Source organism: Brevibacillus sp. FW301-21C12A (genome assembly GCF_058788915.1).
The window spans coordinates 1-49,467 of sequence record NZ_JBYTBG010000037.1 but is presented as its reverse complement, the minus strand read 5'-3'; the positions used below and the strand labels follow the sequence as shown (position 1 = coordinate 49,467).

53 protein-coding genes and 2 pseudogenes are annotated in these 49,467 nt (G+C 53.6%); 18 read left to right on the top strand and 37 right to left on the bottom strand.

Annotated elements, in window-relative coordinates; translation table 11 throughout:
- Positions 1–58: 58 nt before the first annotated feature.
- The 6 genes from AC3WQH_RS19670 to AC3WQH_RS19645 form a co-directional block, all read right to left on the bottom strand.
- Complete coding sequence (locus AC3WQH_RS19670; protein WP_327953962.1) at positions 59–892, bottom strand: IS1380 family transposase; 834 nt, start codon at positions 890–892, stop codon at positions 59–61.
- A 364-nt stretch (positions 893–1,256) separates the two neighbouring features.
- Entirely contained in the window at positions 1,257–1,694 is a 438-nt protein-coding gene (locus AC3WQH_RS19665; RefSeq protein ID WP_005828397.1) for a DUF350 domain-containing protein, read from the bottom strand.
- Between the two features lie 21 nt (positions 1,695–1,715).
- A complete protein-coding gene (locus AC3WQH_RS19660; protein ID WP_492332216.1) occupies positions 1,716–2,945 on the bottom strand; it encodes a glutathionylspermidine synthase family protein in 1,230 nt (409 codons plus the stop codon).
- A gap of 11 nt (positions 2,946–2,956) precedes the next feature.
- The gene (locus AC3WQH_RS19655; RefSeq protein ID WP_005828395.1) at positions 2,957–3,226 is read right to left on the bottom strand and encodes a hypothetical protein; all 270 of its coding nucleotides are present in this window, start codon (positions 3,224–3,226) and stop codon (positions 2,957–2,959) included.
- Positions 3,227–3,237: 11 nt separating this feature from the next.
- Positions 3,238–3,687: a hypothetical protein gene (locus AC3WQH_RS19650; protein WP_025843876.1), complete on the bottom strand. Its 450-nt coding sequence runs from the start codon at positions 3,685–3,687 to the stop codon at positions 3,238–3,240.
- Positions 3,688–3,883: 196 nt separating this feature from the next.
- Complete coding sequence (locus tag AC3WQH_RS19645) at positions 3,884–4,684, bottom strand: inositol monophosphatase family protein (protein WP_005828393.1); 801 nt, start codon at positions 4,682–4,684, stop codon at positions 3,884–3,886.
- 170 nt (positions 4,685–4,854) lie between these two features.
- On the opposite strand from AC3WQH_RS19645, the gene AC3WQH_RS19640 reads away from it, so the two are divergent.
- Complete coding sequence (locus AC3WQH_RS19640; RefSeq protein ID WP_005828392.1) at positions 4,855–5,232, top strand: hypothetical protein; 378 nt, start codon at positions 4,855–4,857, stop codon at positions 5,230–5,232.
- Between the two features lie 52 nt (positions 5,233–5,284).
- Here the strand turns inward: AC3WQH_RS19640 and AC3WQH_RS19635 are convergent, their stop codons facing one another.
- A complete protein-coding gene (locus AC3WQH_RS19635; RefSeq protein ID WP_492332215.1) occupies positions 5,285–5,764 on the bottom strand; it encodes a PaaI family thioesterase in 480 nt (159 codons plus the stop codon).
- 213 nt (positions 5,765–5,977) lie between these two features.
- Between AC3WQH_RS19635 and ilvD the strand changes: the two genes are divergently transcribed.
- Entirely contained in the window at positions 5,978–7,654 is a 1,677-nt protein-coding gene (gene ilvD / locus AC3WQH_RS19630; RefSeq protein WP_005828390.1) for a dihydroxy-acid dehydratase, read from the top strand.
- Between the two features lie 170 nt (positions 7,655–7,824).
- On the opposite strand, the gene AC3WQH_RS19625 is transcribed toward ilvD, so the two are convergent.
- From AC3WQH_RS19625 to AC3WQH_RS19610, 4 genes are all read right to left on the bottom strand, one after another.
- Positions 7,825–8,016: a hypothetical protein gene (locus AC3WQH_RS19625; RefSeq protein WP_429776633.1), complete on the bottom strand. Its 192-nt coding sequence runs from the start codon at positions 8,014–8,016 to the stop codon at positions 7,825–7,827.
- A complete protein-coding gene (locus tag AC3WQH_RS19620; protein ID WP_492332214.1) occupies positions 8,013–8,696 on the bottom strand; it encodes a hypothetical protein in 684 nt (227 codons plus the stop codon). Before AC3WQH_RS19620 ends, AC3WQH_RS19625 begins: the two co-directional genes overlap by 4 nt.
- Positions 8,680–9,111, bottom strand: coding sequence for a polysaccharide deacetylase family protein (locus AC3WQH_RS19615; RefSeq protein WP_238503488.1), 432 nt, complete (start codon positions 9,109–9,111; stop codon positions 8,680–8,682). The genes AC3WQH_RS19620 and AC3WQH_RS19615 overlap by 17 nt, the downstream gene beginning before the upstream one ends.
- Positions 9,112–9,420: 309 nt before the next feature.
- Complete coding sequence (locus AC3WQH_RS19610) at positions 9,421–9,918, bottom strand: C40 family peptidase (RefSeq protein ID WP_005828388.1); 498 nt, start codon at positions 9,916–9,918, stop codon at positions 9,421–9,423.
- Positions 9,919–10,372: 454 nt separating this feature from the next.
- Here AC3WQH_RS19610 and trmB point away from each other — a divergent pair, with 454 nt between their 5' ends.
- Positions 10,373–11,017 carry a tRNA (guanosine(46)-N7)-methyltransferase TrmB gene (trmB, locus tag AC3WQH_RS19605; RefSeq protein WP_005828387.1) on the top strand — a complete coding sequence of 215 codons (645 nt, stop codon included), beginning with the start codon at positions 10,373–10,375 and terminating at the stop codon, positions 11,015–11,017.
- 419 nt (positions 11,018–11,436) lie between these two features.
- Here trmB and AC3WQH_RS19600 read toward each other — a convergent pair.
- The 3 genes and pseudogenes from AC3WQH_RS19600 to AC3WQH_RS19590 all read right to left on the bottom strand — a co-directional run.
- Positions 11,437–11,706 (bottom strand): annotated as a pseudogene (locus AC3WQH_RS19600) (response regulator); the annotation flags it as partial.
- Positions 11,707–11,711: 5 nt separating this feature from the next.
- On the bottom strand, positions 11,712–12,173 hold the full coding sequence (locus tag AC3WQH_RS19595) for a sensor histidine kinase (RefSeq protein WP_052006599.1): 462 nt from the start codon (positions 12,171–12,173) through the stop codon (positions 11,712–11,714).
- Entirely contained in the window at positions 12,158–12,460 is a 303-nt protein-coding gene (locus AC3WQH_RS19590) for a hypothetical protein (protein ID WP_026557846.1), read from the bottom strand. Before AC3WQH_RS19590 ends, AC3WQH_RS19595 begins: the two co-directional genes overlap by 16 nt.
- 170 nt (positions 12,461–12,630) lie before the next feature.
- On the opposite strand from AC3WQH_RS19590, the gene AC3WQH_RS19585 reads away from it, so the two are divergent.
- The gene (locus tag AC3WQH_RS19585) at positions 12,631–12,843 is read left to right on the top strand and encodes a hypothetical protein (protein WP_025843870.1); all 213 of its coding nucleotides are present in this window, start codon (positions 12,631–12,633) and stop codon (positions 12,841–12,843) included.
- 51 nt (positions 12,844–12,894) lie between these two features.
- Here AC3WQH_RS19585 and AC3WQH_RS19580 read toward each other — a convergent pair whose 3' ends face one another.
- Complete coding sequence (locus AC3WQH_RS19580) at positions 12,895–13,761, bottom strand: ABC transporter permease (protein ID WP_007787288.1); 867 nt, start codon at positions 13,759–13,761, stop codon at positions 12,895–12,897.
- Positions 13,733–14,095: a hypothetical protein gene (locus AC3WQH_RS19575; RefSeq protein WP_005828383.1), complete on the bottom strand. Its 363-nt coding sequence runs from the start codon at positions 14,093–14,095 to the stop codon at positions 13,733–13,735. Before AC3WQH_RS19575 ends, AC3WQH_RS19580 begins: the two co-directional genes overlap by 29 nt.
- Between AC3WQH_RS19575 and AC3WQH_RS19570 the strand changes: the two genes are divergently transcribed.
- Positions 14,079–14,762 carry a L,D-transpeptidase gene (locus AC3WQH_RS19570; RefSeq protein WP_241764824.1) on the top strand — a complete coding sequence of 228 codons (684 nt, stop codon included), beginning with the start codon at positions 14,079–14,081 and terminating at the stop codon, positions 14,760–14,762. The genes AC3WQH_RS19575 and AC3WQH_RS19570 overlap by 17 nt on opposite strands.
- Before the next feature lie 183 nt (positions 14,763–14,945).
- Here AC3WQH_RS19570 and AC3WQH_RS19565 read toward each other — a convergent pair whose 3' ends face one another.
- From AC3WQH_RS19565 to tkt, 3 genes are all read right to left on the bottom strand, one after another.
- Positions 14,946–15,296: a hypothetical protein gene (locus AC3WQH_RS19565; RefSeq protein WP_005836536.1), complete on the bottom strand. Its 351-nt coding sequence runs from the start codon at positions 15,294–15,296 to the stop codon at positions 14,946–14,948.
- A gap of 96 nt (positions 15,297–15,392) precedes the next feature.
- Entirely contained in the window at positions 15,393–17,960 is a 2,568-nt protein-coding gene (locus AC3WQH_RS19560) for a transglycosylase domain-containing protein (RefSeq protein WP_005836537.1), read from the bottom strand.
- Between the two features lie 174 nt (positions 17,961–18,134).
- Positions 18,135–20,141, bottom strand: a complete 2,007-nt coding sequence (tkt, locus tag AC3WQH_RS19555) for a transketolase (protein ID WP_290426109.1) — start codon at positions 20,139–20,141, stop codon at positions 18,135–18,137.
- 129 nt (positions 20,142–20,270) lie between these two features.
- Between tkt and AC3WQH_RS19550 the strand changes: the two genes are divergently transcribed.
- Positions 20,271–20,426 (top strand): hypothetical protein, encoded by a 156-nt coding sequence (locus AC3WQH_RS19550; RefSeq protein WP_005836541.1) that lies wholly within the window; start codon positions 20,271–20,273, stop codon positions 20,424–20,426.
- A gap of 17 nt (positions 20,427–20,443) precedes the next feature.
- Positions 20,444–20,902: an NUDIX hydrolase gene (locus AC3WQH_RS19545; protein ID WP_005836543.1), complete on the top strand. Its 459-nt coding sequence runs from the start codon at positions 20,444–20,446 to the stop codon at positions 20,900–20,902.
- A gap of 32 nt (positions 20,903–20,934) precedes the next feature.
- Here AC3WQH_RS19545 and AC3WQH_RS19540 read toward each other — a convergent pair whose 3' ends face one another.
- The 3 genes from AC3WQH_RS19540 to AC3WQH_RS19530 form a co-directional block, all read right to left on the bottom strand.
- Entirely contained in the window at positions 20,935–21,561 is a 627-nt protein-coding gene (locus AC3WQH_RS19540; RefSeq protein WP_290426108.1) for a DedA family protein, read from the bottom strand.
- 236 nt (positions 21,562–21,797) lie between these two features.
- Entirely contained in the window at positions 21,798–22,004 is a 207-nt protein-coding gene (locus AC3WQH_RS19535) for a YqgQ family protein (protein ID WP_005836548.1), read from the bottom strand.
- Complete coding sequence (locus AC3WQH_RS19530) at positions 22,001–22,399, bottom strand: hypothetical protein (protein WP_005836550.1); 399 nt, start codon at positions 22,397–22,399, stop codon at positions 22,001–22,003. Before AC3WQH_RS19530 ends, AC3WQH_RS19535 begins: the two co-directional genes overlap by 4 nt.
- A gap of 182 nt (positions 22,400–22,581) precedes the next feature.
- Here AC3WQH_RS19530 and AC3WQH_RS19525 point away from each other — a divergent pair, with 182 nt between their 5' ends.
- Positions 22,582–23,763: an MFS transporter gene (locus AC3WQH_RS19525; RefSeq protein ID WP_005836552.1), complete on the top strand. Its 1,182-nt coding sequence runs from the start codon at positions 22,582–22,584 to the stop codon at positions 23,761–23,763.
- Positions 23,764–23,880: 117 nt separating this feature from the next.
- Here AC3WQH_RS19525 and abc-f read toward each other — a convergent pair whose 3' ends face one another.
- From abc-f to AC3WQH_RS19505, 4 genes are all read right to left on the bottom strand, one after another.
- Positions 23,881–25,830 (bottom strand): ribosomal protection-like ABC-F family protein, encoded by a 1,950-nt coding sequence (gene abc-f, locus AC3WQH_RS19520; protein WP_007778966.1) that lies wholly within the window; start codon positions 25,828–25,830, stop codon positions 23,881–23,883.
- Between the two features lie 456 nt (positions 25,831–26,286).
- Positions 26,287–27,072: a stalk domain-containing protein gene (locus AC3WQH_RS19515; RefSeq protein ID WP_026557839.1), complete on the bottom strand. Its 786-nt coding sequence runs from the start codon at positions 27,070–27,072 to the stop codon at positions 26,287–26,289.
- 144 nt (positions 27,073–27,216) lie between these two features.
- Positions 27,217–28,155 carry an AEC family transporter gene (locus AC3WQH_RS19510; RefSeq protein ID WP_005836557.1) on the bottom strand — a complete coding sequence of 313 codons (939 nt, stop codon included), beginning with the start codon at positions 28,153–28,155 and terminating at the stop codon, positions 27,217–27,219.
- Between the two features lie 16 nt (positions 28,156–28,171).
- Positions 28,172–28,573: a hypothetical protein gene (locus AC3WQH_RS19505; RefSeq protein WP_005836559.1), complete on the bottom strand. Its 402-nt coding sequence runs from the start codon at positions 28,571–28,573 to the stop codon at positions 28,172–28,174.
- 319 nt (positions 28,574–28,892) lie between these two features.
- On the opposite strand from AC3WQH_RS19505, the gene AC3WQH_RS19500 reads away from it, so the two are divergent.
- From AC3WQH_RS19500 to AC3WQH_RS19480, 5 genes are all read left to right on the top strand, one after another.
- On the top strand, positions 28,893–29,711 hold the full coding sequence (locus AC3WQH_RS19500; RefSeq protein ID WP_025843860.1) for an amino acid ABC transporter substrate-binding protein: 819 nt from the start codon (positions 28,893–28,895) through the stop codon (positions 29,709–29,711).
- Between the two features lie 78 nt (positions 29,712–29,789).
- Entirely contained in the window at positions 29,790–30,620 is an 831-nt protein-coding gene (locus tag AC3WQH_RS19495; protein ID WP_005836563.1) for an amino acid ABC transporter substrate-binding protein, read from the top strand.
- On the top strand, positions 30,607–31,302 hold the full coding sequence (locus tag AC3WQH_RS19490) for an amino acid ABC transporter permease (protein WP_025843858.1): 696 nt from the start codon (positions 30,607–30,609) through the stop codon (positions 31,300–31,302). Before AC3WQH_RS19495 ends, AC3WQH_RS19490 begins: the two co-directional genes overlap by 14 nt.
- Positions 31,303–31,319: 17 nt before the next feature.
- The gene (locus tag AC3WQH_RS19485; RefSeq protein ID WP_026557838.1) at positions 31,320–32,057 is read left to right on the top strand and encodes an amino acid ABC transporter ATP-binding protein; all 738 of its coding nucleotides are present in this window, start codon (positions 31,320–31,322) and stop codon (positions 32,055–32,057) included.
- Positions 32,058–32,733: 676 nt separating this feature from the next.
- Positions 32,734–33,105, top strand: coding sequence for a YybH family protein (locus AC3WQH_RS19480; RefSeq protein WP_005836571.1), 372 nt, complete (start codon positions 32,734–32,736; stop codon positions 33,103–33,105).
- 198 nt (positions 33,106–33,303) lie between these two features.
- Here the strand turns inward: AC3WQH_RS19480 and AC3WQH_RS19475 are convergent, their stop codons facing one another.
- From AC3WQH_RS19475 to AC3WQH_RS19465, 3 genes are all read right to left on the bottom strand, one after another.
- Positions 33,304–33,846: a nitroreductase family protein gene (locus AC3WQH_RS19475; protein WP_005836576.1), complete on the bottom strand. Its 543-nt coding sequence runs from the start codon at positions 33,844–33,846 to the stop codon at positions 33,304–33,306.
- A gap of 719 nt (positions 33,847–34,565) precedes the next feature.
- On the bottom strand, positions 34,566–34,985 hold the full coding sequence (locus tag AC3WQH_RS19470; RefSeq protein ID WP_492332213.1) for a hypothetical protein: 420 nt from the start codon (positions 34,983–34,985) through the stop codon (positions 34,566–34,568).
- Positions 34,982–35,278: a hypothetical protein gene (locus tag AC3WQH_RS19465; RefSeq protein WP_492332212.1), complete on the bottom strand. Its 297-nt coding sequence runs from the start codon at positions 35,276–35,278 to the stop codon at positions 34,982–34,984. The genes AC3WQH_RS19470 and AC3WQH_RS19465 overlap by 4 nt, the downstream gene beginning before the upstream one ends.
- 404 nt (positions 35,279–35,682) lie before the next feature.
- Between AC3WQH_RS19465 and AC3WQH_RS19460 the strand changes: the two are divergent.
- Positions 35,683–36,044 (top strand): annotated as a pseudogene (locus AC3WQH_RS19460) (integrase core domain-containing protein); the annotation flags it as partial.
- 65 nt (positions 36,045–36,109) lie between these two features.
- Here the strand turns inward: AC3WQH_RS19460 and AC3WQH_RS19455 are convergent.
- The 4 genes from AC3WQH_RS19455 to AC3WQH_RS19440 form a co-directional block, all read right to left on the bottom strand.
- A complete protein-coding gene (locus tag AC3WQH_RS19455) occupies positions 36,110–37,183 on the bottom strand; it encodes a glycoside hydrolase family 15 protein (protein ID WP_340673462.1) in 1,074 nt (357 codons plus the stop codon).
- 179 nt (positions 37,184–37,362) lie between these two features.
- Positions 37,363–38,181 (bottom strand): inositol monophosphatase family protein, encoded by an 819-nt coding sequence (locus AC3WQH_RS19450; protein WP_007778946.1) that lies wholly within the window; start codon positions 38,179–38,181, stop codon positions 37,363–37,365.
- 401 nt (positions 38,182–38,582) lie between these two features.
- Entirely contained in the window at positions 38,583–38,795 is a 213-nt protein-coding gene (locus tag AC3WQH_RS19445) for a CstA-like transporter-associated (seleno)protein (protein WP_005830341.1), read from the bottom strand.
- A complete protein-coding gene (locus AC3WQH_RS19440; protein ID WP_026557834.1) occupies positions 38,792–40,882 on the bottom strand; it encodes a carbon starvation CstA family protein in 2,091 nt (696 codons plus the stop codon). Before AC3WQH_RS19440 ends, AC3WQH_RS19445 begins: the two co-directional genes overlap by 4 nt.
- A gap of 383 nt (positions 40,883–41,265) precedes the next feature.
- On the opposite strand from AC3WQH_RS19440, the gene AC3WQH_RS19435 reads away from it, so the two are divergent.
- The 3 genes from AC3WQH_RS19435 to AC3WQH_RS19425 all read left to right on the top strand — a co-directional run bounded on the left by AC3WQH_RS19435 (position 41,266) and on the right by AC3WQH_RS19425 (position 42,747).
- Entirely contained in the window at positions 41,266–41,679 is a 414-nt protein-coding gene (locus AC3WQH_RS19435; protein WP_129552186.1) for a hypothetical protein, read from the top strand.
- A 20-nt stretch (positions 41,680–41,699) separates the two neighbouring features.
- The gene (locus AC3WQH_RS19430) at positions 41,700–42,215 is read left to right on the top strand and encodes a hypothetical protein (RefSeq protein WP_005830345.1); all 516 of its coding nucleotides are present in this window, start codon (positions 41,700–41,702) and stop codon (positions 42,213–42,215) included.
- A gap of 409 nt (positions 42,216–42,624) precedes the next feature.
- Positions 42,625–42,747 (top strand): hypothetical protein, encoded by a 123-nt coding sequence (locus AC3WQH_RS19425; RefSeq protein ID WP_007778933.1) that lies wholly within the window; start codon positions 42,625–42,627, stop codon positions 42,745–42,747.
- A gap of 206 nt (positions 42,748–42,953) precedes the next feature.
- Here AC3WQH_RS19425 and AC3WQH_RS19420 read toward each other — a convergent pair whose 3' ends face one another.
- The 3 genes from AC3WQH_RS19420 to hppD form a co-directional block, all read right to left on the bottom strand.
- Positions 42,954–43,736, bottom strand: a complete 783-nt coding sequence (locus tag AC3WQH_RS19420; protein ID WP_197186839.1) for a LytTR family transcriptional regulator DNA-binding domain-containing protein — start codon at positions 43,734–43,736, stop codon at positions 42,954–42,956.
- Positions 43,711–45,438: a LytS/YhcK type 5TM receptor domain-containing protein gene (locus AC3WQH_RS19415; protein WP_492332211.1), complete on the bottom strand. Its 1,728-nt coding sequence runs from the start codon at positions 45,436–45,438 to the stop codon at positions 43,711–43,713. Before AC3WQH_RS19415 ends, AC3WQH_RS19420 begins: the two co-directional genes overlap by 26 nt.
- 337 nt (positions 45,439–45,775) lie before the next feature.
- A complete protein-coding gene (gene hppD / locus AC3WQH_RS19410) occupies positions 45,776–46,867 on the bottom strand; it encodes a 4-hydroxyphenylpyruvate dioxygenase (protein WP_005835220.1) in 1,092 nt (363 codons plus the stop codon).
- A gap of 219 nt (positions 46,868–47,086) precedes the next feature.
- Between hppD and AC3WQH_RS19405 the strand changes: the two genes are divergently transcribed.
- Positions 47,087–47,785: a class I SAM-dependent methyltransferase gene (locus AC3WQH_RS19405; protein WP_310670646.1), complete on the top strand. Its 699-nt coding sequence runs from the start codon at positions 47,087–47,089 to the stop codon at positions 47,783–47,785.
- A gap of 107 nt (positions 47,786–47,892) precedes the next feature.
- On the opposite strand, the gene AC3WQH_RS19400 is transcribed toward AC3WQH_RS19405, so the two are convergent.
- On the bottom strand, positions 47,893–49,329 hold the full coding sequence (locus AC3WQH_RS19400) for a hypothetical protein (protein WP_122953294.1): 1,437 nt from the start codon (positions 49,327–49,329) through the stop codon (positions 47,893–47,895).
- Positions 49,330–49,467: the final 138 nt, after the last annotated feature.

Below are 49,467 nucleotides of genomic sequence, written 5' to 3'. Positions count from 1 at the left end.
CATTCCAAGACCCAGCATACAGGAGGCGCTTTTTTCTTTCAAAGCTCAAATTTCTTCATTACAGGAATGGCTCCTCGGATTCAGAGGAAAAAGAGGGAGCGGGGCTGATTTCCTCTGCCATAGCGTGAAGCTTGGCATTGGCTTTTAAACGAATGACGTAACTCACTTCTTTGTCTTCGCATGTTTCATACAGGGATGGAATGGCAAATCCACTATCGCCGCGAACGAGTATATCCATATGCGGAAGTTGATTCAAGTAGCTGTCAATGATGTCGCTTACCATGTCTTCCGCCCCTTTGGATGTATATTGTTCACCAGGGCGATTGACCGCAGAAAGACACATGCCTGTCATACAATCGAACGCCATTAAAGGGTGAAATCCAGTTGTCTTGTAATGGGTATTAAACGCGCTATTTTCCTGATTTCCATAGGTTTGGAAATACGTGGAATCGACATCGATGGTGAGCTGATGTTGATCTAATCGTTTGTGAGTGTCGATACTTGATTGCAGGAGGAAATCATTCATTTGGTCGATGTTTTCGGGTGTAAAAGCCCCATATGTTCGTGACACAGTTGGTTGGCTAGCCAAGTAATCCTTTTCTGTAACCTGAGTAAAGACCGGATCGTCCACAAGACGTTTCGCAGCGTAATCACGATGGTACCCTGCTAGATGTTGAAAGACTAGTTGTTCAACAACAGATGGGTAGGTATGGTCCGGTAAATGACGCTCATCTTGAATATGAAGGGTGTTATGAAGAGATTGAAAATAACCGATTTTATGTGCAGACTCTTTATAAAGAATCAGTCCTCCATCCGACGTGATTCTTTCATGAGATAGACCAATTTTTAAATTGGGATTGAAGTTTGTTTTTATTTCGTTTAAAGTAGGCATAAGGGAACCTCCATTTGTTTGGTTTAGACACTTTAAACATAACAGAGGCTTCCCTTTTTTTGTACTCTTTTTTCACTTTTTAGGTGAAAGGTACCAGTAGAGAGAACACTTGGTACATATTCGTTTGGGAGAATTTTGGATTTTTTGGTGAATAATCTAGGTGAAAATATATTTGCACATCTTTTCGTTTTGCTGGATAAGAAAACCTCTATCGAATCCTGCTCAAGGATGAGCGACCACGTCTTAGCGAAAGGTTGTTCTTGCCGAATCGGTTGTTTGCTCTTGCAAGTTTACGCTATCCGATTCAGTCAAACAAGCTGCCGGCAGCACCGACAGCTTGTTTCTTCGTTATTCCCATTTTTTCCTAGTAGCTGATGAGCGCAGCCATCAGCAAGCCTGCCGCAATGCTCAATCTGGAGGCGAAAATGCCTACAGACACGTTGCCGTTCGGGATTTCAGACACGACCTTGAACGGCGTCACCCACTCGAACAAATAAAAAATGATGACTTGAAACACCATGCCGACCAGGCCCCATACAACCAAATCCCACAGGTTGACCGAATGGTAGACAGCAGATGCGAGCACGATTGCCAGCCCGATAATTTTTCCGCCCAGGTCGTGTGCTGCCGCCTTGGCCGCCGCCATTTTTTTCGGGTCGTCTGTCTGCGCCCCGTCCTTGATGAGAGCGAACTCCTTATACGGAGTCGTAAACGTAAACACGAAAATACCTACTGCCAATATCGGAATTGTCACGGCCATATAGGCCAAAAAATTGAGTATGTAGCTCCATTGCGTAATCATGCCGCGCCCCTCTCCTTTTCGCTATCCTTTCATGCCGACTGGCAAGTAATACGACAGGTTGTTTGTAATCGGACCTCCGACCCGGGCCACGATTGCGGATGCTTCCCCGCCAATCCAGAAGGAGCCCCACAACAGCCGTCCGGCGTAGGGACCCGCCACGGTCTGCACCGTGATTTCGGGCAGCTCCACCCGCTTTTGGTAGATCATCGGCTGCTCCCAGTAAAATTCCTCCTGGTCTTTCTCCACCAAAGTGCCGTCTGCCGCAAACAGGGCCACTCCGCCCCCTTCTCTGCCGAAAATGGGCTTGGTTACATAGTCTTCTGTCCCTGCAAAACGGTTTTCAAAATAGGTCGGAAGCATGTAGGCGTCGATGGTCGCATGCTCTTCTGCGGTAAAAAACTCGCCCGCCTCGTGCAAGTTCCAGATGAGCGCCTGCAGCGCCTTTGTCTGGATCAAAAACGCGGACGGCGGATTGATGATCGCAAGCTTTCTGTCCGCAATCAGCGCCAGGACGTGCTCGCCTGTCGGGTAGCCGTCTTCGTCCCGCTCGTCTGCGAGCTTTTCCAGCGCATGCAAACGGTACAGCACATCGACGGGAAGCAGGCTGTCGCCGTCCTGCACGTACAGTCCGTCCTCCCAGACGCGCAGCTTTTCCAGCGGCGCAAACCGGGCAGCGATCTCCGTCTTTTCCATTAAATAAAGCGTGGTGCCCTTGTCTTCCTCGTGCCAGTCCAGCGAGCTGAACCAGACGTGCTCTACCGGATAGCCCATGTCCCTGTAAGCTTGCAGCAGCTTGGCAAAAGCGTGGCGCAACTGGACGTCCATGCCGGCATTCGGATTGTTCACTCCGAAAAAGCGGCAGGCGTGCTCGTTGACGTAAAAAGCTTCGACGATCCCGGTCGGCGTGTCGCTGTTGCACTCCAGCATTTTCAGCCCCGCTTGCGTCTCGGCAAAATCAAAGCGCCCGATCGCCGTAGGCAGCTTGGGCAAAACGGCGGTTCTGACCGTTTGCAGCGCTTGCTGCGGGACTCCCAGTTCGAGCAGGAGCGCGTCGTCTGCCTGCTGCAGCACAGGCGTCACTTTGGTGAAAATCCGGCCCAGCGCAGCCGTTGCCGTCGCAAGCTCGTCTCGAAACGATGCCGGGATGAGGTGCAGATCGGCCAGCGCGTACTCTTCGCCGTACATCCAATCCCATGTAAAAATGCCTTCTTCACGCAAAGGGCCGTACAGCGCTTCTCTTCGGTTCCGCACGTCCACTGGCCTCACCCCGAGCTGGACACGCCGGAGCTGCCGATACCGCCCTTGGAGCTGCTCGGGCTAATGCCGCTTGATACGCCTTGCGACTTGCTTTTCGACGAGCCGCCTCCGTAGTAGGTGGACGACCCGCCGCGCGAGCTGCTTCCTCCGTCGTCGCAATAGCCGTCATTGTCTCTGTCGTAGCAATCGTCATCATAGTCTGACGAACAGCCGCTGATGGCCATCGTAGCAGCCACGAACAGGCCGACGACCTTGGCCGATTTTGTCAGTGCCATCCTCTTCCCTCCTACCCTGCCGGCCGCGCGTAGAAAATGTACACCTGGCGATCTTCGTCCACTTCCGCCGATGTTTTTTCCCACTCGCGTCCATTCAGGTACAAATAGTCGCTTTGCAAGTGCAAGAGAGCATCGTCGTCGTCCTTGAACGAAAACGTGTGCACGAGCGGGTAAAGCCGTGTGTTCTCGCGGTACTCCCGCATCTCGATCTGGATGCTCCCCCAGCGCACGGACGGCCTCTCCGCGTAGTCCACAGCCGTCTCCTCCGTCGAATGCCGGACGTAGATCACGTACGTCCCCTGCTCAATCGCGCAGGAAGTCTTCTCGTAGACGACATGCCCTTTCACCAGGTAGTCGCAGGCAAAGCGCAAGGACACTTCGTCCTTGTCGATCCGGTCGTAGTAAAACAAGACCGGGTAACCGTTCGCCTCATCCAGCAGCCGATATTCCAATCTGGCCATTTTTTCACCCCGTTTGTACGAAAATGCTGCTTCTTTCACGACACGCAACATTTTATACGCGCTACGAAACATTTGGTTGCCAAAAAATTAAAAAAATCGGATGAACAGGAAAAAGCTGGTGCGAGAGTCCCGACCCAAGCCCCAGCCGCGATGTTTCCTGTGAAAAAGGTCGCGCTACCGGCAGTCCGGCAAAGCCTTAGCGCAGACAATCCGCCATGCTCTGCTCCAGCAGCAGGCCGCGAATCGGCTCGTGCAAATGCCCGTTCGTCGCCAAAAGCGAGCGCACCTGATCTTGGGCAAACGGCTCGTGCCGGTACGGTTTCCCTTGCCAGTCGGTGATGGTCGCTCCCGCCTCGCTCGCGATGACGATCCCCGCAGCGACGTCCATGATGCCCGAGCGCTGCATGACGATATAGTCCAGCCAGCCGTTGGCGAGCAGACACCAGTCGAGCGCCGGAGCGACGTTGCGCAAAATCCGCTTCGTGTTCAGCACAAACGGCTCCGTAAAGGCCAACTCCTCCTGCTTGGTCACCGTATTGCGCCCGCGGATGTAGGTCCCGACTGCGCGCGTCAAGTCTGTCCGGTTGTTGATCGACATGCGCCTGCCGTTCAAAAACGCGCCCTTCCCTTTTTCCGCCCAGAACATTTGCCCTGCCACCGGGTTGTAGACGACGCCGAGGACGAGATCGCCCTTGTGCTGCAAGGCAATCGAAATACTGAAGTACGGATGGCCGATAAAGTAGTTGTTCGTGCCGTCCAGCGGATCGACAATCCACAAATATTCTTCGTCGCGGCTGACCATTCCGACTTCCTCGGAAAAAATCGTATGCGTCGGGAAATGGCGGTGCAGTACCTCGATAATGCGCTGCTCGCTGCCTTTGTCCTCCGGCAGCTTCACGTCGTTATGCAGTTCCTCATCCGGCGTAAGCTGTTCGAGAAAACGCTCCTTTAAAAATGCTCCTGCTGCACTTGCTGCTTCTTTGGCTATTTCCAGCATCGGCTTTTCGCCCCTTCCTATGGTCTGTCATTGTTTTCCCTTGCATTCCGGCTCCTGACTTCACTATGATAGAGTGACACCCATCTCGCGAAAGACAGATACGCAGCGCGGTCCCGAGCCACAAGCCAGCCTTTTCCCATCGGTGCCCGACGCTTTTAGGAGGGGAAAACATGAACAGCGATTTCATTCGCCTGAAAAATATGGAGGGTGAGCTTAAATTCACCCAAATGAACAATAGCTACGGCTTCTCGGTCACGACGAAGGAGCTTGTCTTTTTCAAGCCGCACCTGACCTACCACCTGTTTTTGCACGACATCGTCAGCATGGTGCCGCATAAGCTCGACAACGCGCCCGTGTCCTTTCGCCTGAACCGCGAAACCGTCCACACCACGTTTGGCTCCCAATACTACAAGATCGGCGTCAAGTGGGCCAGAATCGTCTCCCGCTCCGGCATCGTGGAGAAGGAAAACATGGAGTTTATCGTCCCTCTCTCCGCCAAAATGCTCACTTACATTACACAATACAGCGGGCTTGTTGTGATCCGGTAAAGCCTGGGTAAAAAAACAGCTCTGGGGTGTGCGTATTTCGCACGCCTTTTTGCTATTTTCTGCTCAGGACGATAAACGTCCCGGTGCCGTGGGCGACCCGCTTGTTGCGCTCGTCGTACACCGTGCCCTCCATGACGACCAGCGTGTGCCCCCGGTGCAAAAACGTCGCTTCGGCGCAAAGCCGCTTCCCTACTCCGGGCCGCAAGTAGTTGATTTTCAATTCGGTCGTGACCGCGTACTGCTCCGGCGGCAGCGAGCGGTTGATTAGCGAACCCATGGCCGAGTCGATCAAGGTGGCGAGAATCCCCCCGTGCACCGCTCCCCCGGAGTTGTGCATGAACACGGTGAGAGGCAGCTCGAAGCGATACGACTGCTTCGTTTCGTCGATAAACTCTCCCTTCAGGCCAAGAAAGCCGGATAAATAGGCGCTTTTGCGCTCGCGCTTCTGGCGGATTGCCTGCAAAGCCAGCTCCAGTATTTTCCGTTCCTCGTCATTTCCTTCCGCCCAGACATTTTTTAGCTCTTCTATCATTTTGTTCACTCCAACAAAAATAGACTCATTCCTTTTATTGTAGCCCATAAAGCTGGTTTCCGCCATGTCTCCAAAAACCGGTCACAGCCGCTCACAGGCAGCAGACTGAGCAAATGTTCAGACTTTTACGGTTGTTTCTATTAATAAAAATTGATAAGATAGTGCAAAACATAAGACAGGTAACTTTCACGTGTAGGAAGGGAGAGTTTCACATTGGCTAGACAACGAAGTGACATGATTAAAAAAGGTTTTGACCGCGCTCCGCACCGCAGCTTGCTTCGTGCGGCAGGAGTAAAGGACGAGGATTTCGACAAACCGTTTATCGCCATTTGCAACTCTTACATCGACATTATCCCGGGCCACGTGCACTTGCAGGAATTTGGCAAGCTGGTCAAGGAAGCTGTTCGTGCCGCTGGCATGGTTCCTTTTGAGTTCAATACGATCGGGGTTGACGACGGCATCGCCATGGGCCACATCGGCATGCGCTACTCGCTCCCGAGCCGCGAAATCATCGCAGACAGCCTGGAAACGGTCGTAGCCGCGCACTGGTTCGACGGCATGATCTGCATTCCGAACTGTGACAAGATCACCCCGGGCATGATTATGGGCGCCCTGCGCGTCAACATCCCGACTGTATTCGTGACAGGCGGCCCGATGAAAGCAGGCAAAACGAGCGACGGCCGTTCCATCTCGCTTTCTTCTGTATTCGAAGGCGTCGGGGCTTACCAGGCTGGCCTGATCGACAACAAGCAACTGGAAGAACTGGAACAATACGGATGCCCCACCTGCGGTTCCTGTTCCGGTATGTTTACCGCCAACTCGATGAACTGTCTGCTCGAAGCGATCGGTCTGGCGCTGCCAGGCAACGGCACTGTTCTCGCCGTCTCTCCGGAGCGCCGCGAGCTGGTAAAATCCTCCGCAGAAAAGCTCAAGCACCTGATCGAGCAAGACATCAAGCCGCGCGACATCGTTACACTGGAAGCGATCGACGACGCCTTCGCGCTCGACATGGCGATGGGCGGCTCTACGAATACCGTTTTGCACACGCTGGCAATCGCCCAGGAAGCGGGAATCGAATACCCGATCGAGCGCATCAACGAAGTGGCGAAGCGCATCCCGCACATTTGCAAGCTGGCGCCATCCTCTGACTACCACATCGAGGACTGCCACGAAGCGGGCGGCGTGTCCGCTGTGCTCAAGGAGATCGCGCGCAAAGAAGGCGCGATTCATCCGAACCGGATTACCGTGACAGGCAAGACGCTGGCAGAAAACATCGCCAACGCCGAAATCAAAAACGACCAGGTGATTCGTCGTCTGGAAAATCCGTACAGTGCCTCCGGCGGTCTGGCCGTCCTGTTCGGCAACCTGGCCGAGCAAGGCTCGATCATCAAAACCGGCGGTGTCGATCCTTCTATTAAAAGACACGAAGGTCCGGCGATCTGCTTCGACTCGCAGGAGGAAGCACTGGCGGGCATCGCCGCTGGCAAGATCAAATCCGGGCACGTCGTCATCATTCGCTACGAAGGACCAAAAGGCGGCCCCGGCATGCCGGAAATGCTCGCTCCTACCTCGCAAATCGTCGGGATGGGACTCGGCAAGGAAGTCGCGCTCGTCACAGACGGACGCTTCTCCGGCGCTTCCCGCGGAATCAGTATCGGCCACGTCTCGCCGGAAGCGGCGGAAGGCGGCCCGATCGCTTTCGTCCAGGACGGAGACATCATCTCCATCGACCTCGAAGAGCGCTCGATCCACCTGCACGTGGACGAGGCTGAGCTGGCCCGCCGCCGCGAAGGCTGGCAGGAATTCCAGCCGAAAGTCAAAACAGGCTACCTGGCCCGCTACTCCAAGCTGGTGACGAATGCGAGCATGGGCGGCGTTATGAAAATCTAGTCGCGTTTCTTTATAAAAGACACCCCCCTGCCTTTGGACAAGCTGTCCGCTCAGGCAGGGGGTTTTTCCTATGCAAAAGCCGCTTGTTACTGATCCATGAAGCGCTCGCTTTTGTCAGCTCCAGCGCCTGCTGCTCCGTGAGCGCGGTCACCTCGCCTGTCTCCGCCCAGTCAAACCCGCCAGCCGGAATACGCATTCCTGAACAGGATTGTCTCCTTGCCCGGCTCGCCAGCGGCCGGCGCAATCACGCTCACATCCGTAAAAACGGCATCGTATATGTCGTCTTTTTGGTTTTGCTCGCTATACCGCGATTCCAGGGCGATACCGCCGCTGTCTTGCGCCGTCTCCTGGCTGTCGATCACACCTGCTTGTCCACAGACACCGTCAGTCGCTTCCCGCTGAGCGCGATCTCCCGCAGCCGCGTATGCGAAATATTGACCGGATAGCCCGGGTCTTCTTTTGCCGCCCCTGCCTCTGTCTGGGCTTTGCTGTACACTGTCGCCTTGTCGTAGGCGAGGTCTTCCGGCTTCCAGTGGATCTCGCTCAATGTTGCCTTGGACAGCTCGACCAGCGGACGGCCTGCCTGCTTCTCTTCCAGCTTGAGCTCATTGTTTTCCAAAAGCAAGCGGACAAACGACTCTTTTTGGCGATCGTAGCGCAAGTAAATGGTTTGTCTGCCGACGACATTGCCCTCCAGCTTGGCTGACACGCGCACATCCCGGTACTTCTCGCTGTCGCGCAAATACAGCATGCCGCTTTCACCGGGCGGCGAAGTCAGCACGATGCTGTTGTCCCCAAATTCCTCCGCACCGCCCATTCGCTCCCACTTTGCCGCCTGCTGTTCGTCGCCCTGCACGAATTTGACCTTTTGCTGCGTATCCTTCTGAATTTTTATCAGCAAATGGTTCGTGTACCAGTAAAGAGCAGCCTGGACGCGCGTCAGGTTGTACAGGCTGTCCTCGGCGGTATTGCAGGCGTTGCCCTCTCTGTTGAAATGCATCGCAAACAGTTGTCGGATGTTGGCGTCATTCACATCGGACACGAGCCGGTTCATCCCCTGGTAGAGCGCGTTGGCGTGTATTATCATGTCCGCGCGCGACGATTTCTTTTGCCAGCTCCGGCTCTTCTGCGACCCGCATGCCAGGCAAAAAGAAAGTAGCCTTCAGATGATGCTTGTCCAGTTCATCCAAAAGCTTCTTCATCGTGTCGCTGTCTGTCATTCCATTGAAGGTGAGCGATAGCTCCCGCCTGGTGGTGTACACAAACGGAATCGCCTTGCTCTTTTCTCCTGTGGAGCGAATGGTGGTTGGGGCGACTTTGGATTTTGGTGTACCGTCGTCGGCTTTCCGTTCTTCCCCGAAAAAAGCGGCGCATCCGGTCAACAAAATCAGCACCATCATCAACGCGATCATGGCAAACGAGAAGTTTTTGCTTTTTTTGCCTCCACCTGTCTGCATCGGATTGCTCCTTTTTTCCGTTCTCCATCAAGGTTTTCTCCTAGCTTATCCGTCATCCATACTACTCCTTGTACACGCAAACTGCTATTGATAAATCAAGGCAATTGCCCATGCTTCTGCTGTTGCGCGAAGCGAATCGGGCATGCTAAAAAAGAGGCGTTCCCCCGGCGCTTGGACAGCAAAAAAGGACGATCCGACTGGACCGCCCTCCTGTTTGCCTGCTTCGCTTTTTCCAAGATTTTCTTGCTCCTATCTCGCAACGAACAGCGCTGTGAGACGTATGAATAAGTAGAGAGATTCGAAATAACGCTACAGGACGCGACGCGCCGAGACAAAGCGCTTCTCCCAGGATGTGCCTTTAAAACCTGTAAAAGTCACACCGGGTTGCCCGTAGGTATGTAGTAGCTTGTTGTTGCCAGCGTAAATCGCTACGTGGGTAATCCGCTTGGACTTCGTCGTTGTGCTCGCCTTGAAGAAGACCAGATCCCCTTTTTTCAGGTTGGCTTTGGACACACTGATTCCTTTTTTCGCCTGGTCGCGCGACGTTCGCGGCAAGCTCTTGCCTACTGCCACGCGAAAAACGCGTTGCGTGAAAGAAGAGCAGTCAAAGACGGCTGTCGTATTTTTGCTTGCGCCGAATTTATAAGGTGTACCCAAATATTTTTTCCCAGTGGCAATAACCTTGTCCGCTTTTGCTTGCGACCAAGCAGCATGAGCTACATTTTCTCCAGGCATCGGCATGGCAATCGCAGTTACGCCAAGTGTCAAGCCCATTACAATTCCGATGAGGGTTTTTCGCAGTTTCATGTTGTTCATCCTCCCTTTTGACAGAACACGCTTCTACGAAATCGTTTCGGTAGAAGCTTACTTTATGCAAAGTTTGGCTGACCTCTCACTTGTTCTCTACTTTACCAAAGCTGTTGCCCGGTGAAATTACCAAAAACTTGGCAAAAACCGCTTGGGCAAATGGATACGATTACCGCTTGACGCGCTCAAGCCCGATATCATGGGCATTCCTCAAATTTTCAGTTTATTTTCTTACCAAAATGTTCCTCGCAATTTGACCAATTATATCCAGTGCCAAGCGTCTACTTCCCGCATAACATGCGACTTATGGCCTAGTTCCTCTTGCAAAAAGTTCCTGTTCTCGCGATTTTCGCTGGGGAAGAAACTGGATTCTCTCTACTCTTCCTTCTCTATGCTTGCAACCTGCAGGGAGTCAGCGTAAAGTAGAAAAGAGTTCGTTTTAAGGAGGCACATCATGCGACTGCGTAACATTCCAGGTGCCGAAGCGGCCCTGCGAGAATATCCGACGTTTGTGGACAATCCCCTTTCCTATAAAGGAAGCTGGAAAGAACGCTTCGGAAATGACAATCCGATCCACGTGGAGATCGGCTGTGGAAAAGGACGCTTCATTAATACATTGGCACAGCGTCACCCTGATATTAATTTCATTGCTGTCGAGCTGAAAGCGGAGGTCGTGTTGCGCGCCTTGCAGCGGACAGAGTACAAGCCGATTCCGAATCTGGCCTTTGTCCAGTTTGACGCTTCCAAGCTGACCGAGCTGTTTGCCGATCACGAGATTGCCCGCATCTATCTGAACTTCAGCGATCCGTGGCCCAAGACACGCCACGCCAAACGCCGTCTCACCCATCCTCGCTTCCTGAACAACTATCGTCAGGTGCTTGCCGAGGACGGAGAGATTCATCTGAAGACAGACAATGAAAAGCTCTTTGAGTTTTCGCTCAATCAGTTCGCTGCCGAGCGCTTCCAGATGCGCAACATCACTTTTGACCTGCATCAGTCGAAGCTCGCAGAGGAGAACGTCATGACGGAGTACGAAGAGCGCTTTTCTTCCCGCGGACAGCGTATTTATCGGGTAGAGGCAAGCTGCATCATTAAATAGAAGAAACGCGCCTTTTGGACAAGGCACATGCCTCCACGTGAACACGCTATCGGAATCGTTCGTGCTTACGTGGAGTTTTTTCGACCTTCCAGCAAAGGATTGAGATCAACAGATGAATAGCATGATGAAGCCTTTCATGAATGGAACACCAACTTGTTATTCACCCGGTTGCGCATGACCTCGCTGTTTCTGCTCATGTGCTATCCTTTTTTTCTGTATGCCGATCTGGTCTTGCTCAAAGACGTCGGCGATCCTCTCTTTTGCTATACGTTGACGGGCATACACACCGCCGGCTTTCTTCTATCAATCGTCTTCCTGTTGATTTACAAAAGGGTTCGGCAGCAGGAAACGTTTATGCGCTCCTTTTGGCCGACTTTCTTGTCCTTGTGTACGTCGCTTGTTATATCGGCGGGGGTGCCCTGTCTTCCCTGAACAGCCATGATGCAGTCGCACACGGGAAACTCTTCCTTCATCACCGACAAAAAATCAAGCCCGTCCATGTCCGGAAAATAAATGTCCAAAAGCACCAGGTCCGGCTGCAATAGCTCCAACTGGTCCCGCGCCTCCTGTCCATTGGTGGCAATGCCTACAACCTCGTAGCCCTCCACTTTTTCCACAAATCGTCGGTTCACCTCGGCGATTCTGAGGTCGTCCTCGACAATCAGTACCCGTATGTTGCTCCCCGCCATGCTTTTCAACGCTGCTCTCTCTCCTTCATGTCTGCGACGTGCGAGCTTCTTTTCGGAAGCGTCACGGTAAAAATCGTTCCGCCCGACGGATTGCCTGTATGCGTAATATTGCCGTGCAGCTCCGCGACCGCCTGTTGCACCAGATGCAGGCCGTAGCCGTGATTCGGTTTCGCTTTGGTCGAAAACCCCAGCTCGAATACCCGTTCGGCGTTTTCGCGCGAGATGCCTGGCCCGCGATCTTCCACCTCGATCAGCAGCACTTCCTCCATGTCCAACAAAAAAATCGTAACCTCCTGCGCAAACGCCCCCGGCGACAAAACGGCGTCCATCGCATTATCGAGCAAATTGCCCAAAATGACAATCAGTTGCGCCCGGTCAATCGCGGCGGGAATGTCGCGGAAGTTGCTGTCCGGGTCGATTTTCAGCTCGATTTTGCGTTCGTTGGCCTGGTTCAGCTTGCCGAGCAAGCAAGCAGCATCGTGCAAGCAACGCCCAACAGCAGCGTAACGATCCCCACCACGACAATCCGGTCGCGGTACGATTCGATCGTCTCGTCAATATCTGCCAGCAAAAAGCCGACAGACACGACTCCCATCACTTGCCCTGCGTCATTATAGATCGGCGTCTGTCCCCGCAGCCCCGGTCCGAGCGAACCGACTGTCTCGGAGATGATCGAGTTTCCCGCGAACACCGCCTCGTTATCGCCGCCCACCATCTGCTTCCCGATTTCCTCCTTGGAAGAATGCGCTTTCATTTTGTGCTGTCATTATAGCAATCTTCGTAAAAGTCCGAATAGAATTTGCGCATAAACAGTTTTACCCGCATTGTTTTCATTAACGTCATAAAATTTACGAACATCGTGTCCACTCGTCCCGTTGCATGTTACAATAAGACAACCTATATTTTCCTAAACTGGAGGTTTTCATGCTTAACGTCGGTGTTTCTGCCATCCCGCTCTTGATAATGTTGCTGTTTTACGGTCTAATCATTTATTTGATTTTCAGCCTGATCCGCTTCATGAAAAACAAGACCTCGCTGGACCGCGAACGAAATGAAAAGCTGGACCAATTGATCCAGCTTCTGCAAGAACAAGAACAAAAAACGGCCCAGGCCCGCTCGGAGACAGACCGCAACTAACTCCAACGCCAGGCTGCCTTTGCCCGAGCTGTCCGGCTCGGGCTGTTCCCGTTACACATCGCGCTTTCCGAACAAGCGGACAGCCAGCGCCAACATCACCGCTCCGTAAATAACAGTGTAAAAAAGCATCGCGTCGCTCGGCGGAGACATGGTGCCGAATATGCCTTGGGTCGCAAAGGACAGCGGATCGTCTGCCGTGTCAAACAGCACAACAGTCGCTTGCCTGAACAGCGAGTCGGTCGGAAACAGCAGACTGGAAATAATGCCGATGTTGATGAGCGCGTCTTGTCCGATGATCGACCCGATCTGCTCGACAAACCCGCCGATAAAGCTGATCCCGTACAAAATAATCAGGACGATTCCGCCTGTCACCGTCGTCGTCACACTGCTGAGCAAAAGAGACACGCAGACCAGAATGACGGGCATCAGGACAAAATAGCCCAGGGAGGACAACACTTGCTGGGCGCTCACGTCTGCGGCCAGTACGCCTCCGCCCACCCACTGATTGATCCCGAGGATGCCCAAAAACATCAGGATGGCGTAGAGGATGAGCATGCTCGAAAGCCCGCCGAATTTGCCGAGCACGTATTTGTGCCGCGGCAGCGCCCGGGCGAGCCACGTATCAATCTGGTGGCTCTCCACTTCAGACGCAATGCTGCCGACGCTGCTTAAAATCGCGAGCAGCGCGGTAATGAAGGAGCCGAAGTACAAGCCCATGCCGAGCAGTTGGGTGGAGAAAAAGTTTTTTTGCATCAGCACGTCGGTCGCGCTGCCTCCCAGCTCACGGCCCAGCTCCCGCGCCGCAAACCAGGTCGCCACGCCAAACAGCAGCAGGAAGGCAAGCGACATCATCATCGTAATCGTAAAAATCCGCTTGGAGAGCATCTCCCTATACGTGATTTTCATGATCGGCCACATGCGCTTCCCCCTCCTTCTTTTGCACCCAGTACAAAAATACTTCCTCCAGCGACTGCTGCTTTTGCACAACCCCATGCACCGCGACGCCTCTGGCGATCAACGCCTGCAAAAGCTCCGGCACCCGATTGTCCCGATCCAGCGTCAGCAGCCACGTAGAGCGGTCAGCGTCTTGTCTGTGCAGCCGCCGGTCAGTGACGAAGGCCGGCAGTTCTTCGCTCGCGGCAAAGCTCGCCGCCTCTACGGTCAGCTCAATCTGAGGAGCGACGCTGGCAGCCGCGAGAGGCGATCTGGCAGTCGAGCAGCAAACGTTGCAGCATGTGCTGACATTGCGCAACGCCCTCTATCGCTACTACCAGCAAAAAGGGACTCTCCCTGCCAGTCTGGCGGATTTGGCGGGCAGCTATCCCGGCAACTATTTGCCGCAGGTTCCGCTCCCGCCAAAGCGGCTGCTGCTGAAAAGCTACCCGTACCATCCGCACGCTTTTCAGAGCGGATCGGCATGGGCGAGCCTGCGCGACGTCCTGCCGCTGCCAGGCTATCCGGAGCCGCTGTCGCCGCTCGCCCCTCTCCAGGTCCGGCTTTCGCAAAAGTCGCATACGCTGCAACTGGTCAGCGGTACGCATCTCGTCCGCAGCTATCCGGCAGCGATCGGCAAAAACGACTCGACACCCGAGGGCTACTACACGATTTTGCAAAAGATCAACCAACCGCGCGGCCACGACAACATTTACGGAACACGCGGTCTGGTGTTTCAAGGCAACGGCTACGCCATCCACGGAACCAACCACCCCGAGAGCATCGGAACGTCCGTCTCGCTCGGCTGTGTCCGGCTGTTCAATGCCGCCGTGGAGGAGCTGTACACCTTTGTCTCGCTGGGCACGGAATTTATCATCTCGAATGCCCCCGTACCCGCCCAGCCGTGGAGCAACCCGGCTCTCTTCATCCTTCCGGCGGGACCCGAGGAAGAGACGCCCAACGTCATATACACCTGGCTGCATTAATCTCCCTATGAAAAGACGAACCAGTATCATCGCTGGTTACGTGGCGATTCCATCCAAAAAAACGCGATGACCGCTTTGCTCGCGGCAAGCGGTCATCGCCATGTTTTTGCCCGGCGGCAAACCTCGTTTTCCACTGAAAAAAGCGCGCCCCGCCATCGGGAACGCGCCTTATTTTTTATGGCCTTATTTTTCTTCTTCCAACTGACTGATCGTTTCTTCCTGTTCTTCTTCCGGATTCCAGTAATCGAGCACTTTTCCTTGCAGAACTTTGCCTTTGACAAATTCCACCTGCTGCTCGCTAAAATCCTCTGTCCAATCGACGCCCAATTCCTCAGCCAGCCGCACGACAGTCAGCAGCTCTGACCAGGCGACGTAACGTTTGTACCAGAAAAACTGTGGCTGCTCGTTCATATATGGGTAAAGGTCGTCAAAATCGGTATGTTTACAGTCGAGAGCTCGCTCAAAATTCACTTTGGCTCGGCGTAATTGGTCCTTGAAAAAAGTGGGCAAATCTCTTTGTGCGAAGTCAGACATGGACTGTCCCCCCTGTCTCCCGATTTACTGGTATTGTACCACGCGAAAGAAGATGTGCAAATAGTTGAATCTGTCGAGTTGTCTATCCTATGCTACTCAACCGCCATTCGTTCCATTGGGATCAGTCTGTTGCTGAGCGCCATCTACAGGCTGTGCCGGCTGCTGATTGCCGCCTGTAGAACCGCCTGATTGCCCGTTGCCCGGATTGGCGATGTCTGGCGGGATTTCGCCAGCATTTCCCGGGTTTCCTGGATTGCCTTGATTTCCCTGGCCTCCGTTCGGATCTTGGCCGCCTGGTTGGCCGCCGTTGCCCGGATTGTTGTTGCCGCCAAAGTTCGGCGGGAACTGGATCGTGCCGTCGCCGTTGTCGGTTCCTGTTCCGTCCGGGTTTTGCTCCTGGCTGTTGCCGTCCTCGTGATGGCCATCTCCTGCATTAATCAAGTTTTCCAGGTTTTGCGAGTTAATGCTCGTAATCGGCGAAGGCGTCTGCTCCTCGCCCTGGGCGTTGCGCGGAACGACGACATAGCGGTACTCGTTCGGATTATCCAGCGCATCGACGAACGTCGTGTCCTTCAATCCCGCCGCGATCAGCTCGCGCTCGCCATTTTGCTTGACGCGGTACACATCGTATGTGTAATCAGGCGCTCCGCCAATCCAGCTCAAGACGACTTTCAACTGGTTGTTGTCGAGTGTCAGGTCTGCCGCCAGTTGCAGCGGTTGGGCTGCTTCTTCCTCCGGCTGTTCCTCCACTGCGCCATCCGGCCGCACGAAGTCTGTCGCCTTCACGCCCTTCAAGCCTGCTGCGAGCACCTTGGAGAACATTTGCGCGGTCAAGCTGCTGCCCTGGCGCATCAAGTGCTGTTTGTCCTCGGGGTCGAAGCCCATCCAGACGGCGCCGACGTATTCCGGCGTATAGCCGACGAACCAGGCATCCTTGTTCACGCTGCTGTCCCCGGCGATCGACTGGGTCGTACCCGTTTTTCCGGCAACGTGGCGACCGGAGATGCGGGCCGCTTTCCCCGTCCCTTCCTGAACCGCTCTTTCCAACATGGTGTGAACAGCCCAAGCCGCTTTCGGCTTCAGTACTTCGGTCTGTTTGCCTTCGTACTCCCGGACGACACCTTCGCTCTTGTTTTCGATTTTCGTGATCGTGTGCGCCTCGGACATGACCCCGCCGTTGACAAAAGCGGTATAGGCTTGCGCCATTTTCAGCGGAGACGTCCCTTTGCTGAGACCTCCGAGCGCAATCGCCAGGTTACGGTCCTCCGGCGCCAGCTCGATGCCGAATTTTTGCAAGTAATCGATGCCTGTTTGGACGCCGATCTCATTCAACAGCCAAACCGCCGGCACGTTGAGGGAATCGATCAACGCGCGGTTCATGCTTACGGAATCGCTGTATTTGTTGTTGTAGTTGCGAGGCTCGTAGCCGTTAAAGCTCTGCTTTTTGTTGCTGAGCGAAGAATTTGGCCCCCACTTGCTGTCTGAGTCAATCGCTGGCGCGTACACAGCCAGCGGCTTGAAGCTGGAGCCCGGCTGACGCTTCATGTCTGTCGCGTAGTTGAAGCCTTTTGCCGCGTAGTTGCGGCCGCCCATCATCCCGGCGATGCCGCCGTTTTTCGCATCCACGACGATCATGGCCGATTCGACGCCGCGCTTCGCCCCGTCTTTCGGGAAGTTTTTCGCGTTGGCATACTCGGCGATCATGGCATCCTGCACTTTCGGATCAAACGTCGTGTACACTTGCCAGCCGCCACGGTACAGCTCTTCCTCTGTCACGCCGTACTTGGCGTCCGCTTCCTCTACCATATGGTCGAAAAAGGCGCGGTAGCCTTTTTTCAGGCTGGCTCCGGCTACTTCCGTCGGTTCGGTTGGCAGCGGCTCTGCCTGCGCTTCGTTTTTTTGCGCTTCGGTAATGATGCCCTGCTCATACATCAGGCGAATGACGGTATCCCGGCGCAGCTTCGCCTTTTCCGGGTCGTTGAACGGCGAATAAGTCGTCGGCGCTTTCGGAATCGCCGCCAGCATCGCTGCTTTGGCAATGGTGAATTCGTCATCGCTGACAGAGTGTCCGAAGTAGTAGTTGGACGCATCCTCGACGCCGAACTCCCCTTCGCCCAAATAGACGCGGTTTAAGTACATTTCCAAAATCTGATCCTTCGAATATCGGCGCTCCAGTCCGATCGCGATACTCATCTCTTTCGTCTTGCGCCAAAACGTTTGGTCCAGGGTGAGAAATACGTTGCGGGCTAGCTGTTGGGTAATCGTGCTTCCCCCTTCAGCCAGTGAACCTTTTTTAATGTCATTGATAATGGCTCCGCCGATCCGGATCATGTCGACGCCCTTGTGCTCGAAAAAGCGTTTGTCCTCGACGGCGAGGAACGCGTTAATCAAAATTTTCGGCATCTCGTTGATCGGCTTGTATTCACGGTTTTTTTGACGAATCAGGCTCGTCATCTCTTCGCCGTTTTTGTCGTATATGACGGTTGGTTCTGTTTTCAAATCTTTCAGCTTCTGTTCGTTTTCCGCAATCATCCGGTCTCCCGCATACAACAGGGAGAAGTATCCCCCAATGACGCTCAAGATGAGAAAGACTGCGAATCCTACGGCAATCATCAGCAAGTTGTTTTTCTTCTTCCTGACTTTCTTCTTGGCCTTTGTTGCCATTTCTTACCTCCTGGTTTTCTCTCTCCCCCGCATCTTATATAGACGGATGCTTTTGAAAAAAGTTTCTTCCTTTTGGTTTTGGCACGTGTCTATCATTCCATACTGATTCCCATTTGTCACTGGAAAAGCCTATCTCCCGAGAGAGATAGGCTTTTTTTACGGAGCAAAAACCATTTATTTGAGCAGCTCTTCTGCTGTTGCGACCACATTTTCCACCGTAAAGCCGTACTCGCGCATAATGCGCTCGCCTGGTGCGGATGCGCCGAACTGGTTGATCGCGATGACTTTGCCGCCATCCCCGGCGTAACGCTCCCAGCCCATCGGAGAGCCCATTTCCACGGCTACCCGTGCTTTTACCGTTGGCGGAATGACCGCATCGCGGTATTCTTTCGGCTGGCGCTCGAACAGGTTCCAGCTCGGCATGGACACGACGCGCGCTTCGATTCCGCGGGAGAGCAGCTCTTCGCGGGCTTGCATCACCAGAGACACCTCGGAGCCGGTAGCCAGCAGGATGAGCTGCGGGTTGCCGCTTGGCGCATCCGCCAGTACGTAAGCGCCTTTGGTCACGCCTTCTGCCGCTTTTTCGATCGTCTCAGGCAGGACTGGCAAGTTTTGGCGAGTCAGCACCAGAACGACTGGCTCGTCTGTGCGGGATACCGCGTATTTCCACGCTTCGTTCGTCTCCACCGCATCTGCCGGACGCAAAATGGTCAGTCCCGGCATCGCGCGCAAGGAAGCGAGCTGCTCGATCGGCTCGTGCGTCGGACCGTCTTCGCCGACCGCGATGGAGTCGTGCGTGAACACGTACACCACTGGCTGTTTCATCAGGGCAGAGAGACGGATCGCCGGACGCAGGTAGTCCGAGAAGACGAAGAACGTACCGCCGTACACTTTCACGCCGCCGTGCAAAGCCATCCCGTTGAGGGCTGCCCCCATGGCGAACTCGCGAACGCCGAACCAGATGTTGCGGCCCTCGTAGGAGCCTGGCAGGAAGTTGCCCGCTTCTTTGATGACGGTGTTGTTGGAATGAGCCAGGTCAGCGGAACCGCCGAGGAAGAACGGAACGGTTTTCGCCAGCGCGTTGATCGCGTTGCCGGAAGCTACGCGAGTCGCCAGTTTGGCTCCTGCTTCGTACACAGGCATGTTCGCATCCCAGCCTGCCGGCAGGTGGCCTTCCTGTGCTGTCGCGAATTGCGCAGCCAGCTCTGGGTACGCCTTGGCGTAAGCCGCAAACTTGTCGCGCCACGCGGCTTCCGCTTTTTCGCCCGCTTCTGCCAGGCTTGCGTAGAAGTCAGCTACTTCCTGCGGCACGTGGAATTCGTTTTCATGCGTCCACGCGTAGTTCGCTTTTGTCAGCTTCACTTCGTCCTTGCCGAGCGGTGCGCCGTGGGAAGCGCTGGAGCCGCCTTTGTTCGGGCTGCCGTAGCCGATGACGGTTTTGACTTCGATCAAGGTAGGACGGTCGAGATCTGTTTTCGCTTCTGCAATTGCAGCTTCGATCGCTGCCAGATCGTTTCCGTCTTCTACGCGCAAGTATTGCCAGCCGTATGCCTGGTAGCGTGCCGCCACGTTTTCCGAGAAGGAACGGGACAGCTCGCCGTCCAGGGAGATATCGTTCGAATCGTAGAGCACGATCATTTTGCCGAGCTTCAGGTGAGCCGCCAGGGAGGAAGCCTCGCTGGACACGCCTTCCATCAGGTCGCCGTCGCCGCAAATGACGTAGGTGTAGTGGTTGACGATGTCAAAGTTGTCGCGGTTGTAAACAGCCGCCATATGTTTTTCCGCCATGGCCATCCCGACAGCCATCGCGATTCCTTGTCCCAGCGGTCCGGTCGTCGCATCAACACCAGCCGTATGCCCAAACTCCGGGTGGCCTGGCGTCTTGCTGCCCCACTGGCGGAAGTTATGTAGGTCTTCCAGCGAAACATCGTATTTCATCAAATGCAACATCGAGTATAATAGCATAGAGCCATGTCCTGCAGACAGGACAAAACGGTCGCGGTCCATCCACTGCGGATTGCTAGGGTTGACCTTCATGAAACGGCTCCACAGAACATGAGCCATAGGGGCAGCGCCCATCGGCATTCCCGGGTGGCCGGAATTGGCCTTTTCGATGGCATCAATCGCCAACGTGCGGATGGTGTTAATGGATAGCTGATCGACAGACGTATGCTGAGTCATCTCGCGAAATCCTCCCTGTGCTTTTCTATAAGTCAATACGTAGTATCGGGTAAAACACACTGTGCCATTATAACACAGTTCAAAGTCAGATTCATGCTTGCTTTCATAGAATAAGGAGGTCTTTTTCGAATGTCTTCTACCATCTACCTCATCATTGGCATCGTGCTGGCAATCGCCGGGTTCGGCATGCTGTTTGCCGCCATGAGCAGCTCGCCCGTCCTGAAAAAGAACAGGGAAAAACGGCGCAGACAAGCTGCGGAAAATCATCGTCCAGAGGAAGGCTGAGAAAAGGAGCTGCGCTTATGCGAACCCATTTTACCATGCCGGTTGCCGTGCATCTTTTTCTCGTGAGAGGCAACGAGATTTTGCTGCTGCGCCGCTACAATACAGGCTATGAGGACGGAAATTACAGCGTCCCGGCCGGACATCTGGATGGAAACGAGGAAGTCAAGACAGCGGCCATCCGCGAAGCCCGGGAAGAGTGCGGCATCGAGATTGCTCCCTCTGCCCTCTCGCTCGTCGGCGTCATGCACAGGCGCTCCACCGACGAGCGAATCGACTTTTTTGTCGCCGCCACAAGCTGGCAGGGCGAGATCGTGAACGCCGAACCGGACAAATGCGACGAGCTGGTCTGGGCGGACCTCGACCAGTTGCCGGACAACGTCATTCCGTATGTCAGACAGGCGATTGCCAATTACAGGCGGAACAAGTGGTTTGACAGCTTCGGCTGGGAGCTGCCCGCGGCGCCTTCCCCAACATGAAAAAGAGCCGGCTGTCCTGGGCGTTTTCCCTCTCAGGCAGTCGGCTCCTTTTGCAATTCTCCCCTGTGCTTCGCGCTTGTGGCTCCCATCCAAAGCTTCATTCGCATGTACTGGCGAATCGTGATGTAGGAGACGGCGGCCACAACTGCCGTCACCAACGTAATTTTCCTGTACTGGTACACTCCTGCCAACAGCGCGTCCAACTCGTCCGGGAACCAGTAGCCCATGAGAAAATAATGAAGGGTCCAGACGAACGTGCTGGGCAAAAAAAACAGCAAAAGCTGGCGCAGCGGCAACCGATACAAGCCCGCAGCAAAAGGAACGAGGTAGCGAACCACCGGGATAAAAACGCTGATCGCCAGTACCCAGCCTACATATTCCCGCTCCCTTTGCCCAAGTCCCCATCCCGGGCGCAGGCGGGCAGCCCAGCGGCGGCCGAACAGCCGGGCCAGAGCAGGTGCGCCCATCCATGCTCCGGCGATGTAGCTCGCCGCCACTCCGATGAGCGCCGCCAAAAAAACGGCTGCGTACACAACGGAAAAAGCCGCATCCTCATGCGCGATCTTTGCGCCCAGGCTCATCACCGAAACTTCATCGGGAACGAGCTGCCGTAAAAGTTCTTTCCATAATTCCCGCAAAAACGTTGCGCAGTCTGTCATCGCCACCGCCGCTCCTTCTCTCCATCCTGCTCTCTATGCTACAGGGTAAACCTTTCTAAAATGGAGAGAATGCCTTACGTTTTTGGAAAGGATTTATGAAGAATTTCTTAAGAAAGCGGTCGCGGCTGCGTCCAGCCATTGGCGAAGCCTGATCTGCACAAAAAAACGCGCTTATCACCGCCGCATCCTAAGAGCGGCAGATAAACACGCCTCGTTCCGGTTTTTCTTTTTTTCGGTTAGCGGCCGTCCAGCGCCTTGCGCTTGCTGCGCACGGCTGACATGGCCTCCATAAACTCTTCTTTTTCAATGACATTCAATTCGTACAGCTCGCGAATCTCGTCCTCTATCAAGAGCAGATCCCCCTCCGGGTCTCCCGTGTAGATGAACAAACCGAAGCGGTGCAGAAACGCCTTTAAATCGAACTCATTGGGGTTCGCTTTCAATGGGCTCCCTCCAGATCGATTTCCATCCTCGCGAGGACGGCATCGTAGTCAAACTCGACAGCAAAGCCGGTAATGACGATGATCTTCGCATGCGGATACGCTTCCTGCCACGCCTCCTCCTCTTCAGGCTTCAATCCGACAATGTACAGCGGATCTTTGGAAAGCTGGGGATGTCCCTGGCACAGACGCAAAAATTCGCGGCATCTGTCCTGCTCCTGTGCCGCATTCAAGACGAGGACCGCGCGCGTCACCTCATTCGACTCCCGTTGCCCGGCGATCAGCTCAAACGTTTTCGCTGTAGGCACGATCGCATTCACCTCAGGAAAGCGGTCGAGAACTTCATCCAGCCAGTCATCTTCATGCCAGGCCAGGTAGTACAGCATTGCAGTAGACATGTGACAAACACCTCATGGATATATACTGGACAACTTGCAAAACGATTCTTGTTTCTTTTCCATTATAGCACGCTATCGGCAATGCTGCCCACGCCGCTCGCTTGACTTCGACACTTCGTTCACGTAAGGTGGAAAATGCAAGCAAATAGTAGCTGATATTTGTGTGAAACGAGGTAAATGTTGTGAATAAGAAGTACCTGGCCCTCTTGTTCTTCATCGCCTTTTTGACCATGCTCGGGTTTGGCATCATCATTCCCATTCTCCCTTTCTTTGCAGAAAAACTGGGTGCGTCTTCCTTTCAAATCGGCGTTTTGTTCGCCAGCTACAACATCATGCAGCTATTGTTCGCACCTGTATGGGGAAGCCTCTCCGACCGGATCGGGCGAAAGCCGCTCGTCTCTTTTGGCCTTCTCGGCTTTGCCGTCACGTTTATCCTGTTTGGGATGGCGGACAGCTATGCGGAAATGCTCATGTACCGCATCCTGGGCGGCATCGTCTCCGCAGCGGCTCTGCCTACGGTAACAGCCATGGTCGCAGACCTGTTTCCGTCTGAAGAGCGGGCAAAAGGAATGGGCGTAGTCGGTGCCGGAATCGGCCTCAGCTTTGTGTTCGGCCCCGTCATTGGCGGCCTGCTCAGCGGGTACGGGTTTGCGATTCCGTTTTACGCTTCGGGAATCGTCGCGTTCGTTACGTTCCTCTTCATTCTTGTCGCCTTGCCGGAGAGCTTGCCCAAGGAAAAGCGGACGAGCCTGCAAAAAGAAGCAAGGGAAAACCCGTTCACTTCTCTGTTCGGTTCCCTGTCTTTGCTCTATGCGATCCTGTTTGTCGTCTCGTTCGCCTTTTCCGGGCTGGAGACGACCTTTGCACTGTTCATCAGCGATCTGTACGGCTTTACGTCCAAAGACCTCGGCTACATGTTCCTCGTCATGGGCATTATCGCGGCCTTGGTGCAGGGCGGCCTGATCGGCAGGCTGGTCAAGCAGTTCGGGGAAGCCTCTGTGCTTGCGCTGGGGATGATCTTTTACGGCATCGGCTTTTTCGCGATTCCGCTGTCCGGCAACTTTTGGGCGCTGGCCTTGATTTTGTCCTTGTTCGGGGCTGGACAAGGCATGATCCGGGCAACCGCTACCGCGATGATTACGCAGCGCACTACGCAAGGGCAAGGCGTGACCAGCGGGGCGATCAGCTCGATGGACAGCCTCGGACGGATTTTGGGTCCACTGGCAGGGGGCGCGGTCTACCAATTTTCCCACAGCGGACCGTTTTTTCTCGGCGGCGTCCTGATGGTGCTGATTCTGCTCTGGTTTTTCGGCAGCTATCGGCGGCTGCCCGACCCGGAGCCGACCATGCAAACCTCGAATTAAGCAAAAGCCCGTATGCGCGGCAAACGCCAAAGGCAGCGGAAGTCCCGGACTGTTTTCTCGTCCGCGGCCTCCGCTGCCTTTTGGTTTGCTCTAGCTCCAGGCAAAAGCGAGTTGCGCCTATGCTTCCTGCATTTGCATCCAGGCGAAGTACGACTCATCCAGTTCGGCTTGCACCTGCTCGATTTGCTTTTGCCACTCCGCCAGTTGCTGGTAGTCCGCCCCTGCCTCCAGAAGCAGCCTGTTCAAGCGCTCTTTTTGCTCCTCCAGTCTGGCAATGCGCGCTTCCAGCTCGGACAGCTTGTAGGCATTGGGGCGTTTTGTCTGTGCGCAAGCGGGCGCGCCTGCCGAAGACGGTTTGCTTTCTGCCGCTGGCCGCTCTGGCTTGGTCCCTTTGCCGCGCGATTCCTCCGCGAGCCTGTCAGCCCGCGCTGCGCTGCGCCGCTTCTGCTTTTCGCGCGCTTCCTCATAGTTGCCGACGTCGTGCACAAGCTGTCGGTCCTCCACCCAAAAGACGCCGTCGACCATTTTTTGCAAAAAATAGCGGTCGTGGGAGACGATGAACAAGGAGCCGTGAAAATCAGCGAGCGCTTCCTCAAGCGTTTCCCGCGCTTCGATATCGAGATGGTTGGTCGGTTCGTCCAGGATGAGCAGGTTGATGTCCTGGTGCATGAGCTGGGCCAGGCGCAGCCGCATGCGCTCGCCGCCGCTCAACTGGCTGATCCGCTTGAAGACATGCTCGCCGTAAAACAGAAACCGCGCCAGCAAATGCCTCGCTTCTGCCTCCGTCACCTTCGCCACGTCGCGGAACGCGTCGATCAGCCGCTGGTTTTGGTCCCCTTCCAGCGCTTGCTGCGAAAGATAACCGACCTTGACGCTGCTGCCCAGTTTGAGCGTGCCCGCATCCGGCTCGATCTCGCCCAACAGCATGCGGATCAGCGTCGATTTTCCGCAGCCGTTCGGCCCGAGCAACGCCTTTCGCTCCCCGAAGCGCAAAAGCAGGCTGGCGTCGGAAAACAACGGCTTGCCCCCGTACGCTTTGTGCACGCCTTTTACGATCAGCACATCCTGGCCGCTCCGGTCGGTCTTATTGAACTGCAAGCCCATCCGGTCGGCTTCCATTTTCGGCCGCTCGATCCGCTCGATCCGCGCCAGCGCCTTTTCCATGCTCTTCGCCCGGCGGTGAAACGCTTCGTTCGGCGGGTTGGAGCGGTTACCCCACTCTTTGAGCCGCTTGATCGTCTCCTTCATCTTTTTGATTTTTTTCTGCTGCTCCTGATAGGCGGCAAACTGCCGCAGCAAGCGCTCCTCCCGTTCGGCGGCAAAAGCGCTGTAGTTGCCGATGTAGTACTCCGCTTCCCCGCCGTCGACATGGTAGATCGACGTCACGACGGCATCCAGGAAGTAGCGGTCGTGGGAAATAATCAACACCGTTCCCGGATAGCTCTGCAAAAATTGCTCCAGCCACTCCATCGCTTCCACATCGAGGTGGTTGGTCGGCTCGTCGAGCAGCAGGACGTCGCTTTTTTGGCACAAAAGCTTGGCCAGCCCCGCCTTCGTCTTTTCGCCCCCGCTAAGCTGGGCAAAAGGCGTCGCCAAAAGCTCCGCGCTGACGCCTAAGCCTTGCGTCACCTGCGCCATGCGCGTCTCCCACTGGTAGCCTTCCAACTGCTCAAACTCGTCCTGCAGCTTCTGGTAGCGCTGCATCAGCCGATTCAACTCGGCCTCGTTTTCGTAGAGCAGGGCCATCTGCCCTTCCAGCTCGCGCATCTGCTCTTGAATGTGACGCACATCGGCAAACGCGCTTGCCACCACATCCTCGCCCGTCCAGTCTGCCGGGTAGTGCGGAGACTGCGGCAAGTATGCCCATACCGTTCCTTTGGCGCGGTACAACTCGCCCGCATCCGGGCTTTCGATTCCGGCCAGCAGCTTGAACAAGGTCGTTTTCCCCGCTCCGTTCGGCCCGACGATCCCTACCCGCTCGCCCGCCTTTATTTCCAGTGTAACGCCTTGCAGAACCGGATCGGCTCCGTACGATTTTTCCAATTGTGTAGTCGCGACGATAATCATGAGTTCATTTCCTCCTTGGTTAGTGATAACGGTTTAAAATAATGGACTTCCTTGGCTGGCCCCGGCCGACTTTTGCCCCCGCGCTTGCCCGCGAACAGGCAAAAATGGACGCAAAAAAGCCGCAGGCCATTACCTGCGGCATCGTAAGGGGAGCCACTCGCCAGCGCAAAACGCCGCGCGAGTCAGTCACCCATTATGAACAAGAACAAACCGTCCCTGGTCGATGCATGGTACGCCTGTGGAAACTCCGTTCAGTTGTATGCGCAAAAATGGGCAGACTGGTCCCGTTGAAAGAAAAATCATGCGTCATACTGGAAGTTTCTACCACAAACCATGCCTGAACGGTTCCGAACACGTACATACACCTCCATTCCCAAGGATTAGGTAAATCTTATCCACCATCATATACCAGCTTCACGCGAAAAACAAGCGCCAAAACGCTGCTTGGGAAAACGCCTACTGCCCTTGCGCCTGACCCTCGAACAGCGGCTTGTTCGTATCCGCGTCTATAAACGAGATCGTCGTGTACGGTGGGAGCTTCACTTTTGCCGTCAAATACGGGTAGGCGATCACTTGCGGATACATCATCCCCGGCGCAGGCTCTGTCTGCTTGACGTACACAAAAAGCTGCTCCCATTTTTGCTCGACCTTTGTAACTTGCAAGCCATAGCCGGGATGGGGAGCCTGGCCGCGGGCAATGACGTACAAGTCTCCCCGCTGATGGACGCCCCGCTTTCCTTTGACCGACTCGATGAAGTCCTGCTCTTCTTTGCTCAACTGTTTTTCGTCCACGAGGACAAATGCATCGTTTTGCGCTTTCGACACGATTTCCACCGCCTTTTTCTCCTCATTCCAGGCAATCTCATGCCCTGCCTGCTCCACGAGCCAGCGCAGCGGCACGTACACCTCTTTGCCGCGGACGAGCGCAGCCTCGCCGCCTGCTACCGGCTTGCCGTCCACCGTCACTGTTTCCGCGTCCAACTGGAACACAATCGTCCGCTCGCCCAGCTTCAACTGCCCTTTTTGTCCGTCGAGCGTCCAGGCCGCTTGCAGTAAGCTGGCTGCGTCCGCGGCAGACACGTATGTTTTCTGCTGCTGGAGAATCGCCTGCTTTTGCAGAGCCGCAGCTTTTCCATCTACCAAAACCGTCGCCGTTTGCGTACCGCCCGTTGCCGCGAGCGCCGGGGCCACGGCAAAAAGCTGGAGGCTCAGCGCAACGGCCATCCATGTCTTTCCTCTCATCTTTGTTCCTCCATTCCATTGCTGTCGGATTGTTTCTATCTTGTTAGACTTTCGGTTGTTCTTATTCGTTTCAGTGCTTGCGCCTAAAAAAAAGCGGCCTGCCATCTGCGGCAGGACCGGAGCTTTTCCTGGCGCAAGCACGCTTTAGTGCAACAGCCAGTTTCCCATCAGCACGACGGCTGGAATCGTCAATAGCGCCAGCAGTGTGGAAAACACCGTCGTCATCGCGCCCATTTCCTCGTCGGCCTTGTACCGCCCGAACAGAATCGAGGCGAGCGTCAACGTAGGCATCGCCACCTGCACGAGCGTGACGCTGACGATATCGCTGTCCAGCGAAAAGGTCGACAGCAGCAAGGCCGTCAGCAGCGGAAAGACGAACAGCTTGAAGGCCAGCGGCATCCCGAGCAGCGGGAGGGACACTTGCGGCTTGTTGCGCAAAAACAGCGGAAGCAGCATCCCGATGTACATCATGGCGAGCGGCGAAGCCAGCTTCGCGAGCGTGCCGAACAGATGCTTGACCGGCTCTGGCGGGGCAAAGCCGACCAGGGCGGAGCCAAGTCCGAATACAATCGCAATCATCGGAATGTTGACAAGCGTCTTCAGCCCTTTCAGCGAAAACGAGCCTTTTTCCTGCAGCATCATGACGCCAACCGTCCAGAGCACGACGTCTACGCCAGCGTCAAAGATCGCCGCCAGCAAGGCGCCTTTTGGCCCGAACAAGGCGGCGCACAGCGGAAGCCCGATGAAGCCGGTGTTGCCAAGCCCGGACAAAATCGCGATTTCCCGCCGCTTTTTCGCAGGCAACGGCAGCGTCCTGGCCCCCGCCCAACCGAGAAAAATGCCCAGACAGTTCAGGACGATCGAAATGACGAATATTGCAAAAATTTGAATCAAAAGCTGATGGTCGATTTGCGTCTGAAAAATTCCGTCCAAAATGATACACGGCATCGCCACGTTGATAATGATCGTAATGACAAGCTGACGGGAATCGGCCGTCAGCGGCTGGCGGTAACCGATCAGGCTACCGATGCCGATAATGACGGCCATGATGAGAACGGATTGCTGCAACGTTTGAAATTCCATCGCCCGCTTCCCCCGCCTACATTTCTACTGGCAGCCATTGCAGTTCTTGTGGCTCGCCTTTGTCGCAAGTTCGGAGCACATCGCCGCACAGCGGGACAGCCTTCTCCAGCGGGATGCACCAGGAGAGCGGAAACACCGCCTCGCCGCCTTCAATGACGAGCGACGCCATCACCGCGCTCTGCTCGCCCGTGGTCAACACAAAATGCTGCTCGCCCGGCTCGTGTTCCTTCCATTGAACCAGCACCTTGCCTTTGTTTCCGCCAGCCACCACCAGATCCACATGGTCGCCGTAAGCCGCATGCACGAGCGTCCGGTTCACGCCGTCCAACTGCGCAATTTCCCGCAATACTTCATGCCAGGCTACGTGTTTTTGCTCCGTTCCGCTTGCATCCGTGTACATACGCCAGTCGTTTAACATGCTGATTGACTCCTTTTATCGGTTCGTTGTTGTCCCATCTATTTCACCGCTTTTTCTCCATAAAAAAAGCAGGCAAACTCCCAAGGTCGTACTCATTGTACGCTATGTGCGCCCACAACCTCAACCACTACTTGCACAATAAGCGGCTCTCATTCGCACATAGCCCCGGGGCAATTGGAGAATCCTGAAAAGGAACCGTTTGCGCAAAAACCAATTCATAGTAACCGAATCGGATTTAGCATTTTTATGATTGACAAAGCCCGATGAGCCTACTACTATGAATCCATGAAATTCGATCAACATAAAGGGGATTATCATCATGAAAAAAGTCATTTTCTCTACTCTGCTCTCTTGCCTGTTGTTGGGACTCGTTGGCTGCAGCAGCTCCGGCGCGCCTTCCCAATCCGATAATGCAACGCCGCCAGCAGCGTCGCAAAACCTGCTGGAAAAAGTCAAAGCGGAGAAAAAGCTCGTCATCGGAACGGAAGGTACATACTCGCCGTTTACGTACCATGACCAGTCCGGCAAACTGACCGGATACGATGTCGAGGTCGTGACCGAAGTCGCCAAGCGCCTTGGCGTCGAGCCGGTGTTTCAGGAAACCCAGTGGGATGCCATGTTCGCCGGACTGGATTCCAAACGCTTTGACGTGATTGCCAACCAGGTAGGGATTCGCCCAGACCGCCAGGAAAAATACGATTTTTCCAAGCCGTACACGATCTCCCGCGCCGTTCTCGTCACCCATAAGGACAATACGGCTGTAAAAGGCTTCGCTGACATCAAAGGCTTGAAGGCCGGCCAGTCCATGACCAGCAACTACGCCGACCTCGCCCGTTCGCACGGAGCGGAGATCGTCGCCGTCGACAACTTCAACCAGGCGATTGACCTGATCGCACAAAAACGCGTCGACGTCGTCATCAACGACAACCTGTCCGTGCTCGACTTCCTGAAGCAAAAGCCGGACACGCCAATTCAGATCGTGACCAAAAACGAAGAAGGCCAGCCGACCGCGTTCATGTTCCGCAAGGGCAGCACAGAGCTGGTGGACGCGATCAACAAGGTGCTCGATGACATGCACCAGGACGGCACGCTGAAATCCATCTCCGAAAAATGGTTCGGCGAAGACATCACCAAGTAAACGTTCGTTGACAAAATTGTCCGTCCCTTTTAGCATGTTCCTATCAAAAAAACATATCGGTTTAGTGGGGGTTCCTTTATGAAAAAACTATTGTTTTCCGTTCTCGCATCTACCTTACTGGTCGCTTTGACAGGCTGCGGCTCCTCTTCTTCCCAAGCGCCACAAAACAACGCAGCACCAGCAGCGAGCGAAGAGAAAAAAGAGCAAAACTTGCTGGAAAAAGTAAAAGCGGACGGAAAAATCTTGATCGGGACCGAGGGCACTTACGCTCCGTTCACCTTCCACGACCAATCTGGCAAGCTGACCGGCTATGACGTAGAAGTCGTAACGGAAGTCGCCAAGCGCATCGGCGTCGAGCCTGTGTTCCAGGAAACCCAGTGGGACGCCATGTTCGCCGGACTCGATTCCAAGCGCTTTGACGTCGTGGCGAACCAGGTGGGAATCCGCCCGGACCGTCAGGAAAAATACGATTTCTCCAATGCGTACACCGTTTCGACGGCCGTTCTTGTGACCCACAAGGACAACACGACCGTCAAAGGCTTTGAAGATATCAAAGGCTTGAAAGCGGCACAGACGCTGACGAGCAACCTCACGGACATCGCGAAGAAAAACGGCGCAGAAATCGTCGGGGTAGAAGGCTTCAACCAGGCGATCGACCTGCTCACTTCCAAGCGTGTCGACATCACGATCAACGACGGCCTGTCGCTGTTGGACTTCCTCAAGCAAAAGCCGGATACGCCGATCAAAATTGTCGCCAAAGATCCGAACGTCGCGAAAAACGGGTTCCTCTTCCGCAAAGGCAGCACAGAGCTGGTTGACGCGTTCAACAAAGCGCTGGATGATATGACGAAAGACGGTACCCTCGCAAAAATTTCCGAGAAATGGTTTGGTGCAGATGTTTCTAAGTAACTTCTTTGACAACCCGGAACGCCTGAACCGATGGATGGATATTGCGCAAAGCTCCTTTCTGCCTCTTTTGAAAGGAGCCTTGCTCTATTCTTTGACGCTTGCCATCGTTTCTTTTTTCTTCGGCCTGATTATCGCTGTTTTAACCGCTTTGGCCCGCCTGTCCGGCATCAAGCCACTGGTGGGCATCGCCCGTTTTTATGTATCGCTCATTCGCGGGACGCCGCTCTTGGTGCAACTGTTCATCATTTTCTTCGGCTTGCCGAGCGTCGGCATCATGATCGACCCGTTCCCTTCTGCGATCATCGGCTTTTCGCTCAGCGTCGGCGCCTATTCTTCCGAAGTCGTGCGGGCTGCCATCCTGTCCATTCACAAAGGACAGTGGGAAGCGGCGTACTCGCTCGGGATGACCTACTGGCAGGCGCTGCGCCGGGTCGTGCTTCCCCAGGCAGCACGCGTCTCTGTTCCGCCCCTGTCCAACTCGTTCATCAGCCTGGTCAAAGATACGTCGCTGGCGGCGGCGATTCTCGTTCCCGAGATGTTTCGCAAGGCACAGGAGATCGTCGCCGCGACCTATGAGCCGCTGCTCGTCTATTCGGAGGCGGCGCTCATTTACTGGATGATTTGCTTCGTCCTCTCTTTCATCCAGGACCGGATTGAAAACAAGCTGGACCGCTACGTCTAAAAAGCAGGTGAACCCAGATGATTACCATCACGGATTTGCATAAACAGTTTCACAACTTGCACGTGTTAAAAGGCATTTCCCTGACCGTGGAAAAAGGAAAGGTCGTCGTCATCATCGGCCCTTCCGGCTCCGGGAAAACGACGCTGTTGCGCTGCCTGAACGCGCTGGAAGTGCCGACCAGCGGCAGCGTGCAGATCGGCGAGGTCAAGCTGGACTTTTCGCAAAAGGTTGAACGCGCAAGCATCCCGCGGCTGCGCAAACAGACAGGGATGGTGTTTCAAAGCTACAACCTGTTTCCGCACATGACCGCCGTGGAAAACGTCATGGAAGGCCCTGTGACCGTCAAAAAGGAAAGCAAAGAGAGCGCGCGGGCCAAAGCGGCCAAGCTGTTGTCCAAAGTAGGGCTAGGCGACAAGCTCGACCATTACCCGGCACAGCTCTCCGGCGGCCAGCAGCAGCGTGTCGGGATTGCCCGCGCGCTGGCGATGGACCCGCAAGTCATGCTGTTCGACGAGCCGACCTCTGCGCTCGACCCCGAGCTGGTCGGCGAAGTGCTGAAAGTCATGAAGGAGCTGGCCCAGGAAGGGATGACGATGGTCGTCGTCACGCACGAAATGGGCTTTGCCCGCGAAGTGGCCGACGAGGTCATTTTTATGGACCAGGGCGTCATCGTCGAGCGCGATACCCCGGCCAAGCTGTTCTCGTCGCCGCGCGAGGAGCGCACCCGCCAGTTTTTGCAGCATTTGAAGGCGTAAAGCTTCTGGCTTTGTTCCAACAGTTTGTTCCAACAGTTCGAAAACTTGGTCGCGCCAAACCATTGGCGCTGCCTTAGTTCCGCTTTTACGGATAAGAATCTTTTCTCTGTACAAAAAAGACTCTGCCGGCTCGGCTCGCAAGCCGCGTGCAGAGTCTTTTTTGCTTATGCTGCCAATCAGAGCTTAATCATCCCAGAAAGAAGTGACCAGAAGAATGATGAGGATGATCCAGAAAAACCCGCCACCTCCGAAGCCAAAACCGCCGCCGCGCCTGCATCCCATGGCTTTCCTCTCCTCTCTTCTCACGTCGTAGAGCAGAGCTGACCTTGCAAAGGACCAGCACTTCTTTTCAGCTTATGATAGCCGACTGCTGTCCGTATGGATGCCTGTCTAGTTGATCGGCAAAATAAAAAAAACAGGTGCTTGCCCTCCTCGCCTGCACTACGCCCAAAATTAACAAATGCTTCATGCTGCCTCTACTCTCCCTTAACATGTCCGCACTATGATGAAATTGTCAGACCCTACGATGGACATTACGTCCTCCATTGCCGCCCGAATAGCCCCCTTCTAGATCGGGCGGGCTTTTTTTCATGGTCTGGTACGCGATCAGGAAATCCTTTACAATACAAAAAAGAAGCCGTATTTTCTGAATTTTGTCGGGGAGGTCATGTTCGCCATGGGTTATCAGCAAGCATTGGAGCAATACATCGCCGCTACGAACACGCACGACTTTTCAAACGTGGAAAAGGTGCTGCACCCGCAGGCCGTCTACTGGTTTTCAGACAAGACCTGCACCTCGCTGCCTGAAATCCGCAGCTACTTCGAAAACGCCTGGAACGTCATCAAGGAAGAAGTGTACGCCGCGACTGACGTGCAGTGGATCAGCGCCGACCAGCACTCCGCGACCTGTCTGTACACGTACCGGTACGAAGGCTATTACAACGGCGAGTTCGTCTCCGGGAGCGGACGGGCCACGAATGTGTTTGTCAAAACGGAGGCAGGCGAGTGGAAGCTGATTCATGAGCATTTGAGCAGTGAGCCGAGGTAATGGGGAGTAGCAGGTCCAAAAGCGTGATTGGCAAACATTTGTTGATAAAAAAGCGAGACCCTGTGGGCCTCGCTTTTCACGTACAGATAAGAATGGATAAGATTCTTGTCCAGTATAAGGGCAACGAAGGCTTCGCCAGTGGCTTGGCGCAGCCAAGTTTTCTAATCTGCCTAGCCGATGTCTTTGCTAGAACAGCCCTTATTCAAACCGCGTAAACTTCTCTTCCGCCCGCGTCCGTGGGCGAGCTTCCGGCACGTCTTCCTGGTCGAAAAAGCCGAGGTGCAAAAAGCCGACGATCTTCTCGCCTGGCGCCACGCCCAGAAGCTGATGCGCTTTTGGGTCCCAGTTGTGCTGGTTGGTCTTCCAGACGACGCCGAGATTGCGCTCCCAGGCCAGGAGCTGGAAGTTTTGAATCAGCGCGCAAACGGCGCTGAAGTCTTCTTCCCACTGCTTTTGCCGCGGGTCTTCCGGCATGATGACGATCAGGTAAGCGGCTGGCTGGTTGTACATCTCGCGGCGCGCCGGGTGCGTTTCCGCCGGATAGACAGTAATCAGCTTCTCTACAAACGCTTCCTTTTTCTCGGACGGCACAAACAAAAAGCGCCATGGCTCACGCAAACCGTGGTTCGGTGCGTACACCGCATCATTCAGCAGTTCCAGTACGAGTTCTTCCGGCACGGCATCCGGTTTATAGCCCTTTTTAATCGAGCGGCGCTCGCGAATGACTTTGGCAATGGACATATGGTTCACCTTCTTTGGATGGACATCAGCATTTCGTGATAATGGTTATCAGTATCATATGTTAGCGCTTGCTTGGCGGAAAAGCAAGAAAAAGATGGCCGCACCTGCCCTTTGCACTAACAGCCAAATTTTCCTATCCATACACCTTCTCTAAAATATTACTACTTTTGCTTTTAAGGAAGAAACAACAAAAACCCTACGGAACCGGGGCTTTAATTTAAATGAATTTATTACCCATTAAAAGGTTCAGCATTTTCACCTTTCACGTTTAGCCAAATTACTTTATCCTCTAGTCCATACAAAATAACTGATTGTACGATGAAGTATGTCTGTGGCAATTTTTATGACTCACAGTACTTCTAAAATAGAGTATCCATTAAACCTTTAGAGAGGTGATTAAAAAAGCATTACAAGCTTTGATTAAAATTTATGAAATAATTGTTTTTATGAAAACAAATAGTAATAACATAAAAATAACAATTAATCCAATCTTTTCATTTTTACTTTTGTATTTTTTCTTAATGAATATATATACAAATAATAACAGAACTAAAATACTTAATACCACGGATACATTCAAATTAAATCCCTCCTCGATAATGACGAGTTTTAACTTAATTACAGCCGTAGAAACCATAAAGTCTCTTGAGAAAGTGCCGATAGTTTACAAGCGTAACTAGAGAAGGATAACTCCTTCTCTAGTTACTCCAAAGTTAATATTAGTAAGCATTTTCCAAGATCGAGTACGCATTAGCCATTGCTTCATGAGCAGTAGTACTTTGACTGTATATTTCGCGAGCAGTAATTGCAGCAGCACCACCAGCAGAAATTGTTCCGATTACTGTTTCTACAGTAAGAACAGCTACACCTAGTTCAGCAAGTAATGTTGAACCAAGTGTAATTAGAGATGATCTACAACTGCTAACAGTGTTTGCATATGCCTTAAAGTCGGAAACCTTATAATTTCCTTTTGTGTACCATGTAAGTTGTTTACCAATTCCTTTGTCAAGCCAGAAATCAGCATCGGGATACGATCGTAAAACATAATAGTCTTTATTTATTTCATTATAAGATGTAAGCCAAGATAGCCCGCCAGATTGCGCCTTTGAGCTTACTTTATTTATGAGCGGTTTACTCAATTCTTCTTTAGATAATTTTTTCCATTAATAAAATATTCACCATTAGGAGTTATTTTAATAGTATCGACACTCTTCTTTGTTTTGTTATTTTGATTATTACCACTGATAGTAACAGTTTTACTTAGAGTAACTATTTTAGTTCCATCAGAAAGTTCTTTAGTATTGCTAGAAACACTAGTTTTTATCTCCCCAACAGGAAACCCTGTATCAATGTCATAAATTTTCTGAGAAAAAGTGTGATTATTTGTTGCGGCAGAAGCTGCTATCACATTGTTATTTGGAAGTGAAATCACTCCTAAAGATAGCAGAGTGGCTAGAGCTGTTGTTAAGATTCTTTTTTTATTTGTAAATATCCACCTTTCATGTAAATAACTTCATTTACATGAGGTATAATATACCTAAAATAATTACTTGTCAACATTTTCCTTTTATTTTACAAATGAGAAATATTATTCAATTAAAACTAAGCCCCCCAGTAAAGGCAGACTTTACCTCAATTCAAAGAAATCCTGCAGTGAGTTGGCCGCGACATGAGCTTCCGCTTATACCTGCTTGTCCGAGCCATATATACTGCCCCCAAGTCATCGATTCCCTTTCATCAATTTGGTTATTAACAGACTTTTCAGCCCTCTGTAGATTAGCATCCTGGCGTCATTCGTTTCCGAGCCCGTCATTAATGTTAACCGAATGACCAGCAAGCTCCTGCCTGTTCTTGTATGGCGAAGTCATCGCATACAGTATTAGAGTCTAACAAAATACAACTTTGGTTTTAGATACGTTGAATCATTGCCTGTAATGACGAACTGCATTTTGCACAGAAATTAAGGCTTCGTTTATACATCTAATGCGTATCAACAAGCCGTAAAGTAAAAGGGCATTACCATGAGCATTTCCCGTAAAGGTACACCTGCTGATAATGCCTTGATCGAATCGTCTCATTCCACGCTAAAGTCTGAAACATTTTATCTCAAAGATATTCCTGTTACGAAGTCGGCCATCGTTGCACAGATTGTCCAAGACTACATTCATGACTATAACTCATTGGGCATTTTTTTATAGGAAAGGAAACAACACAACCAGTCACCGTTTCCATATCGGCAACTGGCTGCTTCATGACAAAGTGGCTACTGCTGCACACCAAGCTCCGCTGCCAAAACCAGAAACATCGCATGCGACCAAAGAAGCGGCACAGCTGGTTTGCCTTCCCTTTTGACCCACGACTCGTAATGTCCGGGCGACAGCAAATGCTCCTGCACCTGCTCCGGAAAGCCGCCCGGCTGGTGCTGGGAAGCGATCCACCCGAGCATTTTTTCTGCTTCCTCCCGCCTGCCTGTACGCACGTAGTACCAGCCCAACCAGGCGGTCAACAGCAGCCACTGTCCCCCGCCGTAATACGTATCGGCAGCGTACCGATGCACGCCATATCCCGCACGCAGCTCCGCCTCGATTGTTTGCACCGTCTTTTGCATGAGCGGATCATCCACCGCGACCACCCCGTACGGCAAAGCCAGCCAGAGCAGACTGGCATCCACCGCCTGATCGCCCACTGATTTGATAAATCGCCCGTCGGCTGTGCCATGCTCCCGTATGAACTGGCGAATCGTCTCGCCTAGCCGCGCCAGCTCGGAAGCACGGTTGGGCAAATAAGGCTCCATCGCTTTGATCCCGGCATAAATCGCGCCCAGCGTTACCGGGTGGATTCGCTCTCCGCCCTCTTCCCAGCAATCAAAGTTAGGGAGCTGCCAGCACGCTGTGACATAATCAATGGTCAGCTCAATCGAAGGCTTCAGTTGTTGGATCAAATCATGCTCCCCGCTCATCCGTACATGCTCCGCCAGCCCCCACAGCCATGTCCCGTAGCCATCGAGCTGAAAGTTGCCCCATTCGCCTGCCACTTCTTCTCCGTCTGCTGTAAAGCGCGTATGCAAAAAGCGGTCCTTGCCCGCATCTGCTCCTGTTTTCGCTGCTGCAATGGCCGCTCTTGCCTTTGCCTCATGCTTTCGGATCACAAAATCGCACCATCGGTAAAACTTGCGGGCGCTCTCATGCTCGCCGATCCGATTCATCGCGTATGCCGTAAACGTTCCATCCCGCAACCACGCATATTGATAGTGAGCAAAACCGGGCGAAGCGAGATACGCTCCGGTGCTCGCCTGGTGCTGCAAGATCAACTGGACACTTTCCCCGATCAGCGTCATGTTTATCCCTCCTTCTGGGACAAGCCGACTTCGTGCCAAACGCAGTTGCTCTTCGTCGTCTGGCTATGCTGTGATAGCATATGCGCCTGGCAACCATCCTGCCCCATTTTGCCCTGCCTAAAAGGAAAACCCGCCGGATGCCCATATCCAGCAGGTTTTTGTCTGTGTGCCTGTTCGTTTTATGACGGTACATCCGTATTTTCGGATTTCAGGTAATGTTGCAGTTCCTCATAAAAGGTCGGGTTGCAGGCCATCACGCTGCTTTTTTGGTCGTAGGGCAACGGTGTGCCCGTCATTGTCGTCACCCGGCCGCCTGCTTCTTCCACGATGATTCGCCCGGCCCCAAAATCCCACGCGTTGAGCGAAAGGCTCACGTACCCATCCAGTCTTCCGGCCGCAACGTACGCCATCTCCAGCGCGGCACTGCCCAGAAGACGCATTCCGCGCACTTTTCCGGCGAGCTTTTTCACGATCAAATCAATGCCCATCTGCTCGGCGCGCTTGTTCCAAAAAACGCTCGTGCACAACAGCGCTTCTTCCAGGCTGACTGCGCGGTCCAGACGAAGCGGGCGGTCGTTCAAATACGCTCCCTCGCCTTTTACGGCGTAAAACAGCTCGTCGCGCGAAGGATCGTAAACCACGCCGACAAGGCCCTCTCCCTTATGATAAACGGCAATGGAAACGGAAAAATTGATCTGCTGATGCACAAAGTTGGTCGTACCATCAATCGGGTCAATGACCCACAGCGTCTCGTACTTGGCAGGGTCTTCCGCAAAGGTGCGCTCTTCCCCCAAAATCCCGTGATCCGGAAACCGCTGCAAAATCATGTTGACGACATGCTTCTCCACTTCTTTATCTACGGCCGTGACAAGATCGGAGGCAGACGTCTTATATTCGACGGTAAAAGGCTCCTTCATTCGTTTCAGACTCAGCTCACCCGCTGAACGGGCGCATTGCAGAGCCAGCTCTTTTAGCGCCGCCAGAGTTGATGCTTGCACGCATATCGCCACCTAAAACTTGACTTTCTTTTTAGTGTACCATACTTTACCTGCGGTTACACCACACGCAAAGCAAGCGAATTGCCTGAATTGCCATCTGGAAAATACTGTAACGTTTTTGCCGAAAATTCGTCCCAGAAATAACACCGTCAAGAGGGATTTTCCGAGGAAACGAGTCATACTCCGGCTGCCCGTGCCTTTTCTCGTTTTGCTTTTTCTGGAAAAAACACCTGTCCAGGCAGAAACTGTGCAGCTTGCTACCGCCTACAGCGATATGGAACAGCCGATGCGGCGCAATAGCCTGGCTGCCCGAACGCGCCCTCTGCGCCTTGCTCCCCCGTGAAAAAGGGTGCCCGCCCGTCAGCTAATGACAGTCGAGGCACCCTTTGTTGTTGAGCGAACTAGCAGCAGCGCGTCACTCCGCCTTTTTCAAACCGTTCGCGCAGGGCGTACATGTAATACTCGCGCTCGGTCATCGGAAAAATGCCTGGAGCGCCGTGCGTTTCGTACCAATGCTGGAGGTAGCGATCGTAGTCCGGCATGCCGAAAACCGTTTTGATCGCCGAGCTGACCCGCCGCAGCGCCTTACGCATCTCTCTCAGCTTTCGTTTCATGCGACATGGTGTCCTTTTCCGTCAATCACAGGCCCTTTGGACTGGATGTACGGCGACTCGTACAGCGGATACTGCTTGCCGCGCAGGATGTTGATCCACACGCGCGCCCCGTCGAGGATAATGCCGATCGTGATGACCATGAAGATCGCGCACACCGCTGCGTCAATCTGGTCGTTCAGAATCATTTTTTGCGCGGCCTCAATCGTTTTTACGCCGTTCGGCAGCGTTCCGGCATCCAGTGCCTTTTGGAATGCTTCCGCATGGGCGAGGAAGCCGATTTTCGGATCAGCATGGAACAGCTTTTGCCAGCCTGCTGTCAGCGTAGCCGTTGTCAGCCAAGCCATCGGAACGAGCGTGACCCACGAATAGGCCGCCTTGCCCATTTTGAAAATCAAGGTCGTGCCGACCGTAAAGGCAATCGCAGCAAGCATCTGGTTGGCGATTCCGAACAGCGGCCACAAGGTGTAGATGCCGCCGAGCGGGTCCATCACGCCTTGCAGCAGGAAGTAGCCCCACCCGAACGTGATGATCGCCGAGCCGATCAGGTTCCCTGGCAGCCAGTTGACCTGCTTCATTTTCGGGATGACGTTGCCGAGCATGTCTTGCACCATGAAGCGCCCTACGCGGGTTCCCGCATCAATCGTGGTCAAGATGAAAACAGCTTCAAACAAAATCGCGAAGTGGTACCAGAACGCCATCAGCGCTTTTCCGCCCAAAATGCCGGAGAAGATCGTCGCCATCCCGATCGCCAGCGACGGAGCGCCGCCTGTCCGGGAGAGAACGGTCTTTTCCTGGATGTCGTTGGCGAGCGTCGTCAACTGGTCAGGCGTGACGGTAAAGCCCCAGCCGGTAATGGTCGAAGCGGCTGCCGCAGCGTCCACGCCGATAACGGCCGCCGGAGAGTTGATCGCAAAGTAAACGCCAGGCGTCAGAACACACGCTGCAATCATCGCCATGATCGCCACGCCGGACTCCATCAGCATCCCGCCGTAGCCGATCAGCGGCGCATGCGATTCTTTGGCGATCATCTTCGGCGTCGTACCGGACGAGACGAGCGCGTGGAAACCGGATACCGCCCCGCAGGCAATCGTAATGAACAAGAACGGGAACAAGTTGCCCGCAAACACAGGACCCGTCCCATCAATGAACTTGGTCAGAGCAGGCATGTGCAGCGGTGGCAGCGTCAGCACGATTCCTACGGCCAGCACGGCAATCGTTCCGACCTTCAAAAACGAACTGAGGTAATCGCGCGGCGCCAAAAGCAGCCAGACAGGCAAAACCGAAGCGATAAAGCCGTAAATGATAATCATCCACGCGAGTTGCACCTTGCTGAACGTAAAAGCAGGGCCCCACGTTGGCGAAGCCGCGACAAGCTGTCCCAGCCAGAGGGAGAAGAACAAGAGCGCCAGACCGATCAGCGAGCCTTCCATTACCCGGCCTGGGCGAATGTAGCGCATGTACAGCCCCATCAACACAGCGATCGGCAGCGTCATGAAAATCGTAAAGGTAGCCCACGGAGACTCCGCGAGAGCGTTTACAACGACCATCGCCAAAACAGCAATCAAAATGACCATAATCGCAATGATTCCGACCAAGGCGAGCACGCCGCCAACCGGACCGATCTCTTCTTTGGCGATCTGTCCCAGCGTTTTCCCGTTGCGGCGCATGGAGCCGAACAAAATGACGAAATCCTGCACCGCTCCGCCGATCACGACCCCGACGATAATCCAGATCGTCCCCGGCAAATACCCCATCTGGGCCGCCAAGGTCGGGCCTACCAGCGGCCCCGCTCCGGCAATCGCGGCGAAGTGATGCCCGAACAAAATCCATTTGTTCGTCGGTACAAAGTCTTTTCCGTCGTTGTTTACTTCTGCAGGTGTGGCCCGATTGTCATCAAGCCCCATAATTTTTCTGGCAATAAAACGGCTGTAAAAACGGTAAGCAACGGCATAAGTGCAAAATGCAGCAGTCAGCAACCAGAACGAGTTGACTGACTCTCCGCGACTGAGTGCGATGATCCCAAAGCCAACCGCACCCAAAGCGGCAATCCCGCCCCAAATCAGGAGGGAGAGAAGCCATTTTTTCATTCGATCCGCCTCCTTTTCTCTTTCTTTTAATAATTAAAAATTCAGGCAATTCATCTTACCACAAGGTATCACGAAGGAGGGCATGGCCTAAACAAAAAATGGCTGAACGGTACAAAAACAAGCACGAGATGCAACATAACTGCTTGAGTGAAAACGCATACAATTACGGAAACCTTTCTCCCTCTGATTCGTAATAAAGGTAGGAAAGAGATTTAGCCGGATCGAGACGTTGATCGGGCTATTCGCGTTGGCTATATCGGGACTAATTTTCTACAAAATCCTTATTTAAAAAGAACAATTATCCAATTATCGCGGAATTTTGTTGAATTTTTTACAATTTTTGCTAAAATCAACAGTAAATATATTGCAATAGAGGTAGTAAAATGGTTATTAACAAAAAAACGATAACTATTTTGGCTACTGCATTTACAACTGTCACAATACTTGCAGTTCCAGTTTATGCAGCTTGGTCAAGTGTCACTGCAGATGCACTAGTTAGCTTTTCAAACTTCTCCAATTACTACAAAGTTAATATAACCTCAAAGATAACCGCTTCTGGTTCAAGAGCCAGTGATGAAGCCATTTATCATCAAATGTGGGTAACGTTAGATGGAGGAAGTTACCTCACTGATGATGCATATGAAGCAAAAAGTCCTTCTGAACTAAAATGGACAAGTGGTAAAGAAGGAGATCCAGCTACTTGGGGAGTAAGCAATGCTGGTGAAATATTCATAGGTGGGGCTCCTAGTGGCATCAAAGATAGAGACAGCCACTCTAAAACCCATCCTGGAATGTAAATTTAAGGAGGAATCTTGAAATGAAAAAAGTAATGGTTACCCTTGCTGTAACAATGTGTGCCGCTTCACTCTTTTATGGATACACAAACATTTACGCAAAAGACTCGTTAAAAATAGAGCAGGAATATGAAATTTATGCCAAAAATGAAGTACAAAAAAAATTATCAGAAACATATGATGATGCAATTAAAACATTTAAAATCAACCAATCCGACTACACATACTACAGCCTTCATGAAACAGACTATGGATTAGGAAAAGATGAATCCACTACACTTTTTATGATAATATTTAATGACGTCTTAAAGAAACAAAAACAGGGAGACTTTGAGCCGGGGCTATTCCTGAAAAAAGACTTGTCTGAGGCTATTGTTCTTTATAAATCACTAGACAGTGGAACTAACCACCTTTACGTGTATAAACGAGATAAGGATCAATGGACACTGGTAAAAGAGGACAACCAAAAGGGCAAGAAAGCTGAAAAAGTACAGTATAAGAGTCTTAAGGAATTTGAAGCGGATACAACATCTAAATAGGTCCCGATAATGTGCATTATGTAACAATATAGATATAATAAAGCCCCGAGTCAATCGGGGCTTTGTTATTGTCCAGATGTTTTTGTTCTGTTGAAGAATTGCGGCTAACTCATTGTATTTTTCAATAAGCGAGAAAAATTCATGCGGTTCACAATCAACGCTGTTCAGATAATTATTTGCATCGTTATCGGACCATTCTGTGTCATCCTCGTCCTGGGGTTCAATTGTTTTCGTTGAGAAAACGAGAAAACTCTAGTCAAGGAATGCTCTGTCCAGATCAGCAATAGCAGCCTTAAGGATTCTTTGGCAAAGTGTATAATCTTCGATCTTTACGGCCTCCTCAATAGACTACAGTATTAAACCAAAGTTTCCACAAGAATGATGAACCTGAAGGGAGATTCGCGACGCTATGAAATACAGCCAAAAAGAAATCGAAATGATCGAGAGAACGGTCAAAAGCATCAAAGTTTTTTCCATCTGCACTGTGTTCGTGGTGATTGGTCTGTTCGCCTTGAAATACTTTATCGGGTAGCGTGATTGCTTTTCAACTGCCTCTCTTCCATTTTTGCGAAGAGAGGCAGTTGCGGACCACCACTCCTGTAACCGCTCCCAAAGCCAAAAGCCCGTCAACCAGCACGTATCCTAGTGCGGGAGACGGGTTTTTGGCATCGGCAAAAAGCTTCCGGCTGGGACTGTGGCAACGCATGCTCGGCGCAAACGGGAAAATATCCGCCCCGGCTAAAAGCCCAGCCGCTTTTTCAACTCCTTCACCACGTTGCGGCTGACGGGCACCTCTGTCTTGCGGCTGTCCTGCATGACCAGGTGAATCGAGCCTTTGAACCACGGAACCAGCTCAGCCGTTTTTGCCAAATTGACGATAAACGCCCGGTGCGTCCGGAAAAACTGCTGGCGCGACAGGCGGCTCTCCAGCTCCTGCAGCGTAAAGCTGGTGGCGTACTGCTCGCAGTCGGTGTAAATGCTTGCGTAACGTCCTTCCAAGGTGGCGAAGACGATTTCGTTCGGGTCGATCAGTATGATTTTTCCGTTTTTTTCCACAGGTACACGCCGCGGCTGCTGATCGGCCAGGACGGTTTGCAGCAGGCTTTGCAGTTGTTCCTCGGAAAAGCGCGCTGGCTCGGCCCGCGTTTTTTGCGCGTGCAGCATCTTACGGACGCGATTCATCGTCTTTTCCAGCCGCGTCTCGCTAAACGGCTTGACGATGTAATCGACCGCTTCTGTTTCAAAAGCGCGAACCGCATGGATTTCATAGGCGCTCGCGAAAATGATGACCGGCGGACGCACTATCGACTCCAGAAGCTCCTGACCCACGTCGACGCCATCCCGATCTTGCAGGTGGATGTCCAGGAAGACCGCATCCGGCTCCAACTGCATGACGGCTTCGATCGCCTCTTCCCCGCTGGCCGCTTCCCCGATTACCGACACATCGGGAAACTGCGCAAGCAAATAGCGCAGTTCCTCCCGCGCCGGTGCCTCGTCATCCACGATGAACACTTTTAGCACTGCTACTCACTCCTATTGGCAATTGTATCGTACACGTCGTCCCTTTCCCCGCGCTGCTTTCGATGACGATTCCATAAGGCTCGCCGTAGATCGAGGCGAGCCTGTTTTTCACGTTGGACAGGCCGATTCCCGACAGACGGCGCCGATCGCTTTTTTGCGTCTGGGCGAGCAAAAACGGGTCTGTGTCCATCCCGACTCCATCGTCCGCCACGGTCAGTTCGAGCGTATCGTGCTGGACTCTTCTCGCCCGAATCTTGACCGTGCCTCCCGCGCGCTTAGGGAGCAGCCCGTGCTTGACCGCGTTTTCCACAAGCGGCTGAAGAATCAGACCAGGTACCGTGTACCGTTCCACCCCGGCCTCAATGTCGTATTCCACGTGCAGCTTTTCACCAAAGCGCGCCCGTTCGATCGCCAAATACGCCTCGATGTGCTCCAGCTCTCCGGCCAGGCTGACATAGCCGCTGGAGTCGTGTAAGTTGCGGCGAAAATACTCGCCGAGATGAATCAGCAGCTCGCGCGCCTGCTCCGGCCGGAAGCGGATGAAAGACACAATCGTATTGAGCGCATTGAACAAAAAATGCGGGTTGATCTGCGCGTGCAGCGCTTTGATCTCCGCGTCCGCGAGCAGCCGCGACTGCTTTTCCAGCTCGGCCAGCTCCAGTTGGGTAGAAATCAGGTTGCCCAAGCCGCGCACCAGCTCCAGATCGACCGCCGAGAGCATGCGCGAGCGATCCTGGTACAGTTTGAGCACGCCCGCGACCTCCCGCCTGCGCATCAGCGGGACGATAATCGCATAGCGCAAGGAGCAGCTCGTCTCCATGCAACCGATCTCCTCTTTTGTCCGGGCGATCATCAGCTTTTTGCTTTCCAGCACTTCCTTGGTCGCCTTGGTAGAGATGCCTTCTCCCACCACGTGGTGCGACGAGCCTGCGCCGACATGGGCAAGCACGCAGCGCGTATCGGTAATCGCGACGGCGGCTACCCGCGTCGTGCGCAAAATTTCCTCCGCCACCTTTTTCGCCGATTCATAGGTCAAGCCTTCGCGCAAATAGGACAGCGTTTTATCCGCGACCTGCATAGTCCGCTGCGCCTGGAGTGCGCCGATCCGGTCTTCTTCTTTTTTCACCAGGTCAATAATGATAATCAGGATGGCGATGCCGAGCGAGTTGACGACAGACATCGGGATGCTGATCGATTGCACGAGTGCAAGCGCGTCCTCGTACGGCCGGGCCACGAGCAAAATAATCCCCATCTGCATCCATTCCGCCAAAAAGCCTACGACCAGCGCGGTAGTCCAGCCGATCTCCTGATTGCGGTTGCGGCGAAACTGGTAAATCAGTCCGGCCATGACCCCTTCGCTGATCGTGGAGATCGTGCAGGCCAGGTCGGTGAAGCCGCCAAGCGAATAGCGGTGTATGCCAGCGACAAGGCCCGTCATCAGCCCGACCCATGGGCCTGCGAGCAATCCGGCTACTACCGTGCCGATGACGCGGGAATTGGCGATCGCGTCCTGGTACCAGATGCCGTTGTACGTCCCGAGAATCGAAATCGCGGAAAAGATGAACACCATCACGGCCTTTTCCCGCCAGGTCGCCTGCTGGTTCAAGATGCTGCGGAAAGCCCGCACCCGCGTAAACAGCAAAGCGGTTACGATCAAAACAGCCGTCCGCTCCGCCAGTGGTATCATCAAAGACATGTTCATCGGCTCACCCTCTTCGCACACTTCCAGGCCCGCTCGAAAATCCGGCAAGCGGCTGCCCTTTGCTCCATTATCTCCAGCGGGCGAAGAAGCGGTCAAGCGAATTGTCAGAGTAAGCAGAACAGAAAAACTTGTCTGAGGGTACACTCAAGCCCCCCTGTAGCGAAAAGCAACCGTCCCAAAAGCCGAGCATCGCGGGCGCAAACGCACAGATTTTCCGGCGGCATGCACGCTTGCTTCTGCTTGTTCGCCCTCCCGCACGCAAAAAAGCCGCCTGTTGCACGTTCGGCGCACAACAGACGGCTTTTCCAGTTTCCAGATGATGCGTGTAAACGAAGCGTTACAGGTTGCCGCGGCGCTCCTGCTCGCGCTCCAGCGCCTCGAACAGCGCCTTGAAGTTGCCGTTGCCGAAGCCGCGTGCCCCTTTGCGCTGGATGATTTCGATAAACAGCGTCGGACGGTCCACAATCGGCTTGCTGAACAGTTGCAGCAGGTAGCCTTCATCGTCGCGGTCGACCAGCACGCCCAACTTTTTCAGCGCTTCGATATCCTCGTCGATTTCGCCTACGCGCTCCTTCAAGTCTTCGTAGTACGTGTCCGGCACGGTGAGGAAGTCTACGCCGTTTTCACGCAGCTTCGAGACGGTTTCGATGATGTCGTTGGTCAAGATCGCGATGTGCTGCACGCCTGGACCTTTGTAAAACTCCAGAAACTCCTGGATTTGCGACTTGCGGCGGCCTTCCGCCGGCTCGTTGATCGGGAACTTGATGCGGCCTGTACCGTTTTGCATCACTTTGGACATGAGCGCCGAATACTCGGTGGAAATGTCGTCCTCGCTGAAGTTTTGCACCGCCGTGAAGCCCATGACCCGCTGGTAATAACCTACCCATTCGTCCATGACTTCCACGTTTCCGACGACGTGGTCGATTCCGATCAGTCCGGTGCTCTCGGCTTTTACCGAAGACTCGAAGGCGGTATAGCCGGGCAGGAACGGGCCGTTGTAGTTTTTCCGTTCGATGAAGGAATGAATGTTTTCGCCGTATGTGCCGATTACCGCTTTTTTCACGGTACCAAATTCGTCCGTGTATTCGGTCGGCTCCATGATCGGAATCGCGCCGCGGGATACAGCCTCGCGGTACGCTTGCTCACAGTCGTCCACGCGCAGGGCGACGTCTTTCACTCCATCGCCGTGCTTTTTCACAAATTCGGCGATAGGGTGGTCAGGCGTCAGAGCGCCGCTGATGACAAAAGTCATGTGCTTTTGCTTCAACACGTAGGACACTTTTTCGCGCGAGCCTGTTTCCAGCCCGGCATACGCGACTGGCTCAAAGCCGAACGCCTTGGTGAAGTAATGCATCGCCTGCTTGGCGTTTCCTACGTAAAACTCCAGATAGTCCCAGTCCTGAATCGGAAAAAAATCGGTGTTGCTCATTTGCCTACCCCTCCGCTTTCCTTCTTTTTCAATTATTATTACTTTTTGGTTTATTGGGATTATTTTGTCGTTATTTTGAGATTACATTGGAAGCGCTTCCTCGCGCAAGAACACGGAATAACGCGAAAACGCTCAAACGCTTTCACCGATTAAAGTACGCATTCGAGCGCCCGCTTGGTACAATAAAGGCAGCGCAAATCCGAGCAGGAGGTGGGAAGGTTGTCAAGTCAATGGAGTCAAGAAGCAGCCAGGCAGTGGGATTCGTTTGCCGCCGACTGGCACAAACGCAGTGAGCAGATGTGGGAAAAAGGCAGCCGCAGCACGATCCTCCCGTTTTTCATGCGGCACGTCGCCCCCGGACGGGGACCGATTCTGGACGCTGGCTGCGGGGATGGCTATGCAAGCTGCAAGCTGGCCGGGCACGGCTATACAGTGGAGGGGGTCGACATTGCCGGGGAAATGATTCGTCTCGCCGAGGAACGGAAAAAGCATTTCCCGGAAAATGTTCAGTTTCAGACAGCAGATATCAGCAAGCTGCCGTTTGCAGATGGTACGTTTGCAGGTGTGATGTCCATTAACGTGGTGGAATTTACGCCCGCCCCCTTGAAAGCTTTGCTGGAGCTGCGCCGCGTACTCGCGCCGGGAGGCATTCTCGTCCTCGGCATTTTGGGTCCGACAGCAGGACCTCGCGCCCACAGCTATCGGCGGCTGTACGAGGAAAACACGATTCAAAACACGATGATGCCTTGGGAGGCGAAGCAGCTTGCCGCAGAAAACGGCTTCGCGCTGCTCGCGGAGGAGCCGGTGTACAAGGAAGGCATCACACCGGATATCGCGGGGCGCTTGAGCCTGGAGCTGCGGGAGGCGGTCAGCTTTTTGACCTTGTTCGCCCTGCAAAAGCCAAAGCAAAGCGACTGATCCCCTCCACGTATCAGTGTACCATCCAAGCCAATATGCTTGGGCTTTTTTCACTGTCTACTCAAAGGGGATAATATCAGACCGAGCGATCCAGCAGCCTTTTCTTTTTATCTGTAAGCGACGTTGTTTTTTTGCATCCAGGCCAGCTTGCTCGCTGTAAGCCGGGCAATCGTCGGCTCCTCTGTTCCGTGGAGCAGACGGTACAGCCGCTGGGTTTCGACCAGATCGTTGTAGGTCAGGTACGGGTAGTCCGCTCTCCCGAATGTGCCGTCGGGAAAATAGGCGTAGTGCAAATCGCCGTTTGCCAACAGCCAGCGGGTGCCCAGATTGACAACTCCCGCGAGCATCAGGTCTGCCAGGTCTTTGTCGGTCGGATCGCCAAATTGCAGGTAGCTGCTGTACAGAAAATTGATTTCAGCCAACTGGTGGTTGAGCGAGACATGCGTCTGGGCGGCGGGATTTTTCGCAGAAGCGTAATCGGCAACGAGCCAGCCCGACTGAATCCCATTCACGACATAATGGTTGCTCGCCGCATGCCTTTGAAAATACGTCCCGTATTTTTGCGCCGCCTGGCAAAACGACTCTTCCGCGTACTGGACGCATCCGCGCAGCATCAAGTCCGCTGCTCCCGTGTTAAAGCGCGTATCGTAAAAGCCGTCCGGAATCCCGTAGTCCTCGCTCAGCCACAGCGAACGGGGAAGCGTCTTCCAGTACCCCTCCGGCTCCTGCTGGAGCAAGCTTGTTTTCAACATCACATATCCCATGTTGCGCGCTGCCCTGCTGCCTCCCGTGTACAAAAAGGAGCGCAAGACGTAATTTTCGGGAATCCGCCAATAGGCGTTCGCGGAAGTAGGCTCGTAGGTCGAAGGACTTTTGTAGTAGTAGCCGTCATACAGCCACTTTGCGTTTTGCGTGACATCGAGCGCAAGCCAGATTTGGTCAATCGCTTGCTCGCCCCACGGCACGAGCGGTTCCCTCGATTCCAGCGCCCACATCTCGCTCATATAGCCCGCCTTGATCGGCAGCCTGATTTCCAGCACGACGCCGTTTGCGCTTTGTTTGACCTGGATCGGCAGCGCCAGCTCGGGATGCTCTTCAATCGTGCCTCGGCCCTTGTCGACGTAGACGATCGGCATGCCGAGCCAAATGTATCGTCCCTCTGTTTCGACGAACCCGGCAGCAAGCGGGAGCATCTTGACCTGATCCAGCGTCACGGCTTGCCAAAATGGCTGCTTCGATTCGTTGTACGCCCTGTAGCGGAACATCATGTTTTGGCTGTTGCCCTGAATCGGTACGGTGATAACGTATGGCTTCGCATTTTTCTTGCCGCTAATTTGCTGGCTCCAGTACACATCTCCGTCGCCAAACACAAACTCTCGCTTTTTGTGCGTGGCGCCGTTTGGCTTGCTGGTCGTTTCTTTTTCGGCGGGCTTTTGCCAGAGCGGCACAGTAGCGGAAGCTGAGACAGAAGCCGGGCCGGGAATAAAGGTGCATACGGCGATGGCCGTCATCAAAAGGAGCAAAACGCTGATTTTTCTGACCATGTCATCCCCCTGTCCTGAAGAAAAATTCCTCCATTTCACTTGTTTGAATACAGTAAACTTTTGATTCATCACCATAACCCGTGCTAGACATTGAAAAAACGTAGATGTTCCTCTATCGTGAAAGTTGTCCTGACCATC

What these genes read in the sequence shown, in the direction of transcription:
- AC3WQH_RS19540 (WP_290426108.1), bottom strand. Translation starts at nt 21,561, where the DNA reads ATGACAGACTGCGCAACGTTTTTGCGGGAATTATGGAAAGAACTTTTA.
- AC3WQH_RS19415 (WP_492332211.1), bottom strand. Translation starts at nt 45,438, where the DNA reads ATGAACATGTCTTTGATGATACCACTGGCGGAGCGGACGGCTGTTTTG.
- tkt (WP_290426109.1), bottom strand. Translation starts at nt 20,141, where the DNA reads ATGACTCAGCATACGTCTGTCGATCAGCTATCCATTAACACCATCCGC.
- AC3WQH_RS19670 (WP_327953962.1), bottom strand. Translation starts at nt 892, where the DNA reads ATGCCTACTTTAAACGAAATAAAAACAAACTTCAATCCCAATTTAAAA.
- AC3WQH_RS19560 (WP_005836537.1), bottom strand. Translation starts at nt 17,960, where the DNA reads ATGGCAACAAAGGCCAAGAAGAAAGTCAGGAAGAAGAAAAACAACTTG.
- AC3WQH_RS19455 (WP_340673462.1), bottom strand. Translation starts at nt 37,183, where the DNA reads ATGACGCTGATCGGGGAAAGTGTCCAGTTGATCTTGCAGCACCAGGCG.
- AC3WQH_RS19505 (WP_005836559.1), bottom strand. Translation starts at nt 28,573, where the DNA reads ATGTTAAACGACTGGCGTATGTACACGGATGCAAGCGGAACGGAGCAA.
- AC3WQH_RS19585 (WP_025843870.1), top strand. Translation starts at nt 12,631, where the DNA reads ATGCTTAACGTCGGTGTTTCTGCCATCCCGCTCTTGATAATGTTGCTG.
- AC3WQH_RS19475 (WP_005836576.1), bottom strand. Translation starts at nt 33,846, where the DNA reads ATGTCCATTGCCAAAGTCATTCGCGAGCGCCGCTCGATTAAAAAGGGC.
- AC3WQH_RS19655 (WP_005828395.1), bottom strand. Translation starts at nt 3,226, where the DNA reads ATGGCACTGACAAAATCGGCCAAGGTCGTCGGCCTGTTCGTGGCTGCT.
- AC3WQH_RS19530 (WP_005836550.1), bottom strand. Translation starts at nt 22,399, where the DNA reads ATGTCTACTGCAATGCTGTACTACCTGGCCTGGCATGAAGATGACTGG.
- AC3WQH_RS19510 (WP_005836557.1), bottom strand. Translation starts at nt 28,155, where the DNA reads ATGGAATTTCAAACGTTGCAGCAATCCGTTCTCATCATGGCCGTCATT.
- AC3WQH_RS19665 (WP_005828397.1), bottom strand. Translation starts at nt 1,694, where the DNA reads ATGATTACGCAATGGAGCTACATACTCAATTTTTTGGCCTATATGGCC.
- AC3WQH_RS19650 (WP_025843876.1), bottom strand. Translation starts at nt 3,687, where the DNA reads ATGGCCAGATTGGAATATCGGCTGCTGGATGAGGCGAACGGTTACCCG.
- AC3WQH_RS19550 (WP_005836541.1), top strand. Translation starts at nt 20,271, where the DNA reads ATGTCTTCTACCATCTACCTCATCATTGGCATCGTGCTGGCAATCGCC.
- AC3WQH_RS19545 (WP_005836543.1), top strand. Translation starts at nt 20,444, where the DNA reads ATGCGAACCCATTTTACCATGCCGGTTGCCGTGCATCTTTTTCTCGTG.
- AC3WQH_RS19500 (WP_025843860.1), top strand. Translation starts at nt 28,893, where the DNA reads ATGAAAAAAGTCATTTTCTCTACTCTGCTCTCTTGCCTGTTGTTGGGA.
- AC3WQH_RS19645 (WP_005828393.1), bottom strand. Translation starts at nt 4,684, where the DNA reads ATGCTGGAAATAGCCAAAGAAGCAGCAAGTGCAGCAGGAGCATTTTTA.
- AC3WQH_RS19580 (WP_007787288.1), bottom strand. Translation starts at nt 13,761, where the DNA reads ATGTGGCCGATCATGAAAATCACGTATAGGGAGATGCTCTCCAAGCGG.
- AC3WQH_RS19400 (WP_122953294.1), bottom strand. Translation starts at nt 49,329, where the DNA reads ATGGTCAGAAAAATCAGCGTTTTGCTCCTTTTGATGACGGCCATCGCC.
- AC3WQH_RS19445 (WP_005830341.1), bottom strand. Translation starts at nt 38,795, where the DNA reads ATGAAACGAAAGCTGAGAGAGATGCGTAAGGCGCTGCGGCGGGTCAGC.
- AC3WQH_RS19515 (WP_026557839.1), bottom strand. Translation starts at nt 27,072, where the DNA reads ATGAGAGGAAAGACATGGATGGCCGTTGCGCTGAGCCTCCAGCTTTTT.
- AC3WQH_RS19440 (WP_026557834.1), bottom strand. Translation starts at nt 40,882, where the DNA reads ATGAAAAAATGGCTTCTCTCCCTCCTGATTTGGGGCGGGATTGCCGCT.
- AC3WQH_RS19435 (WP_129552186.1), top strand. Translation starts at nt 41,266, where the DNA reads ATGGTTATTAACAAAAAAACGATAACTATTTTGGCTACTGCATTTACA.
- AC3WQH_RS19565 (WP_005836536.1), bottom strand. Translation starts at nt 15,296, where the DNA reads ATGTCTGACTTCGCACAAAGAGATTTGCCCACTTTTTTCAAGGACCAA.
- AC3WQH_RS19590 (WP_026557846.1), bottom strand. Translation starts at nt 12,460, where the DNA reads ATGAAAGCGCATTCTTCCAAGGAGGAAATCGGGAAGCAGATGGTGGGC.
- AC3WQH_RS19430 (WP_005830345.1), top strand. Translation starts at nt 41,700, where the DNA reads ATGAAAAAAGTAATGGTTACCCTTGCTGTAACAATGTGTGCCGCTTCA.
- AC3WQH_RS19425 (WP_007778933.1), top strand. Translation starts at nt 42,625, where the DNA reads ATGAAATACAGCCAAAAAGAAATCGAAATGATCGAGAGAACGGTCAAA.
- AC3WQH_RS19480 (WP_005836571.1), top strand. Translation starts at nt 32,734, where the DNA reads ATGGGTTATCAGCAAGCATTGGAGCAATACATCGCCGCTACGAACACG.
- hppD (WP_005835220.1), bottom strand. Translation starts at nt 46,867, where the DNA reads ATGAGCAACACCGATTTTTTTCCGATTCAGGACTGGGACTATCTGGAG.
- AC3WQH_RS19610 (WP_005828388.1), bottom strand. Translation starts at nt 9,918, where the DNA reads ATGAAACTGCGAAAAACCCTCATCGGAATTGTAATGGGCTTGACACTT.
- abc-f (WP_007778966.1), bottom strand. Translation starts at nt 25,830, where the DNA reads ATGATTATCGTCGCGACTACACAATTGGAAAAATCGTACGGAGCCGAT.
- AC3WQH_RS19495 (WP_005836563.1), top strand. Translation starts at nt 29,790, where the DNA reads ATGAAAAAACTATTGTTTTCCGTTCTCGCATCTACCTTACTGGTCGCT.
- AC3WQH_RS19635 (WP_492332215.1), bottom strand. Translation starts at nt 5,764, where the DNA reads ATGATAGAAGAGCTAAAAAATGTCTGGGCGGAAGGAAATGACGAGGAA.
- AC3WQH_RS19485 (WP_026557838.1), top strand. Translation starts at nt 31,320, where the DNA reads ATGATTACCATCACGGATTTGCATAAACAGTTTCACAACTTGCACGTG.
- AC3WQH_RS19615 (WP_238503488.1), bottom strand. Translation starts at nt 9,111, where the DNA reads ATGCAGACAGGTGGAGGCAAAAAAAGCAAAAACTTCTCGTTTGCCATG.
- AC3WQH_RS19490 (WP_025843858.1), top strand. Translation starts at nt 30,607, where the DNA reads ATGTTTCTAAGTAACTTCTTTGACAACCCGGAACGCCTGAACCGATGG.
- trmB (WP_005828387.1), top strand. Translation starts at nt 10,373, where the DNA reads ATGCGACTGCGTAACATTCCAGGTGCCGAAGCGGCCCTGCGAGAATAT.
- AC3WQH_RS19640 (WP_005828392.1), top strand. Translation starts at nt 4,855, where the DNA reads ATGAACAGCGATTTCATTCGCCTGAAAAATATGGAGGGTGAGCTTAAA.